Below are 57308 nucleotides of genomic sequence, written 5' to 3'. Positions count from 1 at the left end.
TGAAGCACTCGACCATTGGGATATTTCCCGTACGACCAGCCAGAGCGTGCGCGATTTCTTCCTCGCTGCCCCTGGCGGCGTGCCGACGCAGGTCGCCTTCAGCCAGGACCGTCGCTGGGACGAGCTCGATCTCGACCGCGAAAAGGGTGCTATCCGCTCGGCGCAACATCCCTTTTCCAAGGATGGCGGCCTCGCCGTTCTGAAAGGCAATCTGGCGCTCGACGGCTGCATAGTGAAGACGGCCGGCGTCGACGAATCGATCCTGAAGTTCACCGGCCCGGCCCGCGTGTTCGAAAGCCAGGATTCTAGCGTCAAAGCGATCCTGTCCAACGAGATCAAGGCCGGCGATGTCGTCGTCATTCGCTATGAGGGACCGCGCGGCGGCCCCGGCATGCAGGAGATGCTCTACCCGACCAGCTATCTGAAGTCGAAGGGGCTCGGCAAGGCCTGCGCCCTGGTCACCGATGGGCGCTTCTCCGGCGGCACGTCGGGCCTGTCGATCGGCCATGCGTCGCCGGAAGCCGCCGAAGGCGGCCTGATCGGCTTGGTGCGGGAAGGCGATACGATCGAGATCGACATCCCCAACCGCAGCATCCGCCTTGCCGTTAGCGACGCTGAAATCGCTGCCCGCCGGGCTGCGATGGAAGCAAAGGGCGCCTTGGCCTGGAAGCCCGAGGAAAAGCGCAAGCGCAAGGTGACGACCGCCTTGCGCGCCTATGCCGCGATGGCCACCAGCGCGGCCAAGGGCGCGGTAAGGTTCGTGCCGGAGTAGGGAGTTTTTCCTTCTCCACAAGGGAGAAGGAGGAGCCGCGCTGGATGATTCTTCAAGCGGGATGGCGACATGGATTTCGACCTTATCGTTAGCGGCGGCACGCTGCCTGATGGCAGGGTTGCCGACATTGGCATCTCCGGTGAGACCATCGCGGCGATCGAGCCCGCTCTGCGTGGTTCCGCGCAAACCGAGATCGACGCCCGAGGCAACCTGGTCTCTGCGCCCTTCGTCGATCCGCATTTCCACATGGACGCAACGCTCTCTTACGGCATTCCGCGCATCAATGCTTCGGGCACGCTGCTCGAAGGCATTTCACTATGGGGCGAGTTGAAGCCGCTTCTGACGCATGAGGCGGTGCGCGACCGCGCGCTGGCCTATTGCGACTGGGCGGTGTCGATGGGTCTGCTCGCCATCCGCACCCATGTCGACGTCTGCGACGACAGGCTGCTGGCGGTCGAGGCCCTCCTCGACGTCAAGAAGACGGTGGCGCCTTATATCGACCTGCAACTGGTCGCCTTCCCGCAGGACGGGTTTTATCGCTCGCCATCGGCACGGGAAAACACCATCCGCGCGCTGGACATGGGCGTCGACATTGTCGGCGGCATCCCGCATTTCGAGCGCACCATGGCCGACGGCACGCGCTCGGTAACGGAGCTGTGCGAGATTGCGGCCACGCGTGGCCTGATGGTCGACTTGCATTGCGACGAGACTGACGACCCGCTGTCGCGTCACATCGAACAGCTTGCCTTTGAGACGCAGCGCCTTGGCCTGCACGGCCGGGTGGTCGGATCGCACCTCACCTCGATGCATTCGATGGACAATTACTATGTCTCGAAGCTGCTGCCGCTGATCGCCGAGGCCGGCGTCTCGGTCATTCCCAATCCTTTGATCAACATCATGCTGCAGGGCCGCCATGACACCTTCCCCAAGCGCCGAGGGCTGACCCGGGTCAAGGAGATGCTGGCGCTCGGCATTCGCGTCGGCTGGGGCCAGGATTGCGTGCTCGATCCCTGGTATTCGCTGGGCACCGCAGACATGCTCGACGTCGCCTTCATGGGCCTGCATGTCGCCCAGATGTCGAGCCCGGCCGACATGGCGCGTTGCTTCGACATGGTCACCAATGTCAACGCGTCGATCATGGGGCTCGATCATCTCGGCCTGGCGGCAGGCAAGCGCGCCAGCCTCGTCGTCCTCGACGCCGGCAATCCGGTCGAGGCCCTGCGCCTGCGCGCCGAGCGCCTGTGCGTCATCGCCAGGGGCAGGGTGGTGGCGCAGCGGACGAAGCAGGAGACCCGGCTTTCGATCGATGGGCGGCCGGGGATGGTGAACCGGCGGCACATATCCAGCTAGAGCGGGTCACCGTTTCGCGGAAACGGCGAACCACTGCTAGCTCTTTGTTTTGACGCAATTCCGGACAGAAAACCGTTTCACACTTTTCCTGGAATTGCTCCAGATACAGCCGATTCCCCGCGCTGGTCTTACCCATCGCCGGAATTCTCCTCGTCAAAGCCGCTGCTTCCGTCTACGACGCGGCTTACACAGGGGAGGAATCGGGATCGGCATGACGCAGCCCGTGGCGCAGAATTCCACAGTTCGGAACGTGCTTCTGGCCGGCATTCTGCTGATGCTGGCCGGCGACTTCCTGTTTGCGCTGAACGACGCCATGGGCAAGTGGCTGGTCGCCAGCTTCTCCGTCGGCCAGGTGGTGCTGATCCGATCCATCGGCGCCTTCTTCGTGCTTGGCCCGATGATCGCCCATCAGGGCGCGGCCAAGCTGTTCCGCTTGGAACGCCTGGAGCTGCAGCTGCTGCGCGTTGTCATGACCACGCTCGACACCGCGCTCTTCTATGCCGCCGTCGTCTATCTGCCGCTCGCGGATGTGATGAGTTTCTACATGGCCGGGCCGATCTACGTTGCGGCACTCTCGCATCTCTTGCTTGGCGAAAAGGTCGGCTGGCGCCGCTGGATGGCGATCCTGCTCGGCTTCTGCGGCGTGCTGANCGGCTGCGCGGCACCAGCGACACCAATCTGGTGACGTGGCAGACCATCGGCACGCTGCTGGTCGGCGGTGTGCTGACCATAGGTGCCTGGCAAACGCCGTCAGCACTCGATTTTGGTGCCATGCTGCTGCTCGGCATCGTCTCCTGCGGCGCGCATCTGATGATCACCAGGGCGCTCAAGTTGGCTCCGGCCTCGACACTGGCTCCGCTGCACTACACGCTGCTCCTGTGGGCGGTGGTGTTCGGGCTGGTGTTCTTCGGCGACGTTCCGGGTCCTCGCATCCTGATCGGCTCGGGCATCGTCGTTCTCGCCGGCCTGTTCATCTTCCACCGTCAGAAAGTCGTCGAGACCACGGTGCCGCCGGAGAACGTGCCGAAGGGCGTGAATTGATGCATGTCGCCCAAAAGTGCGCAGCGGTTTTGGGATAACGACATGCACAAAGATAGCTTCAAGGTTCCTGGTGCCTAACCCCGGCGGATCGCCGCCAGATGCCGTGAAAACTCCGACGTCTCCATCAGTGCCTTGCAGCGGACAAACCGGCCGTCGGCATAGGCGCGGAAATCCTCGACCGGATTGTTGTTGGCGAGTTGGATCAGCCCCCACAGCGTCCACAAAAGGTCGCACATCGCCTTGTAGATGACGATGCGGCCGCGACCCGCAGGCCTGGCCTCGCCGCCGAAATAGGCGCCCATCATCGCTTCATCCTGCGCTGTGTCGAATTTGCCTTCCACGCTGAGGTCGCCAAGGTCCCAGAGCGGGTCGTTCATGCCCGAATATTCCCAGTCGACGATCCACATCCGCTCGCCTGTATCGAGGAAGTTTTCGCAAAGCGGATCGCAGTGGCAGGCGACGAGCGGCAGCGCATGGGCGGCGAGCGCCGATCGCACGGTCCCGGCCTCGCGCACCACGTCATGGTAGCCGGCGGGCAGGGCGACATCCTTGGTCGACAGCACCTTGAGATAATCGTCGATCATCGCAAACAGCTCGAAGCGGAAGGGAAACACCGCGCCTGAATTGTGCAGCTTGCGGAAGGCCTCGCCGGCCCGCGCGGGACTGCCCGGCCGAAGCTTGAATTTTTCCGGCGACATTGTCTCGGCGCCGGCAATGAAGCGCGTCACCATGATTCCGGTGGCGGGATCGACATGCAGCACCTCAGGGCTGACCTCTGCCTTTGCCGCTTCGCGCGCCGCTACCGCCTCGTTGGCGCGGTTGATGTATTCTTCGGTGCCTTTGCCGGGGATGCGCAGGCAGAAGTCGCCGGCCCTGAAGACCAGATTGGTGAGACCGCCAAGCCGTTCGAGTGGCCCGGTGTAGCCGGCCAGCATGGGAATGGCGGCCAATGTCGCGCGCACTTCGTCTGTCACCATGCCTGCGCCCCCACGCTGTTATTTGTCGCAGCGACGGTTCCACAATTTTCGTGCTTTGGCTATCATCCGATGTGAGACCCAAGGAATGGTGGACGGACCAAAGTGGCGGACAGCAAACATCATGGTGTACTTGGCGCCGTCTATGCGGCCAAGCGCCCGGAGGAGGTCGCAGCACTCTATAACAGCTGGTCGCAGACCTATGACGCCGACATGTCGGCCGCCGGCTATCGCCACCCAACGATCTGCCTTGCGCTGCTGGCCCGGCATCTGCCGCGCGGTGCCGCACCGCTGCTCGATGCCGGGGCCGGCACTGGGCTGATCGGCGAATGGTTGAACATTGCCGGCTATCCCGAGGTCGAGGCGCTGGACATCTCGGAAGGCATGCTGGCTCAGGCCGCGCGCAAGGGCGTCTATTCGGCGCTGCATTGCCTGGCGCTCGGCGGTCATCTGCCCTTTGCCGACGGCGCCTATGCCGGGATCATCTCGGCCGGCGTCTTCACTTCCGGCCATGTCGGCGTCGAGGGTTTGGACGAGCTGATCCGCATCTGCCGGCCGGGCGGAGTGATCGTGCTGACCGTCAAGAACACACTGTGGGAAGCGGGCTTTGCCGCGCGCATCACCGAGCTCGAGGCGCAAGGCCTCGTCACCCGCATCGAGGAAACGAGGCCTTACATCTCCATGCCGGGCGAGGCCGACACCGTGCCGAGCCGCGGTCTCGCTTTGCGCGTGATCTGATCTACGCTTTGATCTTGGCGGCTGTCGGATCGTACATCGGCTCGAGATGGATCTTGGCCGGTGTTCGTTCCATCGCGACCACCAGTTCGTAGTCGCCCGAGGTGAGAAAATCGTCGCTGACGCCATCGGCGTTGCGCACATAGCCGTAGCCGATGTTCTTGCCCAGCGTGTAGCCATAGCCGCCGCTGGTGAGATAGCCGACCAGCTCGCCATTGCGCAGGATGGTCTCGCGGCCGAGCAACACGATCTCCGGGTCATCGACCGTGAAGCCGACGAAACGTTTCTTCAGCGCCGCGCCGCTGGCCGTCTCGAGCGCTCGCCGCCCAATGAAATCGGTGTTCTTGCGCAGCTTGACCGCCCAGCCGAGGCCGGCTTCCTGCGGCGTGTCGTTGGGAGTGATGTCGGAGCCCCAGGCGCGGTAGCCCTTTTCCAGCCGCAGCGATTCCAGCGCACGATAGCCGACCGGGCGGATCTCATACGTCTTTCCTGCCTCCATCAGGCAGTCGAAGACTTCGCCGGTGGCCGCGATCGGCACATGCAGTTCCCAGCCGAGCTCGCCGACATAGGTGACGCGCAGCGCCCGAACCGTGTGACCGGCGACGGCGATTTCGCGCACATGGCCGAACGGGAAGCTCGCATTCGACACGTCGGCTTCGGTCACCGCCGAAAGAACGTCGCGCGCCCGGGGACCCATCAGCGACAGCGTGCCGAAGTCCTCGGTGACGTCGACAAGCGTGGCATCGAGGCCTTCGCCGATATGGTCGCTGATCCACGAAGCATCATGCGTGCGGAAGCCGGTGCCGGTGACGATATAGAACGCCTCCTCGGCCAGTCGCGCCACCGTCAGGTCGGCCTCGATGCCGCCGCGTGTGTTGAGAAGCTGCGTGTAGGTCAGCCGGCCGACAGGCTTGCTGACGTCGTTGGCGCAGATCCAGTCCAGCGCCTTCAGCGAATCAGCCCCGCTCAGCTCGTATTTGGCGAAGGACGATTGATCGAAGATGCCGACCTTTTCGCGCACGTGCCTGTGTTCGTCGCCGACCGCGGCGAACCAGTTCTGCCGCCCCATCGAATAGATGTCCTGGGGCTCGACACCTTCGGGCGCAAACCAGTTAGGCCGCTCCCAGCCGAGCTTCGAGCCGAACACGGCGCGCTGCTGTTTCAGCCTGTCGTAAAGGGGCGAGACGATACGAGGCCGCCCGCTGACGTACTCCTCATGCGGAAAGCCGATCGTATAGTGTTTCCCATAGGCTTCCAGAGTGCGATCGAGGACCCACTGCCGGTCGCGGTGCAAATTGGAAAAGCGCCTGATATCGACGACCCACAGGTCGAGCGGCGCTTCGCCGTCGACAACCCACTGCGCCAGCACCCAGCCGGCCCCGCCGCCCGATGCGATGCCGAAGGCGTTGAAGCCGGCGCCGACGAACATGTTGGCGCATTCGGGCGCAGTGCCGAGGATGAAATTGCCGTCCGGCGTAAAACTCTCCGGACCGTTGATCATCTGTTTGACGCCGACAGTTTCCAGTGCCGGCACACGCGCGATCGCCTGCATCATGTGTTGCTCGAAATGATCGTAATCATCGTCGAACAGCCTGAACTCCCAATCATTGGGTACGTCGCCCCCGGGGAGATCGGTCGTCCAGGCCTGTGGGTTCGGCTCGTAGCCGCCCATCACCAGCCCGCCGACCTCCTCCTTGAAATAGGTGCGCCGGTCCGGGTCACGGATGGTCGGCGCGTCGGTCGCCAGTCCGTCGATCTTCTCGGTGATGATGTACTGGTGCTTCACCGGCTGCAGCGGCACGTTGATGCCGGCCATCGCGCCGACCTGCCGCGCCCATTGCCCGGCGCAGTTGACCACCTTGTCGCAAGCGATGTCGCCCTTGCTGGTCTTTACCACCGTGATGCGGCCGTCCTTTATCTCGAAGCCGGTGACGCGGACATCCTCGAATAATTTGGCGCCATGCATGCGCGCGCCCTTGGCCAGCGACTGCGTGATGTCGGAGGGGCTCGCCTGGCCATCGGTCGGCAGCCAGGAAGCACCGACAAGATCGTCGGTTTCCATGAGCGGCCACATGGATTTGATCTCCGCCGGGGACAGCAATTGCATGTCCATGCCGAAACTTTTCGCCGTCGTCGCCAGCCTTTTGTACTCGGTCCAGCGGTCGGCATTGGTGGCGAGCCTGAGGCACCCGGTCATCTTCCAGCCGGTGGCGAGGCCGGTCTCGGCCTCCAGTCCCTTGTAGAGGTCGACTGAGTATTTTAGCACACGGGTGATCGACGCTGACGAGCGCAGCTGGCCGACAAGGCCGGCGGCGTGCCAGGTCGAGCCCGAGGTCAGCTTGCCTTGCTCCAGCAACACGACATCAGCCTTGTGGTCGCGCGCCAGGTGATACGCTGTCGAACAGCCGATGATGCCGCCGCCAATGACGACGATGGCGGCCTGGCTGGGCAATGTCATGATTTCTGTGTCCCGTACTTCGTTCTGTAGTTTTCCAGCGCGGCGTCGAGCCGCGTCAGGTTTTCCTCGGTGTAGGCGACGTAGTCGATGCCGGGCGCGTCGAGGTAGAGCTCGGACACCATGCTCCACATCGCCTCGCGCAGCAGCGAAGCGCATTGCATAGCCGCGTGCGAGCGGCGGATCGCCTCGTCCGGTTCCTTCATGAAATAGGCGGTCAGGAAGGCGAAGGATTCCTCGTCGCTCATCCCGGCGTTGGACGCTACGCCGGCGAGATCGAACATCGCCGTATTGAAGCCGGCATATTCGAAGTCGATCAGCCACAGCCTGTTGCCATCGTCGAGAATGTTGGCCGGCAGCAGATCGTTGTGGCCAAAGACGATCGGCAGCAGTTTCTGTGCGCGCTCCAGCTCGTCAGCCAGCGTCAGCAGGCGCGGCAGGTCGCTGCGTTTGCGGCTGCCGCCTTCTTCAAGCGTGCGCGCATAGTCTCGGATGACATGGAACACCCAGAACATGAAGCCGGCGCCGGAGACGTGATTGGGCATCTCGCGATGGAAGGCGCGCATGAGCGCCGCGATACGCCCGAGACTGGTGCGCACATCCTCCGCCTGCAAGGTTTTGGCGCCGAGAAACTCCGTCACCAGGATGCCCGGCTCGGCATGGAGGACGGCCGGTGCGAAACCAGCGGCATGGGCCGCCCGCGCGGTCATCACCTCGCGCTCACGAAAGACATGGTGGAACGGATAGTCCTTGCCGAAGCGAACGACATGTTTGCCGGCCGCATCCGTGACCACATAGTTGGCGTTGCTCAGACCGCCGGGTAGGGGTGCGATTTCGATGCCGCCGGTCCAGCAGGGCAGGTCGCGGATGCGTTCTTCGGCGGTCACGGAATCATCCCTGGTTTGCTGGGGGTTCGATAAGGTGCCATGGACAGAGCGAGGATGGCGGGGAGAAACGCAAAAAACCTCGTCGGTGCGGGATGCCAGGATCGGTATCCCGCACCGCACCGACGAGCCCCTTGGCCAGGTCTTTGAGCCCGGCATCCGCCCCCGCGGATCTGAAACTTCCTCGCGCCCGGCACGTTACAAACGGCCTGGTGCGTGAGTTGCGGGTCTGCCATCACCCTCCCGTTGCAGCTCCGAACCCTGTCTTGACTTCACGCCCGGGTTGCTCGGTTGTCAAGAAAAAGATGTGACCTTTTTTGGGTGTTTTGCCCGAAACCTAAGATGGCTCCTTTAAAAACGCTTGAATTACCTTAAAATCGGTCAGAGTCTCAGTTCGGGGAACCAAATGGCTCAATCCAAGCGCCACGGCGAGATCCTGCGGCTGCTGCAGGAAGAAGGCACTGTCACCATCGCCAGCCTGGCCGACCGGCTGGGCGTGTCGCTCGAGACCGTGCGCCGCGACGTCAAGCCTCTCACCGGCGACGGCTCCGTCCTCAAGATGCATGGCGCCATCGGCCTGCCGTCGATGGTAGGCGAAGCGCCGTTCGAGCGGCGCATGCGTGAGAATGCCGATGCCAAGCGCATCATTGCCCGCATGGTCGCCGGCACCATCCGCGATGGCGAATCGATCATGCTCGACACCGGCACGACAACCTCGTTCCTAGCCCGCGAGCTGCTCGGCCATCGGCGCTTGACGGTCGTCACCAACTCATCGGATATCGCCCGCACGCTGGCCACCATCAACGGCAATAAGGTCTACATGGCCGGCGGCGAGCTGCGCAGCGATTCCGGCGCCGCCTTCGGCGCCTCGGCCATTGACTTCGTCAGCCGCTTCTCGGTCAGCCATGCCATCATCTCCACCGGTGCCGTCGATGCGGTGATGGGGGTCATGGACTATGACCTGGAAGAAGCCGAATTCGCGCGCATGGTGCTGTCGCGCGGCCAGCGTTCGCTCGTCATCACCGATCACTCGAAGTTCGGCCGCCTCGGTCTGGTCCAGGTCTGCGGCTTCGACAGTTTTTCCGAGATCGCCACCGACCGGTCGCCGCCGCACGACATCGCCGCGGCCTTGGCGCAGGCCGGCGCGCGGCTCAGCATCGTCGGCGCGGAGAGCGGGTTCTGATCAAGCCAACTTATGTCGACGATTTGGCCGGCACTTCCCACCGTCGCCTGCAGCGTGTTTAGTCCGGCCATGGCTTTCACCATCCGCCAGTTGCAGTTCTTCATCGCCGTGGCCGAGCAAGGCACGGTGTCGGGTGCCGCGCAGAACCTCTCGATCTCGCAATCGTCGGTCACCGAAGCGATCAAGGAACTCGAAAGCGATCTTGGCGTCGAACTGTTCGAACGCCATCCGCGCGGCCTCAACATCACCCACAAGGGCCACCAGTTCCTGCGCCATGCGACAAAGATCCTTGCCGACGTTTCCGACGCGCGCCGCTCTTTCTCAGGCGAACAGGCGGCAGTGGGCGGACGACTGCAGCTCGGCGTCACCTCGCTGGTCGCGGGCTATGTGCTGTCGGATCTGCTTGCCCGTTATCGCCGCGCCTATCCCGGCGTCGAGGTCTCGGCCATCGAGGACAATGGCGATTACCTCGAACACCTGCTGATCGGCGGCAAGCTCGACATTGCCGTTATGGTCACCTCCAATTTGCGCGACCGCACCGCACTGCAGTCGGAAATCCTCGAAGTGTCGGCCTATCGGCTGTGGCTGCCGCTCGGTCATCCGCTCGCCAGCGCTGACATCATCAGCATCGGCGACATTGCCTCCGAAACGCTGATCATGCTGACCGTCGACGAGATCGAGGAAAACACCGGCAAGCTGCTGACGGCGATCGGCGCCAAGCCGCATGTCGCTTTCCGCACCCGTTCCGTCGAGGCCGTGCGCAGTCTGGTCGCGACCGGTGCCGGCGTGGCGCTGTTGCCCGATCTCGTCTACCGGCCCTGGTCGCTGGAAGGCGACCGCATCGAATCGCGCGATATTTCCGGTTCCTTGCCGGTGGTCCAGGTCGGCATGGTCTGGCGGCGCGGCTCCGGCCTGCCGCAGGCGGCACGCGATTTCATCGGCCTTGCCCAGTCGCAGCGGACGGTCCGCCGCTAGTGTGGCCTACTCCAAGTTGACGTCGCCAGTCTTGCGCTCGCGCCTTGTGACAGAGACCGCCTCCGCCTTGAACGGCCCGATTGGAGCAACCTCGAAGCGGCCGGCGCCGGCAAGCCTGACGGCGCGGCGGAACGTCGGACACTCCATCGGCCGGGCTGCCGGACATCGGGCGGCGTGACGCAAAGCCTCTCGGATCGCGGTCAGGCGCTGGATGGTTTGGTCAAGTTCGTTCGCCTTGGCATCCAGGCGCCCTCGATCCATTTTCGGCAGGCCGTCGGGCGTCAGCATCGCGGAAATCTCGTCCAGTGCAAATCCACCGGCGCGTCCAAGCGCGATCAAGGCGAGCCGTTCCAGGACGGCCGGGTCGAACAAGCGGCGCTGGCCGCGACGGCCGATCGAGGCAATGAGGCCCTTCTCCTCGTGGTAGCGAAGTGTCGAGGCGGGCACGCCGGTGCGGCGTGACACTTCGGCAATATCCATATCTTCTTGACCTCAAGTCGGCTTGAACTCGTAGAGTGCTCGCGACGAGCGGTGAGAGCAACAGCAAGTGAGGTCCGTTATGCCACAATCCGCGCAGCCAAACACACGGCAAGCCGCGCTCTGGAATGATGTCAGCGGAAAGGCCTGGGTCGAGATGCAGCCGATCCTCGACGAGGTACTGGCGCCGTTCGAGCGGCTGGTAGTCGATGCCGGCTCTCCCGGGGAAGGGGGCAATGTCCTGGACATCGGCTGCGGCGCCGGCGCTACAACTCTGGCGATGGCGCGCCTCGTGGGCAACGACGGACGTTGTGTTGGGCTTGACATCTCGCAGCCGCTTGTCGCCCTGGCGACGGAGCGCACGCGGCGGGAAGAGGTAGCAAACGCAAGTTTTGAAGTGGGCGATGCCCAGGCGTATGCATTCGAATCTGGGCACTTCGACGCTGTTGTCTCGCGCTTTGGTGTCATGTTCTTCGATGATCCCGTGGCCGCGTTCACCAACATAAGACGGGCCGCAAGGCGCGGTGGCAAACTCGCCTTTGTTGCTTGGCGCAGTCCAGTCGAGAATGATTTCATGACGACCGCTGCGCGAGCGGCTGCGCCTTTCCTGCCGCCCGCACCCGCGCCAGACCCCGATGCGCCGGGGCAGTTTGCCTTTGCCGACGGCGCCAAGGTGAAGCGGATCCTTGACGCCAGCGGCTGGGCATCAATCGAAGTCGAACAGGTGGACGTCCTGTGTCAGATCGCCCAAGACGATCTGATGACGTACGTCACCCGGCTAGGGTCGGTCGGCGCCGCGCTGCGCGAGGTTGACCGGGCAACGGCCGAAAAAATCACTACGGTGTTGCCTGCTGCGTTCGCGCCTTTCATGGAGGACGGTGAGGCTCGCTTCAATGCCGCCTGCTGGCTGGTGACGGCGCTGGCTTGAAGGGGGCGTCTGGCTATCGGTAAAACCGATATCGCCTTTCTGATAAATCAATTTGCGAAACCGGGTTTTTCACAGCACTTTCCGATTTCAGGGACAAGCCGCCATCAGAGCGGCATCAAGTCCAAACGGACGAACTGACTTTTTCAGGCTGCGCGTGACCCCTGGCGAGGACCGAAAACCGGCTTTCGCAGTCAAGCGCCAAAATGGGAGATCGACGATGAATTCATTCCTCAAGTCATGCACTGCCTTGACGATCGCGCTGACCTTCTCCGGCCAGGCCGTCGCCCAGGTCAAGGAACTTGGCAAGGGCGAAGGCCAGCTCAACATCGTGGCGTGGCCGGGCTACATCGAACGCGGCGAAACCGACAAGGGCTATGACTGGGTGACCTCTTTCGAGAAGGAAACCGGCTGCAAGGTAAACGTCAAGACGGCCAATACTTCCGACGAGATGGTCTCGCTGATGAACGAGGGTGGTTTCGACCTTGTCACCGCCTCAGGCGATGCCTCGCTGCGCCTCGTTGCCGGCAAGCGCGTGCAACCAATCAACACCGATCTCATCCCGAGCTGGAAAACGGTCGACGAGCGCCTCAAGGACGCGCCGTGGTTTACCGTCGGCGGCGTCCATTACGGCGTTCCCTACCAGTGGGGTCCCAACGTCCTGATGTACAACACCGACGTATTCAAGGAGGCTCCCAAGAGCTGGAATGTCGTCTTCGAGGAAATGAAGCTGCCGGATGGCAAATCCAACAAGGGGCGCGTGCAGGCCTATGATGGGCCGATCCACATCGCGGATGCGGCCAACTATCTGATGTTCCATAAGCCGGAACTCGGCATCAAGGATCCTTACGAACTGAATGAGGACCAGTACAAGGCAGCGCTCGACCTGCTGCGCGTCCAGCGCACCCTGGTCGGCCGCTACTGGCATGACGCAGCTATCCAGGTCGACGATTTCCAGAACGAAGGCGTCGTCGCTTCCGGTTCGTGGCCTTTCCAGGTCAATACGCTGGTCGCCGCCAAGAAGCCGATCGCCTCGACCATTCCGGAGGAGGGCGCCACCGGTTGGGCCGACACCACGATGATGGAAGCCGATTCGGCCAATCCCAACTGCGCCTATATGTGGATGGAACATTCGCTGTCGCCCAAGGTGCAGGGTGATGTCTCGGCCTGGTTTGGTTCGCTGCCCGTCGTGCCAGCCGCCTGCAAAGGCAATGAGCTTTTGACCGACGACGGCTGCAAGACCAACGGCTACGACAATTTCGACAAGATCAAGTTCTGGAAGACCCCGGTGTCGAAATGCACCACCCAGAACGACCAGTGCGTGCCCTATTACCGCTGGGTATCGGACTATATCGGCGTCATCGGCGGTCGTTAAGCGCTCTTACCCTCCCCCTTGTGGGGAGGGTCGACGCGCAGCGTCGGGGTGGGGTCCCGGACACGATTTTGCCTATGAGGCCGCCCCACCCGCGGCCTTTGCCGCGACCTCCCCCATCGAGGGGAGGTGTAGTGGCGCGCGAATTCGCCATCCCCTGCCAGGATTTGCAGGCGAGGTGATCGACAGAACTAAACCGGCAACAGACTGACAGCACCATGACATCAGCCGTTTCCTTCCAGAAAGCCTCGCGCTATTTCGGCAGCGTTCGCGCCGTCGACGCGGTCGATCTCGAGATCGCGCCGGGCGAATTCTTCGCCATGCTGGGGCCGTCCGGTTCCGGCAAGACCACCTGTCTGCGCCTCATCGCCGGTTTCGAGCAGCCGACCTCCGGTTCGATCTCGATCTTCGGCGAACGCGCCGAAGGCGTGCCGCCCTATCGCCGCAACGTCAACACCGTGTTTCAGGACTATGCACTGTTCCCGCATCTGAATGTGCTCGACAACGTCGCCTACGGGCTGATGGTCAAGGGCGCCGGCAAGGCTGAACGGCACAAGGCTGCGGAAGAGGCGCTGGCTCTGGTGCGGCTGCCCGGCTATGGCGCTCGCCGCCCCGGCCAGCTTTCCGGCGGCCAGCGCCAGCGCGTCGCACTCGCCCGCGCGCTGGTCAACCAGCCCAGGGTGCTGTTGCTCGACGAGCCGCTTGGCGCGCTCGACCTCAAATTGCGCGAGAACATGCAGGAGGAGCTGAAGTCGCTGCAGAAGGCCCTCGGCATCACCTTCGTCTTCGTCACCCACGATCAGGGCGAGGCGCTGTCGATGGCCGACCGCGTCGCCGTCTTCAATGACGGCAAGATCATGCAAATCGGTACGCCGGAGGATATCTACCAGCGGCCGAAGACCCGCTTCGTTGCCGATTTCGTCGGCTCATCCAATGTACTGCCGCCGGATTTCGTCCAGCGTTATTCCGGCCAGCATCGCTGGGGCAGCCTGCGCCCTGAATCCATTCGCGTCGGACGAGCGGCCAGTGGTGAAGGCGTGTCCGCCCGCCTCGTCTCGACCAATTATCTCGGCGCCACGACGAAGCTGGCACTCGACGCTGACGGGCTGCGGTTGCACGCCATCGTGCCGGTCGGCACGGCCTTGCCTGGGGAAGGCGAGGCGGTCGTGCTCACCTTCAACCGCGAGCACCTGCACCTGATGGATGAGCCGGCATGATGAAGGTTTGCGCGAAGCGCCCCCCTCTGTCCTGCCGGACATCTCCCCCTCAAGGGGGGAGATCAGTAGCTTCCCGGCCTCGCCAATTCTGCCACGTAGGAGATTGGCGAAACCCGAATGGACAGCCAATCTCCCCCCTTGAGGGGGAGATGTCCGGCAGGACAGAGGGGGGCGCCGTAGAGCGCTACCTGTCTCATGATCTCCCGCAATACAGAGCGGCCCGATGACAATCGCCGCGCTCAACTCCAATCCCACCCCCGCCATCCTGCCGGGCAGCGGCGGCGTGCGCGGCGCACTGTCGGACCTCTTCTGGCGCAAGCCGAAGGTCCTGCTGCTGCTCATGCTGCTGCCACCGGTGCTGTGGCTCGGGATCGTCTATATCGGCTCGCTATTCGCTCTCCTGGCGCAGAGTTTTTTCTCCATCGACGAGTTTTCCGGCCTCATCAACCGAGAGTTCACGTTGAAGACCTATGCCGACCTGTTCCAGGCCGCCAATCTCGACATCATCCTGCGCACGGTGACGATGGCGGCTCTGGTCACGCTGGCCTCGGCCGTCGTCGCCTTCCCGATCGCCTACTACGCGGCGCGCTATGCGCGCGGCCGCTGGAAGGCGCTGTTCTACCTCGGCATCATGCTGCCGCTGTGGTCGAGCTACCTGGTCAAGATCTATGCCTGGAAGCTTATCCTGGCCAAGGAAGGAATCCTGACCTGGCTGCTCGCCAAGCTGCATCTGTCGTGGGTACTCGACGCCTGGCTGTCGCTGCCGGTCGTTGGCGGCAATTCGCTGTCGGTGTCGTTCACCGGCACCTTCATCGTCTTCGTCTATGTCTGGCTGCCTTTCATGATCCTGCCGGTACAGGCGGCGCTCGAGCGCGTGCCCGGCAATCTGGTCGAGGCATCGTCCGACTTGGGGGCTTCGCCGGGACAGACCTTCCGCAACGTGCTGTTCCCGCTGGCGTTGCCGGGCATAGTCGCCGGCTCGATCTTTACCTTTTCGCTGACGCTCGGCGACTACATCATCCCGCAGATCATCGGCACCTCGCGGCTGTTCATCGGCCAGGCGGTCTATTCGCAGCAAGGCACCGCCGGCAACATCCCGCTCGCCGCCGCCTTCACCGTGGTGCCGATCGTCATCATGGGATTCTATCTCTGGGGCGCCAAGCGCATGGGGGCCTTCGATGCGCTCTGATGGCTCGCAATCCGCGCCCCTCAGCCTGAAGGTGGCCGCCGCCTGCGGGCTGCTTTTCCTGCACCTGCCGATCCTGCTGATCTTCGTCTACGCGTTCACCACCGAAGAGAAGAGTTTCGTCTGGCCGCCGCCGGGGCTGACGACGCAATGGTTCGCCGTTACCTGGAACCGGCCCGACGTCTGGCAGGCGCTGTCGCTGTCGGTCAGGGTCGCGGCCATCTCGACGGCGATAGCGCTCGTCCTCGGCACGCTCTGTTCGGCGGCTGTGTCGCGGACGAAATTCTTCGGCCGCGAAACCATCTCGCTGCTGGTCATCCTGCCGATCGCGCTGCCCGGCATCATCACCGGCATTGCGTTGCGCTCGGCCTTTTCGCTGGCCGACATCCCGTTCTCGTTCTGGACGATCGTGCTAGGCCACGCCACCTTCTGCGTCGTCGTCGTCTACAACAACGCCGTCGCCCGCTTTCGCCGCACATCGGGCTCGATGATCGAGGCGTCGATGGATCTTGGTGCCGACGGCTTCCAGACCTTCCGCCATGTCGTGCTGCCCAACATCGCCACCGCGCTGCTGGCCGGCGGCATGCTGGCCTTTGCCTTGTCTTTCGATGAGGTCATCGTCACCACCTTCACCGCAGGCCAGCAGCAGACGCTACCGATCTGGATGCTGGAAGAGCTGATCCGTCCGCGCCAGCGCCCGGTCACCAACGTCGTCGCCATGGTCGTGGTGCTGGTGACGCTGCTGCCGATCCTTGCCGCCTATTACCTCACCCGCGACGGCGACCAGATCGCTGGAAGCGGGAAATGAAAAACAGCGAATAGGGAGTAGCGAATAGCGAATAGGGAAACCGACTGCCAAGACCTGCTCGCTGCTCGCTATTCGCTACTCGCTCCTGTTCAAGGAGAACCCGATGGAAACCCAGATGCTGATCGGCTCGAAATTCGAGAAGGGCACCGAAACCGAGGAACCCATCCTCAATCCGAAGACCGGGGCGACCATCCTCAACCTGCCCGAGGCCAGCCAGGCACAGATCGAGGCGGCGGTACTGGCGGCCGAAAAGGCGTTCTTCCTGTGGTCGCGCACCACGCCGGCGCAGCGCTCCGGCTATTTGCTTAAGATCGCCGACCGCATCGAGGCCGACGCCAAGGAGTTCGCCACGCTCGAGGCGCTCAATTGCGGCAAGCCGATCAATGCCGTGCTCAATGACGAAATCCCGGCGATCGTCGACTGCTACCGCTTCTTTGCCGGCGCCGTGCGCTCGATGCCGGGCGTCGTCGCCGGCGAATACATTCCCGGCCACACCTCGATGGTCCGCCGCGACGCAATCGGCATCGTCGCTTCCATCGCGCCGTGGAACTACCCGCTGATGATGATGGCCTGGAAAGTGGCGCCGGCGATCGCCGGCGGCAACACCGTCGTCTTCAAGCCGTCCGAGCAGACGCCGCTGACGGCCCTGAAACTGGCGAAAATCCTTGCCGAGATCCTGCCTGAAGGCGTGGTCAATGTCGTGCTCGGCCGCGGCGACAGTGTCGGCAACACGCTGATCAACCATCCCAAAGTCAACATGATCTCGATCACCGGCGACGTCGCCACCGGCAAGAAGGTGCTGCAGGCGGCCGCCAAGTCGGTCAAGCGCACCCATCTCGAACTCGGCGGCAAGGCGCCGGTCATCGTCTTCGACGATGCCGACCTCCGCTCGGTGGTTAACGGCCTGCGCGCCTTCGGCTACTACAATGCCGGCCAGGATTGCACCGCCGCCTGCCGCATCTATGCCGGCAAGAAGATCTACGACAAGCTTGTCGCCGATCTGTCCTCAGCCGTCTCGACCATCAAGTACAATCGCCCAGACGACACCGAAAACGAGATCGGGCCGCTGATCTCGCGCCGCCAGCGCGACCGTGTTTCGAGCTTCGTCGAGCGTGCCTCGGAACTGAAGCACATCGAGATCACCACCGGTGGCAAACCGGGCGAGGGCTCCGGATTCTATTACCAGCCGACCGTCGTTGCCGGCGCCCTGCAGGAAGACGAGATCGTGCGACGCGAAGTGTTCGGGCCGGTCGTCTCGATCACCCGTTTCACCGAAGTCGACGAGGCGGTAAACTGGGCGAATGACAGCGACTATGGCCTTGCATCCTCGGTGTGGACCAAGGACGTGTCCCGCGCTATGGCGACGGCTGCCCGCCTGCAATATGGCTGCACCTGGATCAACACCCATTTCATGCTGACCAACGAGATGCCGCATGGCGGACTGAAACAGTCCGGCTACGGCAAGGACATGTCGCTCTACGCGCTCGAGGACTACACCGCCGTCCGGCACGTGATGGTTGCGCATAGCTAGCGCTTGGAAATGCAAGCACTCAGAAGGAGGAATGACCATGCATCGCCGCCAGTTTCTGTCATCCGCAGCCATCGCTGGAGCACTGTTGGCCACTGGGCCATCCTTTGCTGCCGACACCGCCCAATCGGTCGTCGAAGCCTATCTCGCCGCCTGGAATGCCCATGATTCGACCAAGGCCGCCAGCTATTTCGCCGACGACGTCATCTACTACGATGCCTCGGTCGGCACCCCGGTCAAAGGCAAGGAAACCGCCAAGACCGGCGTCATCGACAACTTCCTCAAGGCCGTTCCTGATGCCGTCTGGACGATGAAGGGCGCGCCTGTGGTGGAAGGCGACCGCGTCTCCTTCGAATGGGAGTTTTCCGGCACTAACACAGGCGCTTGGGCCGATGGCACGGCCGCCACCGGCAAGAAATTTTCCTTCACCGGCGCTTCGATGTTCTCGATCAAGGACGGCAAGATAGCCACCCAGAGTGACTACTATGACGCGCTCGGCTTCTACAAGCAGCTTGGCCTGATGTAGAGGCACCGTTCGTGGGGAGCAGGAAGAACGGTTCGAAGGACCGGTATGACGCAGGGCCAACCTTTAAAAGCTGGCCTCTGCCCCGATCTGTCTGCCGGCATCTTCTTCCCGTAAGCGGCGAGAAGAGAGCACTACTCCACGATGCGGTAGATATTCCACAGGCTGGTGCCTGACACGACGTAGGGCTCCATCTCCTTGCCCCACTTGGCGTGCGCGTCGATCTTGCCGATCTTGGCGAAGAAAGCCTCCAATTGGGCCAGGCTCTCGACCTGGTGGTGCGACTCGACCGTCGCTTCCCGGGCGCCGATCGAGCCGGTCATAATCTTGAACTCAAGGTCGGCGAGTCCGACCTGCGAGCCGATCTCGCGTTCCCATTTCTTCAACAGGTCGAGCACGGTCTGCTTGTGTCCGAACTTGGCGTCGATCTGCCATCTGGCGCTGAACATTGTCTTCTCCTCCGGGGTTGCGGCCGGGGCATGATCCAGAAAAGTGGAATCCGATCGGGATCAGGCACCAGCACTGAAACAGAGCCCATCCCGATTCAATCGGGATGGGCAGCTTCGCCGTTGACCTACTCGTCCCATGCCTGCACGACGGTCTGCCGTGCAATCAGCCCATTCTTCAGCTCCAGCGTCGCCGCGCAGAACACCTTGGTGCCGTCCGGATAGGCGCAGGCTTGCGTGAAGGCGAGGTTGTCGCCCTCGGCGATGGTGGTTTCGACCTTATGGGTCATCGCACGGCTGCAGATGTCGTCCCAGAACGTGCTTATCGCCGCGCGCCCGCGAATTTCACGCGGCTTGCTCGGTGGGTTGTTGCGGTCGATCACCCGCACCAGCGCGTCGTCGGCATAGAAGCTCGACAGCATCCTGCCATCACGGCCTTCGATAGCCTTCTTGATCGACGCGCCATTCACTGTTTGGGTCTTGGTCAGCATTTCATGCTCCATTGGCCCGTCTTCCGACGGGCGGTTGATGGTCGAAGTGCTGCCCGGCGTTCATCGCCGGGCAGTGATTTCTTCACTGCGACTTCGCCTTGACGGCGGCGAACAGGTCGTCGGTCTGCTTCTTGAAGGTGGCGAGATCGACCTGGCTGCCATTGAGCATCGTCGACCAGTGGCGCACGATCGCCGCCATCGCCACCGCCTCCACGCGGTCCACCTCGGTCACGGCGCTTGTCGAACAGGATCAGCCGCGAGAAGGCCGAGAGCCGTTTCAAGAGGCGGCTATAGCCTTCGTCTTCCCACTGCAGGTCGAGGTTGGAAATGAAGCCCGGCACGAAGACGAGATCGAACGGCCCCTGCCCGACCACCTGATAGGCGAGCCGCACATCGCCGCTGCGAGCGTATCGGGTCTCGATCGGCCTCACGAGGTTTTCCGCCTGGCCTGACGATTTCTGGTCGTAAACCATAGCAGAGCAACGCCGATCGGGGCAGCCCAAACCTTAGCGATAAGGAATATACGCCGGCGTGGCTCGACGATTATTTTTGCGAGGCGGCGATGTCGGCCGGAGAAGCCTTGAGCCCGAGCCTGATGTCGGCCTCGGCTGGTGTGATCGGTCGCTTGATCCTGGCGGAGGCAGCAACCACCAACTCGTTGAAATCCGCGGTGCCGCCGTCCAGCATCTCGAAGAACTGCCGCCGCATTCTCGGCTCCCAGAACTTGTTGATGTGCTCTGCGACGCCGGCAATGCCTTCCTCGCGCGGCTTGGAATGGAAAAAATCGGCGATCTGGTTCGCCATGCGCACCAGCTTCTCGCTGGTGCTCATGATGTGTTCTTCGTCATGCGACATGCTTGGCAACTCCGCAAACCACCCGGTCGGGGTGGGTGAAAATATCAAAATCGTCGCCGCGAACCAGCGCCACCAGCGTCATGCCAGCCTCTTGCGCCGTGCGGATGGCCAATGCGGTCGGCGCCGAGACGGCGATGATGAAGGCCGAGCCGATAGAAGCCGCCTTCTGCACCATTTCGACCGAAACGCGCGACGTCACCACGACAGCACCGGATGCGCCGTCGATGCCGGCCTTGGCCAGCGCGCCAGCCAGCTTGTCCAGCGCATTGTGACGGCCGACATCTTCGCGCGCCATGACGATGCCCTTGCCGGGCACATAGAAGCCGGCGGCATGCACCGCTCCGGTCTCGCTGTGCAGAGGCTGCACTTTCGACAGAAGCTTGACCGAGGCGGCGATATCGTCGGCATCGAGCGTAAGCTTCGACGCACTAACCGCATTGACCGAGCGCATTGCTTCTTCGATGGATTCGATGCCGCAGAGCCCGCAGCCAACCGGGCCGGCCAATCGCCTGCGCCGCGCCTCGAAGCGCGTATTGGCGGTGTCCTTCAACCGGATCTGGATGTCGATGCCGGCGCCATGGTCCTCGACCTCGATCGCTTCGATCTCGTCGGGCTGCGCAATGATGCCTTCGGTTAGCGAGAAACCGAGCGCGAAATCCTCGAAATCGGCTGGGCTCGCCATCATCACCGCATGCGTGGTGCCGGCGAAGGAGAACGCAACCGGCGTCTCTTCCGGCACCATGCGGTCGGCTGCGGCGGTGCCGCTGGCGCGGTGCGCGAGACGGGAAATCTGGCTGATTGGCTGGCGTTGGCGGGTCACGCAGCACGCCCCTCTGGCCTGCCGGAAAAGCCGTCCCCCACTCCGTCGCTGCTGCGCAGCGCCACCTCTCCCCCCTCCGGAGGGAGAGGAAGGGCGCCTCCCGGCAAAGGCTCGCGCCTTTCCTCTCCCCCGTCGATCGGGGGAGAGGTGTCGAGCGAAGCTCGACGGAGTGGGGGTCGACCAACCGTCGAGATTGAAGCTCTTGCTGTCGAATGCCTCGACACAGCTACTCCGCCGCTTCCAGTTTCGCGATGCGACGGCTCTGCTTGGCTTGCTCGTCATAGTCGCGCTGCCATTCCGACGGCCCGTTCGAGGCGCCGACCTGCACCGCCGTCACCTTGTATTCCGGGCAGTTGGTCGCCCAGTCGGAGAAGTCGGTGGTGATGACGTTGGCCTGCGTGTCCGGATGATGGAACGTCGTGTAGACGACGCCTGGCGACACCCGGTCCGTGATCAGCGCGCGCAGCGTCGTCTCGCCCGAGCGGCTGGTCAGCCGGACCCAGTCGCCGTCGCGCAGTCCGCGGTTCTCGGCATCGTGCGGGTGGATCTCCAGCCGGTCCTCGCCGTGCCACATGATGTTATCGGTGCGCCTGGTCTGCGCTCCGACATTGTACTGCGAAAGGATGCGGCCGGTGGTAAGCAGCAGCGGGAAGCGCGGGCCGGTCCTCTCGTCCGTCGCCACATATTCGGTGCGGATGAACTTGCCCTTGCCGCGCACGAACCCATCGATGTGCATGATCGGGGTGCCGAGCGGTGCCTTCTCATTGCAGGGCCATTGCACGGATCCGACACGGTCGAGCAAGTCGAAGGAAACGCCGGCGAAGCTTGGCGTCGTCATCGCGATCTCATCCATGATCTCGGAAGGATGCCGATAGTTCCAGTCCAGCCCGATCGCGCGGGCAAGCTCCTGCGTCGCCTCCCAATCGGCATAGCGCGCCTTCGGCTCCAGAACCTTGCGCACCATGTTGATGCGGCGCTCCGCGTTGGTGAAGGTGCCGTCCTTCTCCAGGAAGGTCGAGCCCGGCAGGAAGACATGGGCGTAGTTCGCCGTCTCGTTGAGGAAGAGGTCGTGCACGACGACGCATTCCATGGCGGCCAGCCCGGCGGCGACATGCTTGGTGTCGGGGTCGGACTGAAGAATGTCCTCACCTTGGATGTAGATGCCCTTGAAGCTGCCGTCGACGGCGGCATCCAGCATATTGGGGATGCGCAGGCCGGGCTCGTCGTCCAGTTTCACACCCCACAAGGTCTCATAGATGTCGCGCACGGCTTCGCCGGAGATATGGCGATAGCCGGGCAGTTCGTGCGGGAAGGAGCCCATGTCGCAGGAGCCCTGCACATTGTTCTGGCCACGCAGCGGGTTCACGCCGACGCCCGGCCGGCCGATATTGCCGGTGGCCATGGCGAGATTGGCGATCGCCATCACCGTGGTTGAACCCTGGCTGTGTTCCGTCACCCCGAGGCCGTAGTAGATCGCGCCGTTGCCGCCGGTGGCGTAGAGTCGGGCCGCGCCGCGGATCGCCTCTGGATCGACGCCGGACAGCTTGCCGACGGTTTCCGGGCTGTTCTCCGGCAGGGCGACGAACGACGCCCAATCCTGGAACTCCGTCCAGTCGCAGCGTTCGCGGATGAAGGCTTCGTCGAAAAGACCTTCGGTGACGATGACATGTGCAAGCGCCGTCAGCACGGCCACATTGGTGCCGGGCTTCAGCGGCAGATGATAATCCGCTTCGATATGTGCCGACTTGACCATCTCGGTGCGCCGCGGATCGAGCACGATCAGCCTGGCGCCCTGGCGCAGCCGCTTCTTCAGCCGCGAGGCGAACACCGGATGGGCCGAAGCGGGATTGGCACCGATGACGACGGCGACGTCGGTGTAATCGACGGAGTCGAAATCCTGCGTGCCGGCAGAGGTGCCATAGGTCTGGCCGAGCCCGTAGCCCGTCGGCGAATGGCAGACGCGTGCGCAGGTGTCGACATTGTTGTTGCGGAAGCCCTGTCGCACCATCTTCTGGACGAGATAGGTTTCCTCGTTGGTGCAGCGCGACGAGGTGATGCCGCCGATCGCGGTGCGTCCGTACTGGTACTGGATGCGGCGAAATTCCTTGGCCGTGTGGGCGATCGCCTCTTCCCAGCTCACCTCGCGCCATGGATCGGTGATTTTTTCCCGGATCATCGGTGACAGGATGCGGTCCTTGTGGGTGGCGTAGCCATAAGCGAAACGGCCCTTCACACAGGAATGGCCGTGGTTCGCCTTGCCCTCCTTGTAGGGCATCATGCGAATGACCTCGTCTCCCTTCACTTCGGCCTTGAACGAGCAGCCGACGCCGCAATAAGCGCAGGTGGTGACGGCCGAGCGTTCCGGCAGGCCCTTGGCAAGCACCGTTTTCTCGCGCAGCGCATCGGTCGGACAAGCCTGCACGCAGGCTCCGCAGGAAACGCATTCCGAATCGATGAATGCCTCGTGCATTCCCGCCGAGACCCTGGATTCGAAACCACGGCCCTCGATGGTCAGCGCAAAAGTGCCCTGGACCTCCTCGCAAGCCCGCACGCAGCGCGAGCAGACGATGCATTGCGAGGCGTCATAGGTGAAATAGGGATTGGACTCATCGCGGGCGATGTAATCGACCGCCAGCGAGCCGTGGCCAGGCGCCACGCCACCTTCCGGCTTGACGTGGTTGCGGCCCTCGATGCCGTAGCGGTTCTCGGTCAGGCCGATCGACTTCGCCACCGCATCGAATTCGCTGACGCCGGTTCCGGCCTTCTCGTTCCAGCCAGTCGGATGGTCGGAGACGTAGAGTTCCATGACACCGCGGCGAATGGCGTCGAGCCGCTCGGTCTGCGTACGCACCACCATGCCCTCGCCGACGGGTGTCGTGCAGGAGGCCGGCGTGCCGCCGCGCCCTTCGATCTCGACAAGGCAGATACGGCACGAACCGAAGGAGTCCAGCATGTCGGTGGCGCAAAGCTTCGGGATCTCGACCCCGCCTTCCATCGCGGCACGCATGATCGAGGTGCCTTCCGGGACGGTGATGCTGCGGCCGTCGACGTTCAGCGTGACCTGCTTCTGCGCCTTCGATTCCGGGGTTCCGTAGTCGATCTCTTCGACGAGGGACGGGAAGTCGGCCTTGATGTTCATCTGCCAGCTCCTATTCAGCAGCCACGCGCACGGGCGCGGGCTTGAAGTCGTCGGGGAAATGGGTGATCGAGCTCATGACAGGGTAGGGCGTGAAGCCGCCCAGCGCGCACAGCGAGCCGAATTTCATCGTGTTGCAGAGGTCGGTGACCAGAGCGAGGTTCTTCTCCGGTTCGATGCCCGCGGCAATTCTGTCGATGGTCTCGACGCCGCGCGTCGAGCCGATGCGGCATGGCGTGCACTTGCCGCAACTTTCGATGGCGCAGAATTCCATCGCAAAGCGGGCCTGTTTCAACATGTCGGCGGTGTCGTCGAACACCACGATGCCGGCATGGCCGATCAGCCCGTCCTTGGCCGCGAAGGCCTCATAATCGAACGGCGTGTCGAACAGCGCGCGCGGGAAATAGGCGCCGAGCGGTCCGCCGACCTGCACAGCCTTGACGGGACGCCCCGTGGCCGTGCCGCCGCCGATCTCGTCGACGATCTCGCCGAGCGTCATGCCGAAAGCGGCTTCGAACAGGCCGGCATATTTGACATTGCCGGCGATCTGGATCGGGATCGTGCCGCGCGAGCGGCCCATGCCGAAATCCTTGTAGAAGGCCGCACCCTTGTCCATGATGATAGGCACCGAAGCCAGCGAGATGACGTTGTTGATCACCGTCGGCTTGCCGAACAGCCCCTTGTGAGCCGGCAGCGGTGGTTTTGCCCGGACCATGCCGCGCTTGCCTTCGAGCGAGTCCAGCAGCGCCGTCTCCTCGCCACAGACATAGGCGCCTGCGCCAACCCGGATCTCCATGTCGAAAGCATGGGCCGAACCCAGCACGCTGGCGCCAAGAACACCGGCCTTGCGGGCGATCTCGACGGCCTTGTTCATCACCGCCACCGCATGCGGATATTCAGAGCGGACATAGACAAAGCCCTTGGTCGCGCCCGTGGCTATACCGGCAATCGTCATGCCTTCGATCAGCACGAAGGGATCGCCCTCCATGATCATGCGGTCGGCGAAGGTGCCTGAATCGCCTTCGTCGGCGTTGCAGACGATGTATTTGCGGTCGCCTGATGTATCGAGCACCGTCTTCCACTTGATGCCGGTCGGGAAGCCCGCGCCGCCGCGCCCGCGCAGCCCGGATTCGGTCACCTCGGCGACAATGGCGGCCGGCGTCAGTCCCAGCGCATTCGTCAGTCCATTCAACCCGCCATATTTCTTGTAGGATTCGAGCGACAGCGGATCCGTGACGCCGCAGCGTGCGAAGGTCAATCGCGTCTGCTTGGCCAGGAAGGGGATTTTGTCCGGCACGCCCAGCCAGCGTTTGTGATGGCCGCCGGTGAGGAAGCCGCTGTCGAACAGGCTTTTGACGTCAGACGGCTTGACCGGTCCATAAGCGACCCGGCCATTGGCGGTCGCCACTTCGACCATCGGTTCGAGGAAGTAAGCCCCGCGCGAGCCGTTGCGCACGATTTTGGCTTCGATGCCGCGTTCGGCAAGCTCACTTGCGATCGCCTTCGCGACTTTTTCGGCACCCAGCGCCAGCGCGCCGGAGTCGCCGGGAATGTAGATACGCGGGATCATGAGCGCACCTCGGCAACGATTTCGTCGAGCTTTTCGTCATCGAGCCGCCCGATCACCTGGCCATCGAGCATTGCGGCGGGCGAACAGGCGCACAAGCCCAGGCAATAGACCGGCTCCAGCGTCACCGAACCGTCGCGGGCCGTCTCATGGAAGCCGATGCCAAGCAACTGTTTAAGTTTGGCGGCGATGGCGTCCGAACCCATCGACTGGCAGGATTCCGCCTGGCAGAGCTTCAGCACATGCCGGCCGGCGGGGTGGCTGCGATAATCATGGTAGAAGCTGACGACGCCGTGCACCTCGGCCCTGGAGATATTCAGCGCCTCGGCAATGACCGGCAGCGCATCCTTGGGCACATGGCCGAACTCTTCCTGGATGCCGTGAAGGATCGGCAGCAGCGGGCCTTCGAGGCCCTTCAACTCCTGGATGATCGCGGCTGTGCGCGATGTGATCTCGGTACTTGCAGGCTGCATCGTCAAGCAGCGCCCTCCCTGGTCGATAGCTTTTATCGCTAAGCCGTTACAAAATCAGAGGAAACCCGCTGAATCAATAAAGCTGTTTCGTTGATTGATAGAAAATTTCTATCAGTCCTCCATCCAGCATTGTTAGCCTAGCGGTGGGCGTGGAAATCGTCCGCCAGCGCCATCGCCTCGTCCAACAGCGCCGAGACCAGCGGCGTGTGCGGTTCGCGCGGCGCCGCCACCAGGCCGACCGTGTGGCTGGCGTCCGGTTCGACGATCGGAATGGCCCGGATCGGTTCGGAAAAGCCGAATGTTTCCGTGAGGTTGAGTGGCATGATTGACGACCATTTGCCGGTCCGGATATGTGAAAACAGCACGATCATCGAGTTGGATTCCAGCGTCGGCCGCACCTGCACGCCGGCTTCGGCCAGATGCTGGTCGATGATACGGCGGTTCTGCATGTCCGGCGTCAACAGGCACAGCGGCAGGCTTGAGAGCTCCGCCCATGTCACTTTGTCGCGATCGGAATAGGGATTTCCCATCGCGGTGATCAGTTGATAGCGCTCGTCATAGAGCGGCACGCTGGTCACTCGTCCCAGCGGCTCATTGTCGAGATAGGTGATGCCGGCATCGATGTCGAAATTGCCAAGCAGCGACAGCACCTCGATGGAGGTTCGCGACAGCACCGAAAAGGTGACGCCCGGATGCTTTGCCCGAAACGGCGTCGTCAGCCGCGCCACCATGGCCAGAGCCGTCGGGATGGCGGCGATGCGGATGCGGCCCGAAAGACCGTAGCGCGCAGCGCGCATCTCCTCGCGCATGGTGCGGGTGTCGCCGACGATCCGGCGCGCCCACACCAGGACCTGTTTTCCCTCCGGCGTCAGCCCCTGGAAGCGCGAGCCGCGCAAAACCAGCATCACCCCGAGCTGGCCCTCCAGCTGCTTGATGCCGGCCGACAGCGTCGGCTGGGTCACGCCGCACAATTCCGCCGCCCGGCCGAAATGCTCCTCCCTGGCCAGCGCAATGAAGAATTCCAGCTTGTCGATCATGCGATCTTTCCGGTCGTTCGACGCAAGGTCGGGGAAATCGCATTTTATCGCAAGCGCCATGCGCAATTGGCCTGCATCCACATCTTTAAGCCGGCTAGCTGTTCCCCCCGGCTGAATGCGGCGCTATGTGGATGAAACTGGGAGATCGACCATGCTGGGCTGGTTCCGCAAGCTTTTGCCGCGCGAAGATCGCTTCTTCGAACTGTTCGAACGACATTCCCGCACGGTGGTCGGCGGCGCCGAGGCGCTGGAGCAGCTTCTCCAGGGCAAGGACATCGAGCGCTGGTGCCAGAAAATCATCGATCTCGAAGACGAAGCCGACCATATCACCGCGGAAGTGCTGCTGGCGGTGCGGCGCTCCTTCATCACGCCTTTCGATCGCGGCGACATCAAGGACCTGATCCAATCGATGGATGATGCCATCGACATGATGCACAAGACGGTCAAGACGGTGAGGCTGTTCGAAAAGAAGGAATTCGATCCGCTGATGCAGGAAATGGGCGGCGTCATCGTCGCCGCCGCCAAGTTGGTGGCCGAGGCGATTCCGCTGCTCAGCAAGGTTGGTGCGCACACCGTGCGCCTCAATGCCATCGCCGAAGAGGTCATGCGCGTCGAAAGCCGGGCCGATGATCTGCACGAGCAGGGTTTGAAGGATCTCTTCAGGAAGCATGGCAGCAGCGACCCGATGGCCTACCTGATTGGCTCAGAGATCTATGGCCAGCTGGAAAAGGTGGTCGATCGCTTCGAGGACGTCGCCAACGAGATCAGCGGCATCGTCATCGAGAATGTTTAGGTGATGGAAGCCACCATTGCCTTTCCCGTGCTGGTCGGCCTCGTCGTCGTCGCGCTGTTCTTCGATTTTCTCAACGGCCTGCACGACGCGGCCAACTCCATCGCCACCATCGTGTCCACCCGGGTGCTGAGGCCGCAATATGCGGTGTTGTGGGCAGCCTTCTTCAATTTCATTGCCTTCATGTTCTTCGGCCTCCACGTCGCCGAGACAGTGGGAAAGGGTATCGTCGACGTCAGCGTCGTCACGCCGGCGGTGATTTTCGCCGCCCTTGTCGGCGCCATCGTCTGGAACATCGTAACCTGGATGGTCGGCATTCCGTCGAGCAGCTCGCATGCGTTGATCGGCGGTCTTGTCGGTGCCGGGGTAGCGAAGGCCGGGCTCGGTGCCATCGTCTGGACGGGACTCGGCAAGACTGTCGCTGCTATCGTCGTGTCGCCGGCGACCGGCTTTGTCTTGGCGCTCGTCCTGATCCTGACCGTTTCCTGGCTCTTCGTGCGCCAGTCGCCGTTTGCGGTCGACAGCACCTTCCGCGTCCTGCAGTTCTTTTCCGCCTCGCTCTATTCGCTCGGGCATGGCGGCAACGACGCCCAGAAAACCATGGGCATCATCGCCGTGCTGCTCTATTCGCAAGGCATGCTCGGCGCGACTTTCTATGTGCCGCTGTGGGTCGTACTCACCTGTCAGTCGGCGCTGGCCCTCGGCACCCTGTTCGGCGGCTGGCGTATCGTTCACACCATGGGCTCGAAGATCACCCGGCTGAATCCGATGCAGGGTTTTTGCGCCGAGACCGGTGGTGCCATCACCCTGTTTGCCGCCACCTGGCTCGGAGTTCCCGTTTCGACCACGCACACCATCACCGGCGCCATCATAGGCGTTGGCGCCGCTCGCCGGGTCTCGGCGGTGCGCTGGGGCATTGCCAGCAGCATCGTCATCGCCTGGATCGTCACCTTGCCGGCAACCGCTATGATCTCGGCGCTCACCTACCTCGCTGTCGGCCTGGCGAGGTGACGTGAAGACATCTACCTGTTCACAAGGTTCAGGATGTTGCCGTCTGGGTCCTTGAACCAGACGACCTTCATGCCGGAGCCGACATAGACGTCGCCCTCCAGTGTCAAGCCCGGCATATCATAGTGCTCGAAGCTGACGCCCTTCGACTTCAGCGCCTTGACGACATTGCCGATCTCGTCGCCCACGGTCCACGTCACCGCTGTTGCCTTGTTGGTTCCGGCATATTGGGAATGATAGACATTGATGGCTGTGTCGCCGCTTTTATACACGATCAGTTCACCGCCCTCATCGTGCACCTGCTTCAGGCCAAGCGTTCCCTCATAGAAAGCCTTGGCTTTCGCGAGATCCTTCACCGCGAGGTTGGCCGTTGCGTTGAAGTTTGCGAGCATGATGATCTCCTTCCCTGGTTGTTGTGCTCACCATGGTCATGCAGATAGGTCGCACCGGCAGATTGGCGACCGTCAACTTGCTGGAGTGATCGGTCACCTTGGCTGCCGTTTTCCGCGGATGCATTCGATCAGGCGATCAGACAGGCCTCGTCGTTTTTCCGGGCACGCCGAGGCAGCTGTTGCTCCACGGCTTGGTTCTGTCCGGAAACTGCATTATCTGAAGCCCTGAACGTCCAAGGAAAAATATCATGTCCGCCGTCCAGCAGAACGTCACCAAGGAAATCGTCACCGAGCGTCTGAAGACGGTCAACGGGCCGGATTTCACCGGCAACATCGTCGACCTCGGCATGGTTTCGGAGATTTTCATCGCCGACGGGAAGGTCTTCTTCTCGATTACCGTTCCCGCCGCCCGCGCCCAGGAGATGGAGCCGCTGCGTGCCGCCGCCGAACGTGTCGTCAAGGCGATCCCCGGTGTCGCCGGCGCCGTCGTCGCCCTGACGGCCGAAAAGAAGGGCGGCGGCATGGAGGCTCCGGTCCCGTCGCGCCCCGCACCCAGGCCGGCTCCGCCCGCTGCTGCGCCGCGTGCTACCCCGCACGCGCCGGCCTCGCACAGCTCCGGCAAACGCGGCGTGCCCGGCATAGAGGCAATCATTGCCGTTGCTTCCGGCAAGGGCGGCGTCGGCAAGTCGACCACCGCCGTCAACATCGCGCTCGGCCTCGCCGCCAACGGCCTGCGCGTCGGCGTGCTCGACGCCGACATCTACGGCCCATCCATGCCGCGGCTGCTCAATATTCATGGCCGGCCGCAGACCGTCGATGGCAAGATCTTGAAACCGATGGAGAATTACGGCCTGAAGGTGATGTCGATGGGCTTCCTCGTCGATGAGGAAACGCCGATGATCTGGCGCGGCCCGATGGTGATGTCGGCACTGACGCAGATGCTGCGCGAGGTCGAATGGGGCCGGCTCGACGTGCTCGTCGTCGACATGCCGCCCGGCACCGGCGACGCGCAGCTGACCATGGCCCAGCAGGTGCCGCTGGCCGGCGCCGTCATCGTCTCGACGCCGCAGGATCTGGCCCTGATCGACGCACGAAAAGGCCTCAACATGTTCAAGAAGGTCGACGTGCCGCTGCTCGGCATCGTCGAAAACATGAGTTATTTCGTCGCGCCGGACACCGGCAAACGCTACGACATCTTCGGCCATGGCGGCGCCCGTCGCGAGGCCGAGCGTCTCGGCGTCACCTTCCTCGGCGAAGTGCCGCTCGAGATGGGCATCCGCGAAAGCTCGGATGCCGGCGCGCCGGTTGTCGTCTCGAAGCCCGACGGCGCCGAGGCGAAAGTCTACCGCGACATCGCTTCGAAGGTTTGGGACCGGGTCAACGAAGAGCGTGGTGCCGCTGCTGCGGCGGTGCCGAGCATCGTGTTCGAGTAGCACGGATATCCCTCCCCCTTGAGGGGAGGGTGGCCCGAAGGGCCGGGTGGGGTCCGCGGTGACGCGCTCCAACTTGTCGAAGGTCGAGGCAGTTCAGTTAGTTAAGGCAGCTGAGGCGACCCCTCCCGCCTCGCTTTGCGAGGCGACCTCCCCTCAAGGGAGAGGGTTAGCCGCCGACCTTTTCGCCGAAGCTCGAAAAAAACTGTCCGGCGAGTTTCTTCGAGGTCGATTCTATCAGCCGGCTGCCGAGCTGGGCGATCTTGCCGCCGACATCGGCCTTGGCGGCGTATTTCAACACCGTTGTATCGGGCCCATCTGATGCCAACGTCACGTCCGCACCGCCCTTGGCGAAACCGGCAATGCCACCCCTGCCTTCACCCTGGATGGTGTAGGAGTGCGGCGGCTTCAAGTTCTTCAACGTCACTTCGCCGTTGAACGTCGCCTTGATCGGTCCGATCTTCACCACCACGGTCGCCGCCATTTCGGTCGTCGATCTCATCTCCAGGCTCTGGCAGCCGGGAATGGTCGCCTTCAGGACCTCGGGATCGTTCAGCGCTTCCCACACTTTTTGCAGGGAAGCGGCAATGCGCTCCTCGCCTTCGATCACCAAAGCCATGAAAACCTCCCGGACAAGACTGAATAAAGCCCTAACGCACGGCTGGCTGCCTGTCTATCACACCAAAGTCCGGTTGCGACCGCACGCCCTCTTGCCTGCTCTCGCGCGTTGCCATATCGATTTGTCTTACAAATACGGAGACCACCAATGGCAGGCGCCCCCACCCACAAGAAAAAATTTCGCTCGCAGGAGTGGTTCGACAATCCCGACAACCCGGGCATGACGGCGCTCTATCTCGAGCGCTACCTGAATTACGGCCTGACGCGCGCCGAACTGATGTCCGGCAAGCCACTGATCGGCATCGCGCAGACCGGCTCCGATCTTTCGCCCTGCAACCGGCACCATATCGAACTCGCCAAGCGCGTGCGCGAAGGCATCGTCTCGATGGGCGGCATCCCTTTCGAATTTCCCTGCCACCCGATCCAGGAGACCGGCAAGCGCCCGACCGCCGCTCTTGACCGCAACCTTGCCTATCTTGGCCTAGTCGAAGTGCTTTACGGCTATCCGCTCGATGGCGTCGTGCTCACCATTGGTTGCGACAAGACGACGCCGGCCCTGCTGATGGCGGCGGCCACCGTCAACATCCCGGCGATTGCGCTGTCGGTCGGCCCGATGCTGAACGGCTGGCACAAGGGCAAGCGCACCGGCTCCGGCACCATCGTTTGGGAATCGCGCCAGCGGCTATCGGCCGGCGAGATCGGCTATGACGAGTTCATGGATATCGTCGCTTCCTCGGCGCCGTCCACCGGCTATTGCAACACCATGGGCACCGCCACGACGATGAACTCGCTGGCCGAGGCGCTTGGCATGCAGTTGCCTGGCTCGGCCGCCATTCCCGCGCCGTACCGCGAGCGCGGCCAGATTTCCTATGAGACGGGAAAGCGCATTGTCGAGATGGTGCACGAGGATTTGAAGCCGTCGGATATCATGACGCGCCAAGCCTTTGAGAACGCCATCGTCGTCAACTCGGCCATTGGCGGCTCGACCAATGCACCGATCCATCTCAACGCCATCGCTCGCCATCTCGGCGTGCCGCTCGATAATGACGACTGGCAGAAGGTCGGGCTCAAGATCCCGCTCATCGTCAATCTGCAGCCGACCGGCGAATATCTCGGCGAGGATTATCACCACGCGGGCGGCGTGCCCGCCGTCGTGGCCGAATTGATGAAGGGCGGATTGCTGCCTTTCCCCGAAGCCATCACCGTCAACGGCAAATCGATCGGCGACAACTGCAAGGGGGTCGTCAACGAGAACATCGAGGTCATCCGCACCGTGGCCGAGCCGTTGAAAGCCAATGCCGGCTTCATCAACCTGCGGGGCAATCTGTTCGATTCGGCGATCATGAAGACCAGCGGCATCTCGCCGGAGTTCCGCGAACGCTATTTGTCCAACCCCAGGGACCCCGAGGCTTTCGAAGGCAACGCCATGGTTTTCGACGGGCCGGAAGACTACCACGCCCGCATCGACGATCCGGCGCAAGGCATCGACGAACACACCATCCTGTTCATGCGCGGCGCTGGCCCGGTCGGCTATCCCGGCGGTGCCGAGGTCGTCAACATGCAGCCGCCAGCCTACCTCATCAAGAAGGGCATCCACGCGCTCGCCTGCATTGGTGACGGTCGCCAGTCGGGCACGTCAGGTTCGCCGTCGATCCTCAACGCCTCGCCGGAAGCGGCGATCGGCGGCGGGCTGGCGCTGTTGAAGACGGGCGACCGTGTCCGCATCGACCTGCGCAAGGGCACGGCCGATATCCTCGTCACCGATGACGAGATCACCCGCCGCCGCGCCGAACTGCAGAACAATGGCGGCTATCACTATCCCAAGCACCAGACGCCCTGGCAGGAGATCCAGCGTGGCATGGTGGCGCAGTTCTCGGAGGGAATGGTGCTGGAGCCAGCGGTGAAATACCAGGATGTCGCGCATACCAGCGGTGTTCCCAGGGACAATCACTGATATTCCAGGATAATCGCTGATAATCCTCGGATAATCGCTGATTATTCCAGACGACGATTGCTGATGCTGGATCGTTGACAGGCGGCCTGAACAATCAGGCTGCCTCTCGGGCTCCGTTCAGCGTGTCCCGGTCGAGGGTCGAGAACCATCCTTGACAAGCCACGCAACAATTCCACCAGCATGACAAAGGGTGCATCGCAACGACCCCGTGAGGCGTCAGCCCAACGTTCGCGTCCAAGCTTCTCTTCCAGGAGGTGGACGCCATGCCGTCAACAACCGCTATCACCATACCGCGATTGTCCCGGCTCATCGGTTTGCCGGGCGCCCCCGGCAGGGGAGACGACACGCATCAGGAATGATCCAAAGCCACGGCCTTTGTATTCCGCTTGCGAACCTCCTAATTGCGTTGAAACGGATTGGAACTCATGGCGGGACGGCGCTCTTCTCTCGGCTTCCTCGGAATGTTCGGCCGCTCAAGCGATTTGAGACAGCTCGACGTCGCGTTGCGGGCCGCCGACCTTCACCCAGCCCTTGTGCCGGAGGGCGTAAAACTCACCATCGTCAATCTGATGAAGGATCACTGGTCCGACGAGCCGCCCACCAAGGCCTATGCGGAAGTGGCGCAATTGTTCAGCTATTGCGTTGCCGGCCCAGAAACCTTCGAAAGCTCCCATGGCCTGCCGCAACGGCAGGACGTCGAGCGCCGGGTCGAGGCCGCGGTGCAGGCCGGCGACAGTTTCGATGCGCAAATCGTATTGATGACCCTGCACGCCAAGCTGATCAGCGCCGAGGTCGTCGAGCGCTATGGGCTGGGCACCGAATAGCTGTTCCGGGAGCGTTGTTTACCCGCCCATCCTGCCGCGAGGCAGTTTGATCATTTCGCCAAAGCGGGCGCGCAGCCGGTCGTCGATCGGCTTCGGCACATGGCGCGGAAAGCNGAAAGCGCTCGGCAAGCACCCGCTTCTTCTCGATGATCGCCCGCTGCAAGATGTCGGGCCGGCCCTTCTCGTTCCATTCCTTGGGAGAAAAGCGGTCGCCGACGGCGGGGTAAAAATACTCCGTCTGCATCAGCCGCAGCGTCTGCTCATTGCCGAGATAGTGGCCCGGACCCTTCAGGCAGACATCGGCAATGGTATCGATCGACAGCGCTTCGTCAGTCACCTCGATGCCACGCACGCAGCGCAGGCAGTGGCCGAGCATGTCGTTGTCGATGATCAGGCTTTCCAGGCAAAAGCCGAGCAGGGAGGCATGCATGCCGGCCGATTCATAGACGAGATTGAGCCCGGCGAGACCGGCCATCACGTCGGTGATGCCCTTTTCGTAGCCGGACTGGATATCGGGCAGTTTCGAATCCGTCATGCCGGCGGCTGAACCGCCAGGCAAGTCGTAGTATTGCGCCATTTGTGCGCACGCTGCAGTCAGGACTGCCTGCTCGGCCGAACCGCCGGACATTGCGCCGGTGCGCAGATCCGAAACGAACGGCCAGGTACCGAAGATCGCCGGGTGGCCCGGCTTGATGGCGTTGACATAGACCAGACCGGCCAGCACTTCGGCCACCGCTTGCACCACCGCACCGGCAATCGCCGCCGGTGCCGTGGCGCCGGCCTGCCCGGCCGACAGCAGGAGAATCGGGATGCCGCCCTCGACGCAAGCCTCGAGCACGCCGCAGGCGTCCTCGGCGAACTTCATCGGCGGCACCACGAAGCAGTTCGAGTTCGACACGAACGGCCGGGCGCGGAAGTTCTCCTCGCCTCCGGCAATGGCATAGAGCATTTCGAGCGCCGGCTGCACATTCTCGCGCACCGTAAACGAGGTGCCGACATGCTTGGACGTACCCATCACGCAGGCATAGAGCGTGTTGAAATCCATTTCGAGCGGATCGGGAATATCGCGCGGCACCATCGGCCGCTGGAAGAAGTGGATATTGTCGAGCCCTTCGACGAGGCGGGCGGCGTCATAGATGTCCTGCAGCAGCGACTCGCGATATTCGCGCTTCTCGACGTCGACCAGATGCACGGCAGCTCCGGCCGTGCCGTAATGCACGCGCTTACCCTTGATCAGCATGTCGTGCTTGGGGTCCTGGCCGTGTAGCGTGAAATGCCGTGCCGCTTTTTTGATCGTGTCGAGCACGAGCGCTCGTGGAAAGCGGATGCGCCCATCGTCGCCATAGGTGCCGCCGGCCTCTGTCAAGGCTTCGATGCAAGAGGGGATGGCATTGGCAAAGCCAACCGTCTCCAGGAGCGTCAACACCGCTTCGTGGATGCGTTCCTGGTCGTTCTGTGTCAGCGGTCCGTAGCTGCCGCCTTCGAGGCCGGCGCGCACCGGCTTGATGTCGTCGGCCAAGGGTGCTGCCCGCATGGCGCGGCGCGCTTCGCGCCCGCCGGAGCGACGCGAACGCTGGTCCGCCGCCGCTTCCTGCTTTTCAAGAACTGACATGGAGACACTCCACCTTTCCGAGAAGCAGGGCGCGGCGGTTGGTCCACCATCGGCTGCTTCTTCCCCTTTGTGCTCCGACTATGCCGCCGGCATTGGCCCAGACTATGAGCCAGAGGGTCCGGTCGCATATGCCAGAACACTAAAGGACCGGAGCCACGCCTGCACGGCTGCGGTCCAAAGGGGTGGGCGATGGATCAGGCGGCCGCCGGCCTGCGTCCGGCGGCGGTGGCGAGTTCACGGATGCCTGGCTCGATGTGCTGCAGCGCGATTGACGAGATGCCCAGCCGCATGAAACGCGAAGGCTTCTCGGTCCGATCGAAGAAACGGTCGCCCGGCTCGATGATGACGCTGCGCGAGGCTGCTGCCTCGGCCAGCCCGCGTGAATCGGTGCCGCGCGGTCCCTCGAGCCACAGCGACGTGCCGCCGGCCGAATCAGTCGAGCGCCACTCCGGCAGGAAGGCGGAAATCGCATGGACCAGCCGCTTGCGCCGCTCGTCGAAGGCCGACGACAGCCGTCGTACCAGCGCCTCATGATGGCCGAGCGACAGGAAGAGTGCTACGGCGCGCTGATTGTTGGCCGGCGGATGACGCAGCATGAAGCGGCGCAGTGCCCTGAGCTCGGAGATCAGTCCGGCAGACGCCACGATGTAGCCAAGCCGCAGGCCGGGAGCCAGCGTCTTCGACATCGAGCCGACATAGACGACACGGCCGGAACGATCGAGGCTTTTCAGCGCCTGCTGCGGTGCTTCGTCGAGAAGCTGGCTGTCATAGCCGTCCTCGATGATGATCTGGTTGTAGCGGTTGGCTCGCGCCAGAAGATCCTGCCGCCGTTCCGCCGAAAGCGGCACCATCGTCGGGCAATGGTGGCTGGGCGTGACGAAGACGAACCCGGAATCGTTGGGAATAGAAGCGGTTACGATGCCGGACTGGTCGACCGGCACCGGCTGTATGTCGGCGCCTGCAAGGCGGAAGATCGAGCGTGCATCGGGGTAGCCGGGATCCTCCATCGCCACCTTGGAGCCCTTGGACATCAGCAGCGTCGCCAGCATGTAAAGCGCGTTCTGGGCGCCCAGCGTGACGATGATCTCGTCGGGATTGGCGAAGATGCCGCGTCGCGGCAACAGCCGCGCCTGGATCTGCTCGATCAGCAGCGGATCGTCGCGGTCGACCATGTCGGACGCCCAGTTGCGGATTTCGAGCACGGCAAGCGCCATGCGGTTGCACTCGCGCCACTCGGCGGTCGGGAACAGCGCCGGGTCGAACTGGCCGTAGACGAAGGGGTAGGACGACTTGATCCAGTTCTCGTGCTTGGCCGGCGGCGGCATGTCGCTGGCGGCGATCTTGCGGCGTGCCTTCCAGTCAATTTCGTTGGCCTGGTCGGGCGCCTTCTGGTGCGGCTTGGCAGGCGTTGCCAGCACATCGGGATTGACGAAATGGCCACGCCGCTCGCGTGCCACCAGGAAGCCCTGGTCGACGAGCTGCTGGAACGCCAGCACGACGGTTCCGCGCGCAACGCCGAGCTTTTCAGCCAGGATCCGGCACGAAGGAAGCGGCATCGAAGCGGCAATCTGGCGGTCGAGAATGGCGGCCACGATGGCTTGGCGGATCTGCGCCTGCAGGGTCTGGCCCGATTCCGCCGAAATCCGGAACAGGCCGGACCATATGGCCGTGTCGTTACGCTGTGGCATGGGAGGTGTTCCTCGATGGCCAGTCTTTTTCGCTTGGCTGGACCAGCCGAACGTAACCGTGGCACAAGGGGTTGCGCCAATCAATTTTTCTGATCGTTGGGATTTATGCCAGTGATCCTTCACGCCATTTTGATGCTGCGCTGCGGCATCGCGGGGTGACGCGGCGCCTCGTCCCGGCGATGACTGCGTGCGTCATCGCTGCGCATTGAAATGGCTCGAATTAGGTTCGATAGATTGTCGCGACGACACGCGCCGGAAACATCCGGTTCGTAATGATGGCTCGAGGTTTCGGAGTTCGGCAGTGGATCAATCGTCCTTCCAAAAACAGCTCGCTGCCTTGCGCGATCATCGCGCGGCGGCGCCCGCCAGCATGCGCCAGGCCTTCGCCGCTGATCCCAAGCGTTTCGAGACATTCTCCGCCACCGACGGCGACCTTCTGCTCGACTGGTCGAAATGCGCCGTCGACGGGCTCACCATGGACTTGCTGGAACGGCTCGCCAAGGCGGCCAATCTCGAAGGTCGTCGCGCCGCCATGTTCGCCGGCAAGAAGATCAACCTCACTGAGGATCGCGCCGTGCTGCATACGGCGTTGCGCAACCTGACCGGCAAGGGCGTCACCGTCGATGGCCAGGACGTCAAGGCGGACGTCATAGCCGTGCTCGACGCGATGGGCGCCTTTGCCGACGCCGTGCGGTCGGGCAAGGCGGCCGGCGCTACGGGCAAGAAGATCACCGACATCGTCAACATCGGCATCGGTGGTTCCGATCTCGGTCCGGCCATGGCAACGCTGGCACTGGCGCCCTATCATGACGGGCCGCGCGCGCATTACGTCTCCAACATCGACGGCGCCCATATCCACGACACGCTGAAGGGCCTGTCGGCCGAAACCACGTTGTTCATTATCGCCTCCAAGACCTTCACCACCGTCGAGACGATGACGAATGCGCAGACGGCGCGCAAATGGGTGCAGGAAGCGCTCTGCAAGGAAGCGGTGGGCAAGCATTTCGCCGCCGTCTCGACCGCGCTCGACCTTGTGGCCAAGTTCGGCATCGCGCCGGATCGCGTCTTCGGCTTCTGGGACTGGGTCGGTGGCCGCTATTCGCTCTGGGGTGCGATCGGCCTGCCGGTGATGATCGCTGTAGGCCCGCGGAATTTCCGCGCGTTCCTCGATGGCGCGCACGAGATGGACGAGCATTTCCGCACCGCGCCCGTGCTGGAGAACCTGCCGGCGTTGCTGGGACTGGTCGGCTGGTGGCATCGCGTGATCTGCGGGTATCCGGCGCGCGCCGTCATCCCCTATGACCAGCGCCTGTCCAGGCTGCCGGCCTATCTGCAGCAGCTCGATATGGAATCCAACGGCAAGAGCGTCACCCTCGAAGGCACCGACGTAACGACGCAAACCGGACCACTGGTCTGGGGCGAGCCTGGCACCAACGGCCAGCATGCCTTCTTCCAACTGCTGCACCAGGGCACCGATTTCATCCCGGTCGAGTTCCTTGCCGCGGCCGTCGGCCACGAGCCCGATCTAAAGCATCAGCACGATTTGCTGCTCGCCAACTGCCTGGCGCAGTCGGAAGCGCTGATGAAGGGCCGCACGCTGGACGAGGCCCGTGCCCAGATGCTGGCCAAGGGCATGAAGCCGGCCGAGGTCGACAAAATTGCCCCGCACCGCGTCTTCTCCGGAAACCGGCCCTCCGTGACCATCCTCTACCGCAAACTCGATCCGCGCACCTTCGGCCGGCTGATCGCGCTCTACGAGCACCGCGTCTTCGTCGAGGGAACGCTGTTCAACATCAACTCCTTCGACCAGTGGGGCGTCGAACTCGGCAAGGAACTCGCCACCGGCCTTCTGCCTGTCGTGGAGGGCAAGGAAAGTGCCGCCAAGCGGGATGCATCGACCGCTGGTCTCGTGGGATTCATCCACCATTTGCGTGGATCGGAGTGAAAAGCTTGGCAGACATCAAGGGTATATTGTTCGACAAGGATGGAACGCTTGTCGACTTCAACGCGACCTGGCTTGGAGTTGCCGACTTCATGGCCATGGATGCGTCCGAGGGTGATCGCTGGAAAGCCGACAGGCTGCTGGCGGCCGCCGGCTTCGATTTCACCAGCAAGCGCTTCAAGCCTGACTCCATCTTTGCATCCGGCACCAATCTCGACGTCGTCGAATTGTGGTTCCCGCGGCTGTCCAACGAGGACCAGATGCTTGCGGTTGCCCGCTTCAACGAGATCACCTCGGTGCAGGGCTCGGCGATGGCTGTGGCGCTGCCGGGCATCGTCGACACGCTGACGGCCTTGCACAGGAAGTCCTACCGGCTCGGCGTCGCCACCAACGATTCGACCAGCGGTGCGGAAAAGACGCTTGTCACGCTCGGCGTCGCCCAGCTGTTCGACGCGGCTTACGGCTACGACGCGGTGGCCAATCCGAAGCCGGCGCCCGACACCATCCTGGCCTTCAGCGATCTCACCGGGCTGAAGCCCACGGAAATCGCCATGGTCGGCGACAACCGCCACGATCTCGAAATGGCGCGGGCCGGCGGCTGCGGACTGGCGGTCGGCGTGCTCTCCGGCACCGGCACCCGCGAATCGCTGGCCGGGATTGCCGACATTGTTCTTGATTCGGTTGCCGATCTGCCCGACTTCCTCTCGGCACGGGTCAAGGAGACGATCTGACCGGGCTAGGCTTGGCAAATCGACTTGGGACTTTCCCGCCAACGGCTGAGATGGGGTGGTGAGCCGAACGTCTGCAGGTAGTCGAAACCGACGGTTAGCTGCCGTTCTTCACTTCACCCCGCGACATAAGATGTGCGGGATTAGTATCCTGCGTGGCCTTTGCCGCCGTGCGCGGCGATGAACATGGCGACGGCCGACCGGCAATAGGATTCGATTTCGTTGTCGTCCTCTGCTCTCGCCTGATCGAAGCGTGCGATAATCAGGAGATCGGATCCTTTGAAAAGCGCGGCAAACAAGCGGGCGGACCGGAGAGGATCGGGCACGTTCAGAACCGCCTTCGCGTGCAACCGGCGCAACAGGGCCTCGATTTGGGCGATGACATGGGCGGGGCCGGCTTCGTAATGGACCTTGCTTAACGAATTTTGATTCGTCTTGTCGGCCATGATCATGGCTTCGACACTGCGGACGTCCGGGCTCAACAGCGTGCGAAGCAGCGATGATCCCACCGCCATGAGCTGATCTTCGGCCGAACCGTCGACGCCTTCAACAAGGGCCTGTGGTGCAAACTGACGGCAGCGGGCCGCGATGGCCGCGCTGAACAGCGCCTCCTTGTTCTCGAAGTGCCGATAGATGCTGAGCTTGGATATCTTCGCTCGCTGGGCGACCTTGTCCAATGTCGTCGCATGAAAACCCAGTTCCTCAAAGAGTTCGCACGCGGCGTCGACTATCGTTTGGCCAAGCGCCTCGTTGGCCGGCCGGCCGCGCCGGCCCTGGCTGTTTACGGTCACGACAATTCCAGTCCTTGACAGTATCCTAATTCGTGCATTACGATACCACGTAGTATCTGAAATGTGCAAGCCAACGGGTCGGTTTCAACTTGTCCTCCAAATCAAGTTTCCCCGGGCCGCCCGGCGATATCGAATGCGGCATTGTCCGGCCGGTCAACACAGTGATGGGCGACATTCTCGTCGATGCCGAAGCCCTGCTCGCTGACCGTCTCGAGCGCGTATCGGTGGACGATATTTCGCGCCCGGCCCAGCCCAACCCCCTCCATCCACAACACGGAGCCCATCATGGATGACGTCATCATCATCGGCGGCAGCTTTGCCGGTCTCGCCGGCGCCCTGCAGCTCGGCCGTGCCCGCCGCAAGGTCACCGTTCTCGATACCGGCCTGCCGCGCAACCGCTTTGCCGGCCACTCGCATGGCCTGCTCGGCCACGACCACAAGCCACCGCTGGACATCCTGGCCGAGGCGCGGCAGCAACTGGCGCGCTATCCCACGATCAGGCTGGTCAATGCCCGGGCCGACAGCATCTCTGGCGCCATCGACGATTTCTCCGTCCTCACTGGCGACGGCGAAAGCCTTGCGGCGCGCCGGCTGATCCTGAGCTATGGCGTCGTCGACCAGATGCCTGATGTTCCGGGCTTTGCCGAAGGCTGGGGCACGTCCATCGTGCCCTGTCCCTATTGCGACGGCTTTGAAGTCGCCGGCCAGCATTGGGGCCTCGTCTGGTCCGGCCGGCAGTCGCACAATTATGTCAGGCTGTACCACGACTGGACCGACACGTTGACGCTCTTCGCCGATGGTCACGACATTCCGCCCGATATTCGGGCCGATCTGGGGCACCGCAATATACCTGTCGTCGATGGCCGGATCACCGGAATCGCCCATCACGGGGGCCATCACGCCACCGTCGAGCTCGATACCGGCCCCAATGTCGCAGTCGACATCCTGTTCGCGCATCCGCGCAACAAGCCGTCCGCAAGCCTGCATGAATCACTGGGCCTCGCCACGGTCGATTCGCCCCTCGGCATTGCCCTCAAGGTCGACGAGCGCCGCGAAACCAGCATGCCCGGCATCTACGCCGCCGGCGACCTCGCCAACCCCCTCATGGCCTCGGTCACCACGGCATCATCGCACGGCGCGATGGCGGGCATCTTCTCCCAGCAGTCGATGCTGGTTTGAGAGCACAGGTTCCCTTCTCCGGTTGCCGCGGGCCGTCGCGGAAAACCTCCTTTTGGGGGAGAGCGCCTACGCCAGCAGATCAGCGGTGGTGCGATAGAGGCCCGTGGCAAGAAGATCGTCGGCGCAACCGCATCTGTTAGACTTGGCATGGCGCGTGAGGACGACCGTGACGTAGGCGACGTTAGCGACGGGGCGCTCTATTCGCGGAGAGCTGCTTCGAGCGACTTGAGCGGATACATCTGTATGGCGAAAAGTACATTGGCGAATTAGGGGACGCTGAGCTTAGATGTTAGCGGCCGTCACGACTGCTATCTGAACGTGCCTTTGATTGGATGATCATCTGCGTTGGCGGTCGAACTCGGTACATTCCGAGTGACTGGGTTCAGCGACAGCGGTCATCCGCTTCAAAGGAAAACACACCGCTCGGTTTCGTCGCGACACCCTTCGCGTCGCCGAAATCCGGCACCCGGTACTCGGCGAGCAATCGCAGCCGTGACAGCGGCAGATCGGTGCGACGGGGATCGCCGACCAGAACCTCGATGCCGGCGGCCAGGCAGCGGTCGAGGAATGGGGTAACGCGTAAGGCAACCTCATGGCCGTAAAAAACATCGCCTGCGAGCACAAGGTCGACGGCCGGTGGCGGGCCAGTGGTGATATCCTTGTCGACAACGGTGATCGTGACGCCGTTGGCGGCGGCATTGAGGCCGATCGCTGCAACGCCGTTACGGTCTATCTCGGCCGCAAGCACCGCGCGGGCGCCAGCCTTGGCGGCGGCGATACCGACGAGGCCTGAACCGGCGCCGAGGTCGAGCACACGCCGCCCGATTACCGTCTGCGGTCGCTCGAATATGAAGCGGGCAAGCACCGCGCCGCCGGCCCAGGCATAGGCCCAGTAGGGCGGCTGCGCTTCGGTCCCGTTCTCGTCGGCCTCGATGCTGTCTTCCGGCTCGACGCCATGGTCACACCACTCGATCAGCCGCCTGAGACCGCTTGCAGGATGGGCCGTGTAGAGCAGGATTTGGGGAAGTGCCGGAACAGGCACAAGGCGCATATTCGCCTTGATGAACGTAGCCGCGTCGGGACGTCGGCCATCGTCCGCGAACCCTCGATTGCCAGGGCCATCCTTCAAATCGCGTTTATTCCCGCAGCGCTCGGCGCAGGATCTTGCCGACCGGTGTCTTCGGCAGTTCGGTCCTGAACTCGATGTATCTGGGCCGTTTGTAGCCGGTCAGGTTCTCGCGGCAATACGCGGTGAGCGTCTCTGCGGTCAGCGCCGGATCTTTCTTGACCACGAACAGTTTCGGCACCTCGCCCGAATGCTCGTCCGGCACGCCGATCGCCGCCACTTCGAGCACTCCCGGATGCATCGCCACGACTTCCTCGAGCTCGTTCGGATAGACGTTGAAGCCCGAGACCAGGATCATGTCCTTCTTGCGGTCGACGATCTTGGTGTAGCCGCGCTCGTCCATGAAGCCCATGTCGCCGGATTTGAAGTAGCCGTCCTTGGTCATCACCTTGGCGGTCTCATCGGGCCGGTTCCAGTAGCCCGCCATCACCTGCGGTCCCCGGATGCAGATTTCACCGACCTCGCCGAGCGGCAGGTTGTTGCCGTCGTCGTCGCGGACGGCGATCTCGGTAGAAGGCAGCGGCAGGCCGATCGTGCCGGTGAAGTCGCCGGCGGTGAACTTGTTGGCCGTGGCCACCGGCGAGGTTTCCGAGAGGCCGTAGCCTTCGGTGACCGAACAACCGGTCAGCGCCTTCCAGCGTTCGGCGACGCCCTTCTGCACCGCCATGCCGCCGCCCAGCGTCAGGATCAGCGGCCTGAAGTCGAGCTTGCGGAAATCCTCATTGTTGAGCAGTGCGTTGAACAGCGTGTTGAGGCCCGGAAAGATGTGCACCGGGTATTTCTGGAGCTCCTTGACGAAGCCGGGAATGTCGCGCGGGTTGGGAATGAGCACATTGCGGGCGCCTTGCTGCATGCCCATCAGCGCGTTAACCGTCAGCGCGAAGATATGATAGAGCGGCAGCGCGCAGATGAAGTTGGGATGCGCCGGTTTCGGCTTGATCGTATAGGCGTCCTCCATCCATTGCGCGTTCTGCGCGACGTTGGCGAGCACGTTGCTGTGCAGCAGCGTGGCTCCCTTCGAGACACCCGTGGTGCCCCCCGTATATTGCAGGAAGGCAACATCATTGGCCGTCACCTTGGCCGGCTTGAAGGTCGCGCCGGCGCCGGCCTTCAAGGCCACATTGAACTTGACGTGACCGGGCAATGACCAGGCCGGCACCATCTTCTTCACCCGGCGCACGACGAAATTGACGATGCTACCCTTCAGTCCCCCGAGCATGTCGCCCATCGCGGCAACCACGACATGCTTGACCGCCGTCCTGGCGATCACCGCCTGCAAGGTGTTGGCGAAGTTCTCGAGGATGACGATGGCTTGCGCACCGGAGTCCTTGAGTTGATGTTCGAGCTCGCGCGGCGTGTAGAGCGGGTTGATGTTCACCACGACATAACCGGCGCGCAAGACGGCCATCATCGCCACCGGATATTGCAGCACGTTCGGCATCATCAGCGCGACGCGCGCGCCTTTCTGAAGACCCTTCGATTGTAGATAGGCGCCGAAGGCCGCCGACAGCCGCTCGACATCGGCGTAGCTGATGGACTTGTCCATGCAGGTGAAGGCGGGCTGCGCGGAAAATTGCTTGCAGGCGGCAACCAGGAAATCGCCGATCGAACTATAGGGCAGAGGGCCGATTTCGGCCGCCACGTTTTTCGGATAGCTCTTAAGCCACGGCTTTTCCGGCAGTCCGGCGGCCAGCGCCGTCAGTGCATTCGGCAATCGCCTGGCGGCAGTCTCGGCAGGCTTCGCTGCCGGCGAGGCCTTGGCCGCCGCAGCCTTCGCCACCGGCTTGGCAGCTGCCGACTTTGCCGCGGGCACCGTCTTTCCGACAACAGTCTTTGTCGAGGCTTTCTTGATCGGGGCTTTGGTTGCCGGCTTTGGGCTTGCCTTCGCCGGCACGGGCGCCTTCGGCTTGGGCGCGGCGGCTTTGGCAGCGGGCACTTTCGGCGTGGACATGCCGCCGGCTGCTTTTGGAGCCGCCTTGGCTTCCGTCTTCGCCGGCGCCGTCTTCCTCGATGCTTTTGCCACCCGTTCCTCCCTCGACAATTCTTGTTCGATCGCGCCGCGCTCGCCCCTGAATTGACAGAGACGTCCTCCGCTGCCGCCGCTATACCACCTATGTATTGCCTCCATTGACGACCGTGCAAGTCTTGCCCCTGCGGCAAGGCGGCGAAAGATTTGCCGTCGAGAAATACTTCCTGCCGCGACCGTTGTCCTGCCGCACACCCGGCGGCTCGGAAGTGCGCGCGGCATCAATATCGTCAGATCGGCAATCAATAAAAAAATGCGGTCGTTAACAATCTCGTGATTGGAAAAAACTGCTAATTTTTTCTGCGTTTAAGCGAAATCGCGGATTTTTTTCCTGCTTCCCGCGGGGTAAGCAAACGGGGTGTTCCAAAGCCGGAAAAACGGTGCTTATATGCGCGCTTCGCGAGCCTGATAGAGGGGCTTGGAAGAACATCAGGGAGTGCTCAATGAAGAAGAAACTGACTTTTGCAGCCGCGTTGCTGGCTGCAAGCGTCCTGGGCGGCGTGGCCAACGCGAAAACTCTGGTCTATTGCGCGGAAGCTTCACCGGAGGGTTTCGACCCGGCGCCGTATACCGCCGGCCAAACCTTCGACGCATCCTCGCGCACCGTCTTCAACCGCCTTGTCGAATTCGATCACGGCAAGACGACGATCTCGCCGGGCCTGGCTGAAAGCTGGACGATCTCCGACGATGGCAAGGAATACGTCTTCAAGCTGCGCAAGGGCGTCAAGTTTGCCGCCACCGACTATTTCACTCCGACGCGCGACTTCAACGCCGACGACGTGGTGTTCTCCTTCCAACGTCAGGTCGACAAGAACGGCCCGTGGTTCCAGTACATCCCGGGCATTGCCTACCAGTATTACAATGACCAGTTCGGCGACAACATCACCAAGGTCGAGAAGGTTGACGACTTGACGGTAAAGTTCACCCTCAAGGAGCCGGCAATCACCTTCATTCCGACGCTGGGCATGGACTTCGCCTCGGTCGTCTCCAAGGAATATGCCGACAAGCTGCAGGCCGACAAGACGCCGGAACTGTTCAACCAGAAGCCGATCGGCACCGGCCCGTTCATCTTCGTCGACTACCAGACCGACGCGGCCATCCGCTACAAGGCCAACCCGGACTATTGGGGCGGCAAGCAGAAGATCGACGATCTGGTCTTCGCCATCACCACCGATCCGGCGGTGCGCGCGCAGAAGCTCAAGGCCGGCGAATGCAACATCATGTCATACCCGGCACCGGCCGACATCGCCGGCCTGCAGGCTGAACCAAGCCTGAAGGTCGACGAGCAGGAAGGCCTCAATGTCGGCGCGCTGATGTACAACACCCAGCAGAAGCCGTTCGACGACGTGCGCGTCCGCAAGGCGCTCAACATGGCTATCAACAAGAAGGCCATCATCGACGCCGTCTTCCAGGGTGCCGGCCAGGTGGCGATCAATCCGATCCCGCCGACCATGTGGTCGTACAACAAGCAAGTGAAGGACGATCCGTACGATCCGGAAGCGTCCAAGAAGCTGCTTAAAAAGGCCGGCGTCAAGGACCTCAAGATGAACGTCTGGGCCATGCCGGTGTCGCGCCCTTATATGCCGAACGCGCGCCGCACCGCTGAACTGATCCAGTCGGACTTCGCCAAGGTCGGCGTCACCGTCAACATCGTCAGCTACGATTGGGGTGAATACCTCAAGCGCGCTTCGGCTGTCGATCACGACGGCGCCGTCATCGTCGGCTGGACCGGCGACAATGGTGATCCGGACAACTTCCTCGGCGTGCTCCTGAGCTGCGCTTCCGTCGGTTCGAACAACCGCGCGGAATGGTGCAACAAGGACTTCGATGCGCTCATCAACAAGGCCAAGACCGTTTCGGATCAGGCCGAGCGCACCAAGCTCTACGAGAAGGCGCAGGTCATCTTCAAGGAACAGGCACCCTGGGCGACGCTCGCTCACTCCAAGGTGTTCATGCCGATGCAGAAGACCGTCACCGGCTTTGCGATGGATCCGCTCGGCATCCATCGCTTCGACGGCGTCGATATCGCCGAATAAGGTTCGCGAAACGGGGGCGTCACCGCATGGTGGCGCCCCCACTCGCCCGCCATGCTGCGTTATATCCTCGGCAAGCTCGCCCTCATCATCCCGACCTTCATCGGGATAACCATCCTCGCCTTTGGCTTCGTGCGCATCCTGCCCGGTGATCCGGTGCTGGTGCTTGCGGGCGAACGCGGCCTGTCGCCCGAACGCCACGCGGCGCTGATGCACCAGTTCGGCTTCGATCTGCCGATATGGCAACAGTACCTGACCTATTTGACCAACATCCTGAGCGGCGATTTCGGCACCTCGTTTTCGACCAAGACGCCGGTGCTGAGGGATTTCCTGATGCGCTTCCCGGCAACGGTCGAGCTCGCCATCTTCGCCATGATCTTTGCCGTTATCCTGGGCGTCGCCGCCGGCATCTTCGCCGCGATCCGCCGCGGCTCTTGGTTCGATCAGCTGACCATGGGCACGGCGCTGGCAGGCTATTCCATGCCGATCTTCTGGTGGGGTCTGCTGCTGATCATCGTGTTTTCCGGCACGCTGCACTGGACGCCGGTTTCCGGCCGCATCGACCTTCTCTATTTCTTCAAGCCGGTGACCGGCTTCATGACCATCGATTCCCTGATCTCGGGGCAGAAGGGCGCCTTCCGCTCGGCGCTGTCGCACCTCATCCTTCCAACCGTCGTGCTCGGCACCATCCCGTTGGCGGTCATCGCTAGGCAGACGCGATCGGCGATGCTTGAAGTGCTCGGCGAGGACTATGTGCGCACCGCGCGTGCCAAGGGCCTGGCGCCGCGCCGCGTCATCGGTTTGCATGCCTTTCGCAACGCGCTGATCCCGGTCGTCACCACCATCGGCCTGCAGGTCGGAACGCTTTTGACCGGCGCCATCCTGACCGAGAGCATCTTCTCTTGGCCCGGCATTGGCAAATGGATGATCGACGCTATTTCCAAGCGGGACTATTTCACCGTACAGGGCGGCTTGCTCTTGATCGCGCTGATCGTCATGTCGGTGAACCTCATCGTCGACGTGCTCTACGCCGTCATCAACCCACGTATCCGGGCCAACTGACATGAGCAACGAAGGCCCAGCCACCATTGAAGCCGTGACCGTCGTCAAGCCGCAAGACGCCAGGCTGCAGATGCTCGGCGAGTTCTGGCACTACTTCTCCGTCAACAAGGGCGCGGTGATCGGGCTCTTCGTCTTTGCGCTGCTGATCCTGATCGCCATCTTCGCGCCGCTGCTGGCGCCGCATTCGCCCGACGACCAGTTCCGCGACTTCTTCCTGACGCCGCCGGCCTGGCAGGAGGGCGGTAACGCGCAGTTCCTGCTCGGCACCGACGCCGTCGGCCGCGATATGCTGTCGCGGCTGATCTACGGCTCGCGCTTTTCGCTCGCCATTGGCTTCGTCGTCGTCACGTCAGCGCTGATCTCGGGCGTTATCCTCGGCCTGCTCGCCGGCTACTGCCGCGGCTGGGTAGACACGCTGATCATGCGCATCATGGATATCATCCTGGCCTTCCCGTCGCTGCTCTTGGCCCTGGTGCTGGTTGCGGTGCTCGGGCCTGGCCTTGTCAACGCCATGATCGCCATCGCCTTTGTGCTTCAGCCGCATTTCGCCCGGCTGACCCGCGCCGCCGTGATGGCCGAGAAGAATCGCGAATACGTCATCTCGGCCAAGGTCGCCGGCGCCAGCCATCTCAGGCTGATGCTGGTCACCATCCTGCCCAACTGCATCGCGCCGTTGATCGTGCAGGCGACGCTGTCCTTCTCCAACGCCATTCTCGAGGCCGCCGCCCTCGGCTTCCTTGGCATGGGCGCGCAGCCGCCGACGCCTGAGTGGGGCACCATGCTGGCCGAGGCGCGCGAGTTCATCCTGCGCGCCTGGTGGGTGGTGACTTTCCCGGGCCTCGCCATCCTGATCACCGTCTTCGCCATCAACCTGATCGGCGACGGCCTGCGCGACGCGCTCGACCCCAAGCTGAAGAGGTCCTGAGCATGTCTCTGCTCGAGATCAAGAACCTTACTGTTTCCTTCGACACGGCGGCCGGACCGTTCATGGCCGTGCAAGGCATCGATCTCGCGATCGAGCCGCGCGAAGTGCTGGCGATCGTCGGTGAGTCCGGCTCCGGCAAGTCGGTGGCGATGCTGGCGGTAATGGGCCTGTTGCCCAACACGGCAACGGTCAAGGCCGACCGCATGGCCTTCGACGGCGTCGATCTTTTGGAGCTCAGTCCGTCCGAACGCCGCAAGATCGTCGGCAAGGACATTTCGATGATCTTCCAGGAGCCGATCGCCAGCCTCAACCCATGCTTCACGGTCGGCTTCCAGATCGAGGAGGTGCTGCGCTTCCACATGGGCATGGATCGCGCCCAGCGCCGGGCGCGTGCCATCGAACTGATGAAGCTGGTCGGCATCGCCGACCCGGAGGAGCGACTGAGCTCGTTCCCGCACCAGATGTCGGGCGGCCAGTGCCAGCGCGTCATGATCGCCATCGCCATCGCCTGCAACCCGAAACTGCTGATCGCCGATGAGCCAACCACGGCGCTCGACGTCACCATCCAGAAACAGATCCTCGATCTGCTGGTCTCGCTGCAGGCCAAATACGGCATGGGCCTGATCATGATCACCCACAATATGGGCGTGGTGGCCGAAACCGCCGACCGCGTCATCGTCCAGTACAAGGGCCGCAAAATGGAAGAGGCCGACGTGCTTTCGCTGTTCGAGTCGCCGAAGAGCAATTATACGCGGGCCCTGCTGTCGGCCTTGCCGGAGAACGCTGTCGGCGACCGGCTGCCGACCGTGTCCGACATGATGTTCGAGCCGGCGCCTTCGGCTGCGGGAGCCGCGTTATGAGCACGACCGTTCTCGAAGGCAAGAACATCGTCCGCGACTATCACATCGGCGGCGGCCTGTTCACCGGACCGCGCACCGTGCATGCCGTCAAGGGCGTCTCCTTCACGGTGGACAAGGGCAAGACGCTGGCCATCGTCGGCGAAAGCGGCTGCGGCAAGTCAACACTAGCCCGCATCATCACGCTGATCGATCCGGCGACAGCGGGCGAGCTGTTCATCGACGGCAATAAGGTCGATATCGCCAAACATGGCCTGTCAAAGGACATGCGCCGCAAGGTGCAGATCGTTTTCCAGAATCCCTACGGATCGCTCAATCCGCGACAGAAGATCGGCGACGTGCTGGGCGAGCCGCTGCTGATCAACACCGACAAGCCGGCGGCCGAGCGTCGCGACCTGGCGATGAAGATGCTGAAGAAGGTCGGCCTCGGTCACGAGCACTACAACCGCTATCCGCACATGTTCTCGGGCGGCCAGCGCCAGCGCATCGCCATTGCCCGCGCGCTGATGCTGAACCCAAGCCTGCTGGTGCTGGACGAGCCGGTCTCGGCGCTCGATCTGTCGGTGCAGGCACAGGTGCTGAACCTGCTCGCCGACCTGCAGGACGAGTTCCAACTGACCTATGTCTTCATCAGCCATGATTTGTCCGTCGTGCGTTACATCGCCGACGACGTGATGGTGATGTATTTCGGCGAAGCCGTCGAATACGGCTCGCGCGACGAGGTCTTTTCCGACCCCAAGCACAGCTACACCAGGACCCTGTTCGCCGCGACCCCGCGCGCCGACGTCGCCTCGATCAAGGCAAGGCTGGCGAAGAAGAAGGCGGCTTAGCGCCTCTTCGTCATGCTAAGGTCTGCGGGACACCTCGCTCCTTGCTTCGCCCAGGGATGACGACGCTGGAGTAGCCGCCGCCTTACGACAATTTGGCGATGATGGCGCGCAGCGCTTCGCCGAAGCGGTGGACTTCCTCAACCGTGTTGTAGTGGACCAGCGAAGCGCGGATGGCGCCGCTATCCATCGACAGGTTGAGACGCCTCATTAGCCGTGGCGCGTACATGTGGCCGTCGCGGATGCCGATCTGCATCTCGGCCATTTCCTCGACGATCCGCTGCGGCGACAGTTTGCCGATATTGAAGCAGAAGGTCGGCACGCGCTCATTGATGCGCGCCTCGTCGGCTACGCCATAGATGGTCGCGCCGCAGTCCTTGAGCACTGCGAGCATCTCGCGTGCCAGCACCAGTTCATAGTCGCGGATGGCGCCCATGCCGGCAACGATGTTGTCGCGCCGCGACCGGTTGTTGGAGGGTGCCAGATTGCGGCCGATCAGTTCGAGATACTGTACGGCGGCATTCATGCCGGAGACGTTCTCGTAGATGAACGTGCCGGCCTCGACCTTGTAGGGCGGCTCGTCGGGGATGAAATCCTCGCGGAAGGTCGGCAGTCGCTTCAGCGTTTCGAAGCGGCCCCACAGGAAACCCATATGCGGCGAGAAATTCTTGTAGCCAGAGCAGACGAGGTAGTCGCAGTCCCAGGCCTGCACGTCGATCAACCCGTGCGGCCCGTAATGTACGCAGTCGAGGAAGACTTCGGCGCCGGCGGCGTGCGCGATCCCAGCCACTGAAGCGACATCGACGATCGAGCCGATCGAATGCGCGGTCACCGTGCAGGCGACCAGACGCGTGCGGTCGCAGACCAGCGGACGCAGGTCGTCGACATGCAGATTGCCGTCCTCGCGCATGCGCCACCATTTGAATTTCGCACCGGCCGATTCCAGCGCCAGCCATGTGGCGATGTTGGCGTCGTGATCCATGTCGGTGATGATGATCTCGTCACGCTCCCCGAGCATCTGGCCGATGCCGAGGCTGACCAGGCGAATGAACGAGGTGGCATTCATGCCGAAGCAGATTTCAGCCGGGTTGTAGGCATTGATCAGCAGCGCCACGCTCTCGCGTGCGTCCGCGACCGACTGGTCGACGGTCACGCTGCGGCCATAGCGGCCGCCGCGCTGCACGTTGTGCGAAACCAGATGGTTGGTCACAGCGTCGAGCACGCTCTGCGGGATCTGGGCGCCTGCCGCGTTGTCCATGAAGACGAAGTCGCCGGCCCGCTGCAAGGCTGGAAACATGGCGCGGATGGTGTCGACGGGGAACGTCATGGCGTTGGCATTGTCGGTCTGGTGCTTGTTCACGCGTAGCTCCTGCGAAGGACTTGGGCGGGGTGGAATCAGCTGGCGAGGTCAGCGGGTCTTTCCGGTCTTGAAGCGGTCCTCAAGCAGGCTGACGAGGCGGACCATCGGCCAGAGGAAGATGAGATAGACAAGAGCCGCGCCGATCAGCGGCGAAGGGTTGGCATAGAGCGACTGCGCATTGGTCGCTTCCTTGAGCAGTTCAGGCAGTGCCACGGTGGAGGCGAGCGAGGTGTCCTTGAACATCGAGACGCAGTTGCTGGTCATTGGCGGGATGACGACGCGGATAGCTTGCGGCAGCACCACCTTGCGCAGGGTCAGCAGGAACGGCAGGCCAAGCGCCTGCGCCGCCTCGAACTGGCCATGCGGAATGCTTTCGATGCCGGAGCGGAACACCTCGGCCGAATAGGCCGACATGATGATGGCGAACGCCGTCACCGCCGAGGCCCAGGACGATAGGCGAATGCCGAGGAACGGCAGCGCATAGTAGATCAGGATCAGCACGACCAGCACCGGCAGGGCGCGGAAAATGTCGGTGTAGCCGACCGCAAGCCACCGCAGCGGCTTCGGCGCATAGAGCCGCAGCAGGCTGATCAAAAGGCCGATAGGGATGCCGATGCCGATGCTCAAGATGCCGAGCAGCAGCGTGTTCAGGAAGCCGCGCAGCAGCGCCGGCAGGCTGGACATGATGACATCGGGGTTGAAGAAGGTGTCGAGCAGCGACATGGGAGCGTTCCCGAACCCCAGAGCAAAGAATGCTCACGTTAAAATCAATCGACCTCACCGAAGGCGAGGCGGTCTGCGGCGGGAGCCGGCACCAGAGCGTGAAATGAATCGTGCCGGCCTGGACAGCCGGCACGATTTCAATGCATTGCCGCTCAGGCCTTCGGCAGCGGCATTTCCTTCACGGTCGAAGAGTCGGCGGGCGCGTCGCTGCCGAACCACTTCTTGTGGATCGCGGCCAGGGTGCCGTCCTTCTTCATCGCGGTCAGCGCGTCGTTCAGCTTGCCGAGCAGCGGATGGTCCTTGGTCATCATCAGGCCGTACTGCTCGCCGGTCTTGATGCGCTCCTTGACGGTCAGATCCTTCATCTTGGTGAAGGAATACTGCATGCCCGGAATGTCGCTGACGGCGGCATCGACGCGACCGGCGCTGAGGTCGAGCAGCAGGTTCTGCTGCGTGTCGTAACCCTTCACGTCGCTGAAGCCGTCGGCTTCCTGATGCGCCTTGACCCATGTCTCTCCGGTCGAGCCGGACAGCACACCGACGATCTTGCCCTTGAGGTCGGCTTCGGCCTTGATCGGGCTGTCGGTCTTGGTGGCGATGCCCATGTCGGAATCATAATAGGGCTGGGTGAACGACTGCGACTTCAGCCGCTCCGCCGTAATGGTGATCGAGGAGATGGCGACGTCGATGCGCTTCGACGTGGTGGCGGCGAACAGCGCCTGGAAGCCGAGATCGGCGATGTCGGTGGTCGTGCCGATGCGCTTGGCGGCTTCATTGACGATATCGACTTCGAAGCCTTCGAAAGTGCCGCTCTCGTTCTTGTATTCGAAGGGCGGATTGGTCGGATAGGCGCCGACATTGAGTACGTCAGCGGCATAGGCGGTGGCAGGGCCGGCGGCGATGCCGATGGCGGCGGCGAGAAGAAGCAATTTGCGACGAGTGAAGCTCATTTGTGTTCCCTCTGTTGTTGATCGGGCGGGTTGCTCCCGCACGGTTTTTTGCCGCCCCGCTTCAGGCGGGGCGTCAATTCATGGCAGCGACCATGCGGTCGAGCGCGGTCGCTATCCGGTCACGCTCACGGCAGACGCGCATCCGCAGAAAGGCCGTGGCGATGTTCTCGATGTGCAGGTCGCGGATCTGGGTGCGCAAACCGTCGAAGGCATAGCGCGCGCTGGACGATGACTGGGGCACTATGAACGACAAGGACTGAAACCCCCTCCCACCACGATGGACTGGCAAGCAAGCCCTCCGGCACGGCAATAGCCATCGATTTTGGAATGCTTATCCAAAGTGCCGCGGTTTTCAAGGCGAAAGTTTTAAGCTTAAAAAGTTTGACCGGACTGTTGCCCGGTCGATACGCCCCTGGCCGTGCTCGTGTCGCGCCAGTTCGGCTCGCGTCGTTGAAAGAACCTTCGGACGCACCAGCCTCGCCATCGCGAGGCGAAGCTATTTCATGCTTGAAATATTTTTGCGGAGCCGTAGCGTGCGATCTTCGGCGGGAGGTCGCGACATGCACAAGCCACACCCATTGCACGGCCCGAACAGGCTGAAGCTCGGCGTCTTTTCGACCAATGCGGATGGCGGGCTTGCCATAACCGACGTGCCGGAACGCTGGACGGCGAGCTGGCAGGACAATCTGACCGCGGCGCAGATCGCCGACCGTGCCGGCCTGGAATTCATGCTGCCGATCGCGCGCTGGCGCGGTTTTGGCGGTCGCAACAAGGTGCGGGAATGGTCGTTCGAGACTTTCACCTGGGCGGCGGCGCTTGCCATGGCCACCGAACAGATCGGGCTGTTCATGACCGTGCATGTGCCGCTCGTGCATCCGCTCTACGCCGCCAAGGCGTTGGCGACGGTCGACCACATCAGCCAGGGCCGCGCAGGCTTGAACATCGTCTGTGGCTGGAACCCGAAGGAATTCGGCATGTTCGGCACGCCGCTGGTCGAGAAGGGTTATGACCAGGCGGCCGAATGGATCCAGATCCTCGAAAAGCTTTACGCCTCGGCCGAGCCGCTCGATTATGAGGGCACCTACTATCGCCTCAAGGAAGCCGTCAGCCGGCCAGCCAGCCTGCAGCTTCCACGACCCGTGACCATGAACGCAGCTTTCGGCGGGCCCGGGCGGGATTTCGCCGCCGCCAGATGCGATTATCTGTTCACGACCTTTTCCGAGATGAGCGATGCCGGCAAGCATGTCGCCGATATTAGCGAACGGGCGGACAAGGCAGGCCGCGATGTCGGCGTCTATACCGTGGCGCATGTCGTCTGCCGCGCGACGATGGAAGAGGCGTGGGCCTATTATAACAGCTATGCGGTTGATATGGCCGATCACGACGCGGTCGACGCCCACATGGCCGGCAAGAAGGAATTCTCGCAATCGCATGACCCGCATGCCTATGACCGCTACCGGCAGCGTTTCGCGGGCGGCGCGGGCACTTACCCGCTGATAGGTACCCCTGAAACGATCGCCGCCGACATGGTCGCCATTGCCGGCCACGGCTATCAGGGCATCGCGCTGTCCTTCGTCAATTACACGCAGGAGCTGCCCTATTTCTGCGATCACGTGCTGCCGATTTTAAAGCGGGCGGGCTATCGGGGGTAACGGTCCCGCCGTGACAGCCCGGCGAGAACAGGCGCTGGCGAGACTGGAGCTGCGGAATGAGATTTAGTCATCATTTCATTTGAGGCATTGCGACAATATCGTAGACGGACTGGAAAGCAGAAGTTAATACCTGCGGAAGAAGCTCTTGGCTGATTGGGAGTGGGTTGAGGCCGAGAAATGTTTCTTGCATCGCTAGACCGGTGGCATCCTATCCGGCTTTGTTTCTACGGATTTCTGGCTGCCACGGGCCTCGGGGCGCTCTACTGCATGGCTCCCTGTGGCGTTGATCCTCACCTTCGGATTTTCAAAGGTCTCTTGGCGATGTATGCAGCGTTTCTCTGCGCCATCGCCATATTCATCCAGAGCCTACGAAAGCAAGACGGCGCTATCTACAGCCAGTTGATTTCTCGGTTCCTGCGAATTCGTGGCTTCGATGGACAGAAAGCATTATCCTACGAAAGATCCTGGTTTGCGACGACCGTCTGTTTCGTCGGATTGTCTTTGGCAATCCCCCTGTATGCCCTGTCCAAGACTTTGTTGAGTTGGTCCGAGCTCGGCTGGCGCGATGTAGTGGGCTCCACATCTGGCATGCTGGTTGGGCTTTTCTTCCTGTGCGACTTTCATTTCCTGCTACAGAGGCGGCTAGCCAATAGTTGAACGCCTTGCGCGAGCCACATCTTCGTCCGCAATGGGCCGGACGCTGCCCTCTGCATTTGACCGAGGAATGCAGCGGAGCAGAATTTCCGCACCGCAGCAGCGCGTTGAAGTCGCGGCATGGATCCTGGGGTCTGCGCTGCGTCGCTTCGCTCCTTGCTCCGCCCCAGGATGACGAAGCGATGGGTGTTTAGCGCTAATTGCCAAAGCATGCGGTTCATTTCGGAATGGTCGTAATTTACTCCGGAATGACGGCGGTCGCCTGGATTTCCACCTTGGCGCGATCTTCGACCAGCGCCATCACCTGCATGGCAGCCATCGCCGGAAAGTGCCGGCCGATCACCTCGCGATAGGCCTCGCCGATGCCCCTGAGATTGGCGAGGTATTCGGCCTTGTCGGTGAAATACCAGGTCATCGAGGTGATGTGCTGCGGCGCCGCACCGGCCTCCGCCAGCACGGCGACGATGTTCTCGAGCGTCTGCCGAACCTGGCCGACGAAGTCGTCGGTCTCGAACTGGCATTGGCCGTTCCAGCCGACCTGTCCGCCAACGAAGATGAGCTGCCCGCGTGCCGCGACGCCGTTGGCGTAGCCGACAGGTTTTGCCCAGCCTTCCGGCTGCAGAATCGTGTGCATTCAAAACCTCCCGGTATTCCAAAAACCAATTTTCAAAATCGAATGCCCGTCAAATCTCTGCCGTCAGGCCGCGCCCATCACTTGTCGCGCAATCACCACTTTCTGCACGTCGGAGGCGCCCTCATAGATGCGCAGCGCGCGGATCTCGCGATACAGGCTTTCGACGATATGGCCTTTGCGGACACCGTCGCCGCCATGCAGCTGCACGGCCTTGTCGATCACCTCTTGCGCCTTGTCGGTGGCGAACAGCTTGGCCATCGCCGCCTCGCGCGTCACGCGGGGCGCACCCATGT

The 57308-nt window shown here is 62.7% G+C and carries 52 protein-coding genes and 3 pseudogenes (2 of these 55 running past the window's edge); 28 read left to right on the top strand and 27 right to left on the bottom strand.

Annotated features, from left to right (window positions below):
- From ilvD to X744_RS01000000169385, 3 genes and pseudogenes are all read left to right on the top strand, one after another.
- A protein-coding gene (gene ilvD, locus X744_RS161380; RefSeq protein ID WP_023758243.1) for a dihydroxy-acid dehydratase crosses the window boundary here: on the top strand, positions 1 to 772 show its end. The gene continues 1073 nt to the left of window position 1, outside the view; only the last 772 of its 1845 coding nucleotides appear in the window; its start codon lies beyond the left edge, outside the window; it ends in the stop codon at positions 770 to 772.
- 69 nt (positions 773 to 841) lie between these two features.
- Positions 842 to 2122, top strand: coding sequence for an amidohydrolase family protein (locus X744_RS161385; protein ID WP_023758242.1), 1281 nt, complete (start codon positions 842 to 844; stop codon positions 2120 to 2122).
- Between the two features lie 211 nt (positions 2123 to 2333).
- Positions 2334 to 3163 (top strand): annotated as a pseudogene (locus X744_RS01000000169385) (DMT family transporter).
- Between the two features lie 74 nt (positions 3164 to 3237).
- On the opposite strand, the gene X744_RS161390 reads toward X744_RS01000000169385, so the two are convergent.
- Positions 3238 to 4140, bottom strand: coding sequence for a phosphotransferase family protein (locus X744_RS161390; RefSeq protein WP_023758241.1), 903 nt, complete (start codon positions 4138 to 4140; stop codon positions 3238 to 3240).
- A gap of 102 nt (positions 4141 to 4242) precedes the next feature.
- Between X744_RS161390 and X744_RS161395 the strand changes: the two genes are divergently transcribed.
- Entirely contained in the window at positions 4243 to 4875 is a 633-nt protein-coding gene (locus X744_RS161395; RefSeq protein ID WP_023758240.1) for a class I SAM-dependent methyltransferase, read from the top strand.
- A gap of 1 nt (position 4876) precedes the next feature.
- Here X744_RS161395 and X744_RS161400 read toward each other — a convergent pair whose 3' ends face one another.
- Together X744_RS161400 and X744_RS161405 are read right to left on the bottom strand one after the other, a co-directional pair.
- Positions 4877 to 7330: an FAD-dependent oxidoreductase gene (locus X744_RS161400; RefSeq protein ID WP_023758239.1), complete on the bottom strand. Its 2454-nt coding sequence runs from the start codon at positions 7328 to 7330 to the stop codon at positions 4877 to 4879.
- Positions 7327 to 8214 carry a phosphotransferase family protein gene (locus tag X744_RS161405; protein WP_023758238.1) on the bottom strand — a complete coding sequence of 296 codons (888 nt, stop codon included), beginning with the start codon at positions 8212 to 8214 and terminating at the stop codon, positions 7327 to 7329. The genes X744_RS161400 and X744_RS161405 overlap by 4 nt, the downstream gene beginning before the upstream one ends.
- A 403-nt stretch (positions 8215 to 8617) precedes the next feature.
- On the opposite strand from X744_RS161405, the gene X744_RS161410 reads away from it, so the two are divergent.
- Together X744_RS161410 and X744_RS161415 are read left to right on the top strand one after the other, a co-directional pair.
- A complete protein-coding gene (locus X744_RS161410) occupies positions 8618 to 9394 on the top strand; it encodes a DeoR/GlpR family DNA-binding transcription regulator (RefSeq protein WP_023758237.1) in 777 nt (258 codons plus the stop codon).
- 69 nt (positions 9395 to 9463) lie between these two features.
- Positions 9464 to 10369, top strand: a complete 906-nt coding sequence (locus X744_RS161415) for a LysR substrate-binding domain-containing protein (protein WP_023758236.1) — start codon at positions 9464 to 9466, stop codon at positions 10367 to 10369.
- Between the two features lie 6 nt (positions 10370 to 10375).
- Here X744_RS161415 and X744_RS161420 read toward each other — a convergent pair whose 3' ends face one another.
- A complete protein-coding gene (locus X744_RS161420; protein WP_023758235.1) occupies positions 10376 to 10849 on the bottom strand; it encodes a helix-turn-helix domain-containing protein in 474 nt (157 codons plus the stop codon).
- Positions 10850 to 10928: 79 nt separating this feature from the next.
- Between X744_RS161420 and X744_RS161425 the strand changes: the two genes are divergently transcribed.
- The 7 genes from X744_RS161425 to X744_RS161455 all read left to right on the top strand — a co-directional run bounded on the left by X744_RS161425 (position 10929) and on the right by X744_RS161455 (position 18408).
- Positions 10929 to 11774, top strand: coding sequence for a class I SAM-dependent methyltransferase (locus X744_RS161425; protein ID WP_023758234.1), 846 nt, complete (start codon positions 10929 to 10931; stop codon positions 11772 to 11774).
- A gap of 217 nt (positions 11775 to 11991) precedes the next feature.
- A complete protein-coding gene (locus X744_RS161430; RefSeq protein WP_023758233.1) occupies positions 11992 to 13146 on the top strand; it encodes an ABC transporter substrate-binding protein in 1155 nt (384 codons plus the stop codon).
- A gap of 215 nt (positions 13147 to 13361) precedes the next feature.
- A complete protein-coding gene (locus X744_RS161435; protein WP_023758232.1) occupies positions 13362 to 14360 on the top strand; it encodes an ABC transporter ATP-binding protein in 999 nt (332 codons plus the stop codon).
- Between the two features lie 223 nt (positions 14361 to 14583).
- Positions 14584 to 15549, top strand: a complete 966-nt coding sequence (locus tag X744_RS161440; RefSeq protein ID WP_023758231.1) for an ABC transporter permease — start codon at positions 14584 to 14586, stop codon at positions 15547 to 15549.
- Positions 15539 to 16354: an ABC transporter permease gene (locus X744_RS161445; RefSeq protein WP_023758230.1), complete on the top strand. Its 816-nt coding sequence runs from the start codon at positions 15539 to 15541 to the stop codon at positions 16352 to 16354. Before X744_RS161440 ends, X744_RS161445 begins: the two co-directional genes overlap by 11 nt.
- A 103-nt stretch (positions 16355 to 16457) precedes the next feature.
- Positions 16458 to 17885, top strand: coding sequence for a gamma-aminobutyraldehyde dehydrogenase (locus tag X744_RS161450; RefSeq protein WP_023758229.1), 1428 nt, complete (start codon positions 16458 to 16460; stop codon positions 17883 to 17885).
- Between the two features lie 31 nt (positions 17886 to 17916).
- Entirely contained in the window at positions 17917 to 18408 is a 492-nt protein-coding gene (locus X744_RS161455; protein ID WP_023758228.1) for an ester cyclase, read from the top strand.
- Between the two features lie 131 nt (positions 18409 to 18539).
- On the opposite strand, the gene X744_RS161460 is transcribed toward X744_RS161455, so the two are convergent.
- The 9 genes and pseudogenes from X744_RS161460 to X744_RS161500 all read right to left on the bottom strand — a co-directional run bounded on the left by X744_RS161460 (position 18540) and on the right by X744_RS161500 (position 27230).
- Positions 18540 to 18854, bottom strand: coding sequence for a hypothetical protein (locus tag X744_RS161460; RefSeq protein WP_023758227.1), 315 nt, complete (start codon positions 18852 to 18854; stop codon positions 18540 to 18542).
- Positions 18855 to 18979: 125 nt separating this feature from the next.
- Positions 18980 to 19342, bottom strand: a complete 363-nt coding sequence (locus X744_RS161465; RefSeq protein ID WP_023758226.1) for a nuclear transport factor 2 family protein — start codon at positions 19340 to 19342, stop codon at positions 18980 to 18982.
- Between the two features lie 82 nt (positions 19343 to 19424).
- Positions 19425 to 19571, bottom strand: a pseudogene (locus tag X744_RS1000000173465) (carboxymuconolactone decarboxylase family protein); the annotation flags it as partial.
- A 314-nt stretch (positions 19572 to 19885) separates the two neighbouring features.
- Positions 19886 to 20197 carry a formate dehydrogenase subunit delta gene (locus X744_RS161475; protein WP_023758224.1) on the bottom strand — a complete coding sequence of 104 codons (312 nt, stop codon included), beginning with the start codon at positions 20195 to 20197 and terminating at the stop codon, positions 19886 to 19888.
- A complete protein-coding gene (gene fdhD, locus X744_RS161480) occupies positions 20187 to 21017 on the bottom strand; it encodes a formate dehydrogenase accessory sulfurtransferase FdhD (protein WP_023758223.1) in 831 nt (276 codons plus the stop codon). The genes X744_RS161475 and fdhD overlap by 11 nt, the downstream gene beginning before the upstream one ends.
- A gap of 226 nt (positions 21018 to 21243) precedes the next feature.
- Positions 21244 to 24156 (bottom strand): formate dehydrogenase subunit alpha, encoded by a 2913-nt coding sequence (fdhF, locus tag X744_RS161485; protein ID WP_023758222.1) that lies wholly within the window; start codon positions 24154 to 24156, stop codon positions 21244 to 21246.
- A gap of 10 nt (positions 24157 to 24166) precedes the next feature.
- Entirely contained in the window at positions 24167 to 25723 is a 1557-nt protein-coding gene (locus tag X744_RS161490; RefSeq protein WP_023758221.1) for an NADH-quinone oxidoreductase subunit NuoF, read from the bottom strand.
- Positions 25720 to 26199 carry a formate dehydrogenase subunit gamma gene (locus X744_RS161495; protein ID WP_023758220.1) on the bottom strand — a complete coding sequence of 160 codons (480 nt, stop codon included), beginning with the start codon at positions 26197 to 26199 and terminating at the stop codon, positions 25720 to 25722. Before X744_RS161495 ends, X744_RS161490 begins: the two co-directional genes overlap by 4 nt.
- 131 nt (positions 26200 to 26330) lie before the next feature.
- Positions 26331 to 27230, bottom strand: coding sequence for a LysR family transcriptional regulator (locus X744_RS161500; protein ID WP_023758219.1), 900 nt, complete (start codon positions 27228 to 27230; stop codon positions 26331 to 26333).
- A gap of 151 nt (positions 27231 to 27381) precedes the next feature.
- On the opposite strand from X744_RS161500, the gene X744_RS161505 reads away from it, so the two are divergent.
- Both X744_RS161505 and X744_RS161510 read left to right on the top strand, forming a co-directional pair.
- Complete coding sequence (locus X744_RS161505) at positions 27382 to 28023, top strand: DUF47 domain-containing protein (RefSeq protein ID WP_023758218.1); 642 nt, start codon at positions 27382 to 27384, stop codon at positions 28021 to 28023.
- Between the two features lie 3 nt (positions 28024 to 28026).
- Positions 28027 to 29031: an inorganic phosphate transporter gene (locus tag X744_RS161510; protein ID WP_023758217.1), complete on the top strand. Its 1005-nt coding sequence runs from the start codon at positions 28027 to 28029 to the stop codon at positions 29029 to 29031.
- Positions 29032 to 29042: 11 nt separating this feature from the next.
- Here the strand turns inward: X744_RS161510 and X744_RS161515 are convergent, their stop codons facing one another.
- Complete coding sequence (locus X744_RS161515) at positions 29043 to 29420, bottom strand: VOC family protein (RefSeq protein WP_023758216.1); 378 nt, start codon at positions 29418 to 29420, stop codon at positions 29043 to 29045.
- Positions 29421 to 29668: 248 nt separating this feature from the next.
- Here X744_RS161515 and X744_RS161520 point away from each other — a divergent pair, with 248 nt between their 5' ends.
- Positions 29669 to 30853 (top strand): Mrp/NBP35 family ATP-binding protein, encoded by a 1185-nt coding sequence (locus tag X744_RS161520; protein WP_023758215.1) that lies wholly within the window; start codon positions 29669 to 29671, stop codon positions 30851 to 30853.
- A gap of 166 nt (positions 30854 to 31019) precedes the next feature.
- Here the strand turns inward: X744_RS161520 and X744_RS161525 are convergent, their stop codons facing one another.
- Positions 31020 to 31469, bottom strand: coding sequence for a carbon monoxide dehydrogenase subunit G (locus X744_RS161525; RefSeq protein ID WP_023758214.1), 450 nt, complete (start codon positions 31467 to 31469; stop codon positions 31020 to 31022).
- A 147-nt stretch (positions 31470 to 31616) separates the two neighbouring features.
- Here X744_RS161525 and X744_RS161530 point away from each other — a divergent pair, with 147 nt between their 5' ends.
- Both X744_RS161530 and X744_RS161535 read left to right on the top strand, forming a co-directional pair.
- Positions 31617 to 33422 carry an IlvD/Edd family dehydratase gene (locus X744_RS161530; RefSeq protein ID WP_023758213.1) on the top strand — a complete coding sequence of 602 codons (1806 nt, stop codon included), beginning with the start codon at positions 31617 to 31619 and terminating at the stop codon, positions 33420 to 33422.
- A gap of 425 nt (positions 33423 to 33847) precedes the next feature.
- On the top strand, positions 33848 to 34246 hold the full coding sequence (locus X744_RS161535) for a hypothetical protein (RefSeq protein WP_023758212.1): 399 nt from the start codon (positions 33848 to 33850) through the stop codon (positions 34244 to 34246).
- An 18-nt stretch (positions 34247 to 34264) separates the two neighbouring features.
- Here the strand turns inward: X744_RS161535 and X744_RS01000000169380 are convergent.
- Positions 34265 to 35858: pseudogene (locus X744_RS01000000169380) on the bottom strand (trimethylamine methyltransferase family protein).
- A gap of 194 nt (positions 35859 to 36052) precedes the next feature.
- Positions 36053 to 37546, bottom strand: a complete 1494-nt coding sequence (locus X744_RS161540; protein WP_023758211.1) for a PLP-dependent aminotransferase family protein — start codon at positions 37544 to 37546, stop codon at positions 36053 to 36055.
- A 301-nt stretch (positions 37547 to 37847) separates the two neighbouring features.
- On the opposite strand from X744_RS161540, the gene pgi reads away from it, so the two are divergent.
- Positions 37848 to 39491, top strand: coding sequence for a glucose-6-phosphate isomerase (pgi, locus tag X744_RS161545; RefSeq protein WP_023758210.1), 1644 nt, complete (start codon positions 37848 to 37850; stop codon positions 39489 to 39491).
- Between the two features lie 5 nt (positions 39492 to 39496).
- On the top strand, positions 39497 to 40219 hold the full coding sequence (locus X744_RS161550; protein ID WP_023758209.1) for an HAD family hydrolase: 723 nt from the start codon (positions 39497 to 39499) through the stop codon (positions 40217 to 40219).
- Between the two features lie 140 nt (positions 40220 to 40359).
- Here the strand turns inward: X744_RS161550 and X744_RS161555 are convergent, their stop codons facing one another.
- Positions 40360 to 41007, bottom strand: coding sequence for a TetR/AcrR family transcriptional regulator (locus X744_RS161555; RefSeq protein ID WP_023758208.1), 648 nt, complete (start codon positions 41005 to 41007; stop codon positions 40360 to 40362).
- 101 nt (positions 41008 to 41108) lie between these two features.
- Entirely contained in the window at positions 41109 to 41294 is a 186-nt protein-coding gene (locus tag X744_RS22335) for a hypothetical protein (protein WP_032907120.1), read from the bottom strand.
- Here X744_RS22335 and X744_RS161560 point away from each other — a divergent pair.
- The gene (locus X744_RS161560) at positions 41293 to 42186 is read left to right on the top strand and encodes an NAD(P)/FAD-dependent oxidoreductase (protein WP_023758206.1); all 894 of its coding nucleotides are present in this window, start codon (positions 41293 to 41295) and stop codon (positions 42184 to 42186) included. The two genes, X744_RS22335 and X744_RS161560, sit on opposite strands and share 2 nt — an antisense overlap.
- Before the next feature lie 382 nt (positions 42187 to 42568).
- On the opposite strand, the gene X744_RS161565 is transcribed toward X744_RS161560, so the two are convergent.
- Positions 42569 to 43237: a 50S ribosomal protein L11 methyltransferase gene (locus X744_RS161565; RefSeq protein WP_084025251.1), complete on the bottom strand. Its 669-nt coding sequence runs from the start codon at positions 43235 to 43237 to the stop codon at positions 42569 to 42571.
- An 85-nt stretch (positions 43238 to 43322) separates the two neighbouring features.
- A complete protein-coding gene (locus tag X744_RS161570) occupies positions 43323 to 45335 on the bottom strand; it encodes a long-chain fatty acid--CoA ligase (protein WP_023758204.1) in 2013 nt (670 codons plus the stop codon).
- 446 nt (positions 45336 to 45781) lie between these two features.
- Between X744_RS161570 and X744_RS161575 the strand changes: the two genes are divergently transcribed.
- The 5 genes from X744_RS161575 (at position 45782) to X744_RS161595 (ending at position 51045) form a co-directional block, all read left to right on the top strand.
- Positions 45782 to 47374, top strand: coding sequence for an ABC transporter substrate-binding protein (locus tag X744_RS161575; RefSeq protein ID WP_023758203.1), 1593 nt, complete (start codon positions 45782 to 45784; stop codon positions 47372 to 47374).
- 51 nt (positions 47375 to 47425) lie between these two features.
- Positions 47426 to 48433 (top strand): ABC transporter permease subunit, encoded by a 1008-nt coding sequence (locus tag X744_RS161580; RefSeq protein ID WP_023758202.1) that lies wholly within the window; start codon positions 47426 to 47428, stop codon positions 48431 to 48433.
- 70 nt (positions 48434 to 48503) lie between these two features.
- Positions 48504 to 49358, top strand: coding sequence for an ABC transporter permease subunit (locus tag X744_RS161585; protein WP_198032195.1), 855 nt, complete (start codon positions 48504 to 48506; stop codon positions 49356 to 49358).
- A 2-nt stretch (positions 49359 to 49360) separates the two neighbouring features.
- Positions 49361 to 50218 carry an ABC transporter ATP-binding protein gene (locus X744_RS161590; protein ID WP_023758200.1) on the top strand — a complete coding sequence of 286 codons (858 nt, stop codon included), beginning with the start codon at positions 49361 to 49363 and terminating at the stop codon, positions 50216 to 50218.
- Positions 50215 to 51045: a dipeptide ABC transporter ATP-binding protein gene (locus X744_RS161595; protein ID WP_023758199.1), complete on the top strand. Its 831-nt coding sequence runs from the start codon at positions 50215 to 50217 to the stop codon at positions 51043 to 51045. Before X744_RS161590 ends, X744_RS161595 begins: the two co-directional genes overlap by 4 nt.
- Positions 51046 to 51127: 82 nt before the next feature.
- On the opposite strand, the gene X744_RS161600 is transcribed toward X744_RS161595, so the two are convergent.
- The 4 genes from X744_RS161600 to X744_RS161615 all read right to left on the bottom strand — a co-directional run bounded on the left by X744_RS161600 (position 51128) and on the right by X744_RS161615 (position 54328).
- Positions 51128 to 52402, bottom strand: coding sequence for a cysteine desulfurase-like protein (locus tag X744_RS161600; protein WP_023758198.1), 1275 nt, complete (start codon positions 52400 to 52402; stop codon positions 51128 to 51130).
- A 48-nt stretch (positions 52403 to 52450) separates the two neighbouring features.
- Positions 52451 to 53125: an amino acid ABC transporter permease gene (locus X744_RS161605; RefSeq protein ID WP_023758197.1), complete on the bottom strand. Its 675-nt coding sequence runs from the start codon at positions 53123 to 53125 to the stop codon at positions 52451 to 52453.
- A 152-nt stretch (positions 53126 to 53277) separates the two neighbouring features.
- Positions 53278 to 54075: an ABC transporter substrate-binding protein gene (locus tag X744_RS161610; protein WP_023758196.1), complete on the bottom strand. Its 798-nt coding sequence runs from the start codon at positions 54073 to 54075 to the stop codon at positions 53278 to 53280.
- 73 nt (positions 54076 to 54148) lie between these two features.
- The gene (locus X744_RS161615; protein ID WP_023758195.1) at positions 54149 to 54328 is read right to left on the bottom strand and encodes a hypothetical protein; all 180 of its coding nucleotides are present in this window, start codon (positions 54326 to 54328) and stop codon (positions 54149 to 54151) included.
- Positions 54329 to 54635: 307 nt separating this feature from the next.
- On the opposite strand from X744_RS161615, the gene X744_RS161620 reads away from it, so the two are divergent.
- On the top strand, positions 54636 to 55727 hold the full coding sequence (locus X744_RS161620; protein ID WP_023758194.1) for an LLM class flavin-dependent oxidoreductase: 1092 nt from the start codon (positions 54636 to 54638) through the stop codon (positions 55725 to 55727).
- 177 nt (positions 55728 to 55904) lie between these two features.
- The gene (locus X744_RS161625) at positions 55905 to 56384 is read left to right on the top strand and encodes a hypothetical protein (RefSeq protein WP_023758193.1); all 480 of its coding nucleotides are present in this window, start codon (positions 55905 to 55907) and stop codon (positions 56382 to 56384) included.
- 235 nt (positions 56385 to 56619) lie between these two features.
- Here X744_RS161625 and X744_RS161630 read toward each other — a convergent pair whose 3' ends face one another.
- Both X744_RS161630 and X744_RS161635 read right to left on the bottom strand, forming a co-directional pair.
- Positions 56620 to 57015, bottom strand: coding sequence for a RidA family protein (locus tag X744_RS161630; protein WP_023758192.1), 396 nt, complete (start codon positions 57013 to 57015; stop codon positions 56620 to 56622).
- Positions 57016 to 57078: 63 nt separating this feature from the next.
- On the bottom strand, positions 57079 to 57308 hold the final stretch of the coding sequence (locus X744_RS161635) for an acyl-CoA dehydrogenase family protein (RefSeq protein WP_023758191.1). Its footprint extends 919 nt past the window's final position; 230 of the gene's 1149 nt are visible here — the last part of the coding sequence; its start codon lies beyond the right edge, outside the window; the stop codon is at positions 57079 to 57081.

Origin of the sequence: Mesorhizobium sp. LNHC252B00, from assembly GCF_000502955.1 — a bacterium.
GTDB lineage: Bacteria > Pseudomonadota > Alphaproteobacteria > Rhizobiales > Rhizobiaceae > Mesorhizobium.
The sequence above is the reverse complement of the archived record's forward strand: the minus strand, read 5'-3'. Positions and strand labels throughout refer to the sequence as shown.

Bases quoted from the DNA above. Each gene is read 5' to 3' on its own strand.
- X744_RS161475 (WP_023758224.1), bottom strand. From the start codon at position 20,197: ATGTCGCATGACGAAGAACACATCATGAGCACCAGCGAGAAGCTGGTG.
- X744_RS161585 (WP_198032195.1), top strand. From the start codon at position 48,504: ATGCTCGGCGAGTTCTGGCACTACTTCTCCGTCAACAAGGGCGCGGTG.
- X744_RS161500 (WP_023758219.1), bottom strand. From the start codon at position 27,230: ATGATCGACAAGCTGGAATTCTTCATTGCGCTGGCCAGGGAGGAGCAT.
- X744_RS161590 (WP_023758200.1), top strand. From the start codon at position 49,361: ATGTCTCTGCTCGAGATCAAGAACCTTACTGTTTCCTTCGACACGGCG.
- X744_RS161520 (WP_023758215.1), top strand. From the start codon at position 29,669: ATGTCCGCCGTCCAGCAGAACGTCACCAAGGAAATCGTCACCGAGCGT.
- X744_RS161535 (WP_023758212.1), top strand. From the start codon at position 33,848: ATGGCGGGACGGCGCTCTTCTCTCGGCTTCCTCGGAATGTTCGGCCGC.
- X744_RS161415 (WP_023758236.1), top strand. From the start codon at position 9,464: ATGGCTTTCACCATCCGCCAGTTGCAGTTCTTCATCGCCGTGGCCGAG.
- X744_RS161510 (WP_023758217.1), top strand. From the start codon at position 28,027: ATGGAAGCCACCATTGCCTTTCCCGTGCTGGTCGGCCTCGTCGTCGTC.
- X744_RS161390 (WP_023758241.1), bottom strand. From the start codon at position 4,140: ATGGTGACAGACGAAGTGCGCGCGACATTGGCCGCCATTCCCATGCTG.
- X744_RS161530 (WP_023758213.1), top strand. From the start codon at position 31,617: ATGGCAGGCGCCCCCACCCACAAGAAAAAATTTCGCTCGCAGGAGTGG.
- X744_RS161460 (WP_023758227.1), bottom strand. From the start codon at position 18,854: ATGTTCAGCGCCAGATGGCAGATCGACGCCAAGTTCGGACACAAGCAG.
- X744_RS161620 (WP_023758194.1), top strand. From the start codon at position 54,636: ATGCACAAGCCACACCCATTGCACGGCCCGAACAGGCTGAAGCTCGGC.
- X744_RS161595 (WP_023758199.1), top strand. From the start codon at position 50,215: ATGAGCACGACCGTTCTCGAAGGCAAGAACATCGTCCGCGACTATCAC.
- X744_RS161630 (WP_023758192.1), bottom strand. From the start codon at position 57,015: ATGCACACGATTCTGCAGCCGGAAGGCTGGGCAAAACCTGTCGGCTAC.
- X744_RS161435 (WP_023758232.1), top strand. From the start codon at position 13,362: ATGACATCAGCCGTTTCCTTCCAGAAAGCCTCGCGCTATTTCGGCAGC.
- X744_RS161440 (WP_023758231.1), top strand. From the start codon at position 14,584: ATGACAATCGCCGCGCTCAACTCCAATCCCACCCCCGCCATCCTGCCG.
- X744_RS161625 (WP_023758193.1), top strand. From the start codon at position 55,905: ATGTTTCTTGCATCGCTAGACCGGTGGCATCCTATCCGGCTTTGTTTC.
- X744_RS161425 (WP_023758234.1), top strand. From the start codon at position 10,929: ATGCCACAATCCGCGCAGCCAAACACACGGCAAGCCGCGCTCTGGAAT.
- X744_RS161605 (WP_023758197.1), bottom strand. From the start codon at position 53,125: ATGTCGCTGCTCGACACCTTCTTCAACCCCGATGTCATCATGTCCAGC.
- X744_RS161565 (WP_084025251.1), bottom strand. From the start codon at position 43,237: ATGCGCCTTGTGCCTGTTCCGGCACTTCCCCAAATCCTGCTCTACACG.
- X744_RS161420 (WP_023758235.1), bottom strand. From the start codon at position 10,849: ATGGATATTGCCGAAGTGTCACGCCGCACCGGCGTGCCCGCCTCGACA.
- X744_RS161515 (WP_023758216.1), bottom strand. From the start codon at position 29,420: ATGCTCGCAAACTTCAACGCAACGGCCAACCTCGCGGTGAAGGATCTC.
- X744_RS161575 (WP_023758203.1), top strand. From the start codon at position 45,782: ATGAAGAAGAAACTGACTTTTGCAGCCGCGTTGCTGGCTGCAAGCGTC.
- X744_RS22335 (WP_032907120.1), bottom strand. From the start codon at position 41,294: ATGATGGGCTCCGTGTTGTGGATGGAGGGGGTTGGGCTGGGCCGGGCG.
- X744_RS161385 (WP_023758242.1), top strand. From the start codon at position 842: ATGGATTTCGACCTTATCGTTAGCGGCGGCACGCTGCCTGATGGCAGG.
- X744_RS161610 (WP_023758196.1), bottom strand. From the start codon at position 54,075: ATGAGCTTCACTCGTCGCAAATTGCTTCTTCTCGCCGCCGCCATCGGC.
- X744_RS161410 (WP_023758237.1), top strand. From the start codon at position 8,618: ATGGCTCAATCCAAGCGCCACGGCGAGATCCTGCGGCTGCTGCAGGAA.
- X744_RS161525 (WP_023758214.1), bottom strand. From the start codon at position 31,469: ATGGCTTTGGTGATCGAAGGCGAGGAGCGCATTGCCGCTTCCCTGCAA.
- fdhF (WP_023758222.1), bottom strand. From the start codon at position 24,156: ATGAACATCAAGGCCGACTTCCCGTCCCTCGTCGAAGAGATCGACTAC.
- X744_RS161560 (WP_023758206.1), top strand. From the start codon at position 41,293: ATGGATGACGTCATCATCATCGGCGGCAGCTTTGCCGGTCTCGCCGGC.
- X744_RS161400 (WP_023758239.1), bottom strand. From the start codon at position 7,330: ATGACATTGCCCAGCCAGGCCGCCATCGTCGTCATTGGCGGCGGCATC.
- X744_RS161540 (WP_023758211.1), bottom strand. From the start codon at position 37,546: ATGCCACAGCGTAACGACACGGCCATATGGTCCGGCCTGTTCCGGATT.
- X744_RS161445 (WP_023758230.1), top strand. From the start codon at position 15,539: ATGCGCTCTGATGGCTCGCAATCCGCGCCCCTCAGCCTGAAGGTGGCC.
- X744_RS161505 (WP_023758218.1), top strand. From the start codon at position 27,382: ATGCTGGGCTGGTTCCGCAAGCTTTTGCCGCGCGAAGATCGCTTCTTC.
- X744_RS161450 (WP_023758229.1), top strand. From the start codon at position 16,458: ATGGAAACCCAGATGCTGATCGGCTCGAAATTCGAGAAGGGCACCGAA.
- X744_RS161490 (WP_023758221.1), bottom strand. From the start codon at position 25,723: ATGATCCCGCGTATCTACATTCCCGGCGACTCCGGCGCGCTGGCGCTG.
- X744_RS161455 (WP_023758228.1), top strand. From the start codon at position 17,917: ATGACCATGCATCGCCGCCAGTTTCTGTCATCCGCAGCCATCGCTGGA.
- X744_RS161465 (WP_023758226.1), bottom strand. From the start codon at position 19,342: ATGCTGACCAAGACCCAAACAGTGAATGGCGCGTCGATCAAGAAGGCT.
- X744_RS161430 (WP_023758233.1), top strand. From the start codon at position 11,992: ATGAATTCATTCCTCAAGTCATGCACTGCCTTGACGATCGCGCTGACC.
- X744_RS161580 (WP_023758202.1), top strand. From the start codon at position 47,426: ATGCTGCGTTATATCCTCGGCAAGCTCGCCCTCATCATCCCGACCTTC.